This is a genomic window from Flavobacterium sp. XGLA_31 (genome assembly GCF_051547105.1).
Taxonomy (GTDB): domain Bacteria; phylum Bacteroidota; class Bacteroidia; order Flavobacteriales; family Flavobacteriaceae; genus Flavobacterium.
Map to the genome: position 1 here is coordinate 1 of NZ_JBPTTM010000010.1, position 45,334 is coordinate 45,334.

Genomic DNA, 45,334 nt, shown 5'->3' on the forward strand with positions numbered 1-45,334 from the left:
TGGCAGTCCTCCTCTTACTATCAAAGGTGCGGCGCAGTCACTGCGTTCGTGTCGCCGCCCTGCCTCCGGCAGGCAGGCTTTTTTTAGACCCGAGGGCAAAGCCCGAACTGGCGAAGCAAACCCTATCCTAACGGATGGGGTTTTTTGTTTTATGCCCTTCGACAAGCTCAGGGTGACATTGTAGTTGTTCTTATCGGGTATTGTATTGGTAAGGGAGGTTATTGCTGCCGTTTGTTACCGAAACGATGTTCATTTTTTGATATACATACTCCTGTCGTTTACCACAAAAAGGTTAAAACGGCTAAAAGTGACGTTTTTCGGCAAAAAGCGGCAAAAAGCGACAAAAAGTGACGAAAAGTGACGCTTTTGACCTTTGGCATGATTTTCTGCACGCTTCTTGTTGTTGAGTCGGTATTAGTAATTTTTAAAACATTTGAGTATGTCTGTTAAATTTAAAGTAGTGCCGAGAAGAAATCCTCAGGATAATGCGGCACCCGAAAAATTCTACGCGGCTGCTATCAGCAACGGAGAAACGGATCTGGAAGCGTTATCAGAAATGATTGCTTACCAAAGCACCTTGACCGATACCGATTGTTATGCGGTATTGCGTTCGTTGGAGCACAACATCATCAACGAGTTAAAACAAGGTCGCATCGTGCGATTGGGCAGCTTGGGTAGTTTTCAGGTGAGCCTTAGCTCAGATGGTAAAGACGTAGCCGATGAAGTAACGGCTTTAGACATCGTAAAAAACAGAATTAATTTCCGTCCCGGAAAGAAACTGCGTCAGATGCTACAGCAGATCAGCTACCAAAAAGAGGAATAACGCTCGGTTTCCGAATCTTGTTATTCTTTATTTTTCTGCCTCGGATGAATCCCATCCGGGGTATTTTTTTGCCCATTTTTTACGAAAAGTTTCGTCAATTCGTCCTGATGACTTTCCGAACTCGTCCTGATGAGTTCACCAACTCGTCCTGAACAGTTGCAAAAGTCATCAGGACGAACCGTTATAGTGCTCCTGAAGAGTTTGAAAAAGGGTCTTGAGCGTTTAAAAACGGCAATCTATCGGGTTAAAAACTTCTTTTTTGCCCTTTTTCTTGAGCTTTACGCTTGATTTTTGTCCTCCATTTGTGCGGTTTTATCCTTTCTGTTTATCAAAAATGCCTTCTGATTAGGGAGTACCACCCAAGAACAAGGATTTTTGACAGGCTTTACTAAATCCCATCCCGTCACCGATAAGGCTTACTTCAACACATTTTCAACGGCTTCTACCGTCGTGGCATGGTAGCCCGGTTTGGCTTTGGCATAGATTTTTCTCGCCCAGGCTTTGCCTTCGGGGGTTTTGATCATCTCCTTGTATAAAGGCAGTAGCGAACCGGTTCGGCTGTAGGTGGTCAGAAAGGTTTCTATGGCCGGATACGCCGTTTTGTACTGATGCTGTATGGCCTGAATAAACCATTGTCGTCTGACTACAAAATTGCCGCCTTGGGTAAAGTGACATTCTTTGTCGATGGCCGCCATTTCACCCGGAGTGAGGTCTTTGGGCAAGTAATCAATAAAATGTTGTTTCTCGTTGGTGGATTGTATTTTTTGGCTTAATCCTTTTACTCCTGTGGTTCTCCAGGTTTTCTGAATGCCGTCGATGGTGTTAAACTCTTCGGATACCGGGGTGATGCAGTTGGACGGAATACCGGGTTGGTACACCCAGTCGTTTAGTTTTATTTTGTCGGCCAACGTCTTGTCGCCTTTGATTAGATTTTCGTTGAAGTAGGCCACAAAATCTTCTGTCGTGATCGATTGGAAGGCATGCGCTTTGAAATAGGCGGTGAGGAAGGCGTCAAACTTTTGGCGTCCCACGGCGGCTTCCACCGTTTGTAAAAAAGCATAGCCTTTCTCATACGGGATGTCGCTCAATCCGTCATCGGGGTTTCTTCCTGCAGTGCTTACTTTGAGACGGGTGTCGGGGCTGTTTTTCCCCAGTTCGTCCAGATTGATTTCGAGTACTTTTCGGCTCAATACATCCTGCATTTTGGCTTCTTTTACGCCAAATACGGCTTCGCCGATGCGGTGCTCCACATAGGTGGTGAATCCTTCGTTGAGCCAAATGTCATCCCAGGTCGCATTGGTAACCAGATTGCCGCTCCAGCTGTGACCGAGTTCGTGGGCCAACAAACTGGTTAACGAACGGTCGCCGGCCAACACAGTAGGGGTGAGGAAGGTGAGGTTGGGGTTTTCCATGCCTCCGTAAGGAAAGCTCGGCGGGAGTACAATCACGTCATACCGACCCCAACGGTAGGGACCGAATAGTTTTTCGGCGGCGTTGACCATGTCGCCGAGTTGGGCAAATTCCCATTTGGCTTTATCTATTACGGAGTGTTCGGCATAGACCCCGGTGCGGCTGTCAATGGATTTAAATTCGACATCTCCCACAGCAATGGCCATGAGGTAGGACGGAATGGGTTTGTCTTGTTGGAAGGTATAGACTCCGGTATTGTTTTTTTGTTGCGGATTTACCGCACTCATAACGGCCATCAAATCTTTAGGTACGGTAACTTTGGCCTTATAGGTAAAGCGGATGCCCGGTGAATCCTGACACGGAATCCAGGTGCGCGACCAGATGCTTTCGCCTTGCGAAAACACAAACGGTTTCTTCTTATCGGCGGTTTGTTCGGGTTTCAGCCATTGCAGGGCCACGCCGTCTTTGGTGGTGTTGTAATAGATGTTGACTTTGGTTGTCGTAGGTTCAATCGTAATGTGCAGCGGTTTGCCGTGGAATTCGACAGAGTCCCCCAAGTGGAATGGGGTAGCTTTTTCGTCATCGCCCAAGGTTACTTTGATAATGTGTAGGGCGTTTTCATCAAAGATGATTTCAGTTCCTTTGCTACGATTTTCAATTTGCCAGGAGGCTTTTCCGGAGATGGTTTGGGTGTCAAAATCGACTTTGATGTCTAAGTCCAAATGTTTGGCCACCGCTTTGTCCGGTTGGGCAAACGAATGGTCGTCTTTTACGGTTTGTGATGGGGAAGCGGTTTGCTTCATCGGTTGGTTGTCGCTCGGGTCTTTTTTTTGACAGCTTAACAGGGTCAACAATAGAGCAATAACAAGGGTATTTTTCATAGGGAGTGATTATTACTTTCCACCGTAAAAATAAATCAAAATACGGCTCTGATACCTGTTATCTGAAATGTTTTTGTATTTTTGGTAAAACACTTACAATTATGAGAACAAAGTTACTTTTAGTACTGACCCTTATTGCGGCTCAGTTTTCATCGGTTTATGCGGAAACATTGACGTCTCCCATTTTGCCAAATATACAGCCCTTAACCTATTGCGATTCGAATAATGATGGAATTGGTGTGTTTGATTTGACGGTGGTGACTCCTCAAATCCTTGCGGTTCAATCGGGATTAGCTTCCAATTATCAGATCATTTATCAGGAATCGTTTGGCAGTAATACGATATCGAACCCCGGTTCCTATTCTAATATTAACCCCTGGAACCAAACCGTTTATTATTCGATTATAGAAATAAGCAGTGGTGACCTGGCTCTAGGTAGTTTTCAGATTGTGGTCAATCCGAAACCCCAATTAATCACTTCCGCACCGCCTTATACTCTTTGTGATGACAATCAGGATGGTATTGCTGTGTTTGATTTGACTTCGTTAATTCCTGATTTACTTCAGGGTGCTGCCTATAATGTTACTTTTCATGAGACACAGACAGATGCTGAAATTGGTGGTGCCGGAATAACTACTCCTTTTGCTTATACCAATATATATCCGTTTGCACAAACCATTTATGCGAGAGGAACGGACCCGGTTACAGGCTGTTATACAGTAGTGCCTGTTGTACTTGAGGTGAGTCCGGCGCCGATTATTGATGCTCTACCTCCGATTGCGCTATGCGATGGGGATGCGAATCCTCAAGATGGTGTCGCTTCGGTTAATTTAGCACAACAAACGGCAGTTATTTTGGCCTCACAAGCTTTGCCTCCTTCGAATTACAGTGTGACTTATTATACCAGTTTGGCTGCTGCCCAATCCGAGGTGTCGCCTATTTTAACTACTCAAAACTATGTCGGAACTAACGGAGCCATCCTTTGGTATCGGATAGAAAATAATGCAACCGGATGTTATAATGTCGGAAGTTTTCATTTGGTTATTGCTGGTCCGTTGAGCCTGACCACACCAACTGTATATGCGGTTTGTGATAGTGATGCTCAACCAAATAATCAATATACTTATTTTGATTTGAATGTAAAGAATAGCGAAATAACTCAAGGATTGCCCGGGTATACGGTAACTTATTATCCGAGTTATCCTATTACCCCTTCGAGTGTGGCCATTGCCAATCCTACTGCGTATGTCAACGTTCAACCTGCGGTTCAAACCTTAGGTGTTATGGTTACCAGTCCGTCAGGGTGTGTTAGTTATACGACTCTTGATATCAGAGTATATCCGATACCGCTACCCAACACAAATCCAAACACTATAGTGGCTTGTGATACCGATGGGAATGGGTCAGAATTGGTTGATTTGACGGTAAACACTACCTATATTACTAACGGCAACCCAAATCTTATCCTGCATTATTATGCAACCCAATATGATCTGGATTATGGCATAAATGAGATCCTTACGCCTACAGTCTATATGGCTTCAGGAGGCAATGTTTATATTAAAGTAACCAATACTTTTACAGGCTCTAACGGATATCCTTGCTACAGACAAGTTACTCAACCGGTAGCGCTTATCAATAACAGTGCACCTAATGTGATGCAACCCAACTATCCTCCTTATCAATTGTGTAATAATAGCGGAATTGAAGGTATGGGTATATTTAATTTAGCTTCTCAAACAGCCTTTATTGCTATGGGTCAGCCCAACGTTACGGTTGTTTTTTATCCAAGTTTTGCGGATGCGTTAAACGGGACGAATGCCATTACCAATCTCAACTATGTGAATGTGACGAGTTATGTTCAAACGCTGGGCATACGGGTTATTAATTCGTGCAGCGGTGCGTATTCGATTTCTACTATGGATATTAACGTGATGCCTTCGCCTCATCTTGATTTGATTTCGAATAATACCTTAAATACGGTTTATGTAGACGGTAGCAATAACGTGGTGCAGCCTTTGTTGTTGGATACGCAATTGAACAGCAACTATACGTATCAGTGGGAGCTCAATGGCGCTCCGCTGCCCAATGCCTTGGCTTCAACCTATTTGGTTGCTACGGCTATTCCCGGAGGAGGGGAAAGTGTGTTTTCAGTTACGGCCACTGATATCAATACCGGTTGTGTTGCAACCGACTCTATTGTGGTAAGCCAATCAGACGGAGTGCCATCGCCTTCAGGACCTATTTCGCAAACGTTCAATCCCGGAGAAACTTTGGCTTATCTTACGGTAGCAGGCTCCAATGTTTTATGGTATGCTTCGGCAGCCAATAAAAATACAACGTCAACTCCTTTGCCTTTGACCACGCTTTTGGTTGACGGAACCACGTATTATGCTTCGCAAACGATAGGCGGAATTGAAAGTGCTGCCCGCTTGCCGGTGACGGTTCATGCTGCCTTAGGTGTACCCGGAAATGAAATCGCATCACTGAAATTCGCACCAAACCCAATCAAAGATGTGTTGACATTGCAATCGACAGTTATTTTAAAATCGATTGCTGTATATTCTATGCTGGGGCAAAAAGTATTCGAGCAAAATTATAATAACATGGATATTACTATTGATTTGTCGAGACTGGCTTCAGGAAATTACATCCTCAGAGCGCAAGGAGAGACCAATCAAAAAACAATACGGATTGTTAAAGAATAAAATAAAAAACCCATTCTGTTGAGAATGGGTTTTTTTTATGATGTGCCTGATTTCAAGTTGGGTTACGCCAACATGGTCACCGGGTTTTCGAGATAGATTCTCAAGGTTTGCAGGAATTGGGCTCCTGTAGCACCGTCCACTGTTCTGTGGTCACAAGCCAACGTCAACGTCATAGTGTTGCCCACTACAATCTGACCGTTTTTCACTACCGGTTTTTCTTCGATAGCCCCTACGGATAGGATGGCAGAATTCGGTTGGTTAATGATGGATGTAAACGATTGGATGCCAAACATTCCCAAGTTGGAAACCGTAAAGGTGCTTCCTTCCATTTCGGCCGGAGTCAGTTTTTTGTTTTTGGCTTTGCCGGCTAAATCTTTCACAGCGGCCCCAATTTGAGACAGACTCATCTGGTCCGTAAAGTTCAATACCGGTACCACCAAGCCGTCTTCTACAGCTACCGCCACCCCGATGTTGACATGGTGATTGATAATCATCGCATCTTCTCTCCATTGGGAGTTTACCTGCGGGTGTTTTTTCAACGCCATGGCACACGCTTTTACCACCATATCATTGAAAGATACTTTGGTGTCGGGAACCGTATTAATAACCGCACGCGATTTCATGGCCTCATCCATACTTACTTCAATCGTTAAGTAGTAATGTGGTGCCGTGAATTTCGATTCGGCCAAGCGACGCGCAATGGTTTTACGCATTTGTGAGTTCTTGATTTCTTCGGAGAATTTCTCGCCTGCCGGTACAAATGGTTTTACGGCAGGGGCAGCAGTGGCTTGTGGCGCCTCTGTTGCAACAGCGGCCGGAGCGGCTTGTGCTGCAGATGGAGAGAAGTTCTCTACATCACTTTTGGTAATTCTTCCGTTTTCGCCTGTCCCTTTTACCTGAGCCAAGTTGATGCCTTTAGAGGCAGCAATTTGTTTGGCCAAAGGGGAAGCGAAGATTCTTCCGGTTGCGGTTGTTGCTTCTGCGATCGGAGCTGCTGTCGCTACTGGAGCTGAAGCTGTTTCGGTTGCAGCCGGAGCGGATGCTCCGCCTTTTTTAAAGTTTTCGGCCACACCGGTAATATCAGTCCCCGCAGGGCCGATGATGGCTAAGACACTGTCAACAGGAGCAGACTGCCCTTCGTTGATTCCGATATACAATAAGGTTCCGGAGTTGAACGATTCGAATTCCATCGTGGCTTTATCGGTTTCGATTTCGGCCAAAATATCACCTTCTTTTACTTCGTCGCCTACTTTTTTCAACCAAGTCGCTACCGTTCCTTCTGTCATGGTATCGCTCAAACGCGGCATGGTTACGACCACAACGCCTTTAGGTAAAGTTGCTGCAGCAGTAGGAGTAGCCGGAGCTTCAGCAGGAGCAGGGGCTTCTGTTTTGGCTTCCGGAGTCGCTGCGGGTGCAGAACCTCCTGCAATCAAAGCGGAGATGTCTTCTCCCTCTTTTCCGATAATGGCTAATAAAGAGTCAACCGCGGCGGTTTCTCCTTCTTTAATTCCTATATATAATAAAGTCCCAGAGTTGAACGATTCAAATTCCATGGTGGCTTTATCGGTTTCAATTTCTGCTAAAATATCGCCTTCAGCAACTTTGTCACCTACTTTTTTCAACCAAGTGGCAACCGTTCCTTCGGTCATGGTGTCGCTCAAACGCGGCATGGTTACTTTTGTTGCCATAATTACAGTCTGTGAGGGATGAAAGGATAATTTTCTTGTTCGTATACTACGTCATACAATTGCTGTGCTTCCGGGAAAGGAGACTCTTCGGCGAATGTGGCACATTCTTCTACTAAGTCTTTTACTCTTTCGTCGATTACTTCAATTTCAGCTTCGGTAGCGTAGTTGTTTTCTTTGATGATATCCAATACTTGAGTGATTGGGTCTATTTTTCTGTATTCATCCACTTCTTCTTTGGAACGGTACAATTGGGCATCGGACATGGAGTGTCCTCTGTAGCGGTACGTTTTCATTTCTAAGAATGTTGGTCCGTCTCCGCGACGGGCTCTTTCCATCGCTTCGTGCATGGCCTCAGCTACTTTTACCGGGTTCATTCCGTCTACCGGACCACATGGCATTTCGTAGCCTAAACCTAATTTCCAAATATCCGTATGATTGGCAGTTCTTTCTACCGAAGTACCCATAGCATATCCATTGTTTTCACAAATGAAGACTACCGGTAATTTCCACAACATCGCCATGTTAAACGCTTCATGTAATGAACCTTGACGGGCAGCACCATCACCAAAATAGGTTAGGGTTACTCCGCCAGTGTTGAAGTATTTATCGGCAAAGGCCATACCGGCTCCTACCGGAATTTGTGCTCCAACGATACCGTGTCCTCCATAAAACCCGTGTTCTTTAGAAAAGATGTGCATAGAACCTCCCATACCTTTGGATGTTCCAGTTACTTTTCCTAAAAGCTCAGCCATTACTTTTTTGGGATCAACACCCATTCCGATAGGCTGAACGTGATTACGATAAGCAGTAATCATTTTGTCTTTAGACAAGTCCATAGCGTGTAAAGCGCCTGCTAAGACTGCTTCCTGTCCGTTATATAAGTGAAGAAATCCTCTAACTTTTTGTTGAATATACAATGCGGCAAGTTTGTCTTCAAACTTTCTCCAAAACAGCATGTCTTCATACCATTTTAAATACACTTCTCTGGTTACTTCTTTCATTTTTTACTTTTTGATAAAGCGTTATTTCGTTTTAAATATAATTCAACGCAAAAGAGTTCACTCACACACAAATTTGCGAATGGCAAAAGTAAAACTTTCCCTTTAAAATTGGAAAATTTTAACCCCGTAATTTTAGCTTTTTACAGGAAGTTTTTGTCGAAGCTCAGTGGCAACAAATTTTTAATCGAATCCGATTTGTATACCTCACCGCTTTCTCCCATAAAATAGATTTCAATAGGGGTGTCCTGTCTGAATTCGTATTCTGAAATGGATTGGCGACACGCTCCGCATGGAGGGATTGGTGATTTGGTTTCGTTAGTGTCTGATGCGGCACTAACCGCCAGTTTCAGAATCTTAGCCTCGGGGTATATGGCACCACTTTGAAAAATAGCCACTCTTTCAGCACAAAGTCCGGAAGGATAAGCGGCATTTTCCTGGTTGGATCCTAAAACAATTTTACCGTTGTCTAACAACAAGGCGGCACCGACTCTAAACTGAGAATAAGGAGCGTACGCTTTTTTTCTGATTTCCACTGCCTGTTGCATTAAGGACTGCACGTCTTGTGGTAATTCAGCTGCCGAAGGGTAAACGGTGAACGAAGTGTTAATGTTGATTTCTTTCATTCAAAAGGTTATTTCATTATTGAGGAAAAAAAATCCAAATTTCAAAAGAGAAATTTGGATATTGTTTTAATTGTTTGCTAACTATTAATAATCGTCGTATTTATCACCAAAGTTAAACGTCAAGGAGAAACGAAGTGTATTCTCGAGAGGGTTTTTTACTTTGGATGCAGAGAATAAATAGGATACGTCTACTTTCACAATGTTGTATTTGAACCCGGCTCCTAAAGAGTAAAATTTACGGGCTCCTTTTAATGGGCTTTCGTGGAAATATCCCAAACGGAACGCAAAGGAGTCTTGATACATATATTCGGTACCCACAGAATAGGTCACCTCTTTCAGCTCTTCACTGAATCCGCCCGGAGCGTCATTAAACGATTTGAAAATTCCGGAAACCCAATTGATTTTGTTGTAGTCCAATCGGTTTTTTTGAGCCAACAAGTATTCATCTGAAGTTGGCGACATGTCAATCAATCCGTCTCCGTTTAAGTCAGCACTTTGTGGAGAAGGGACTAAAAGTTTTGCAAATTCAACATTCACGGATACTTTATTGTATTCGTCAAAGATAAAATCATAGCCTCCTCCCAATCTCATGTTGGCCGGAAGGAAGTTGGCACTTCCGTCATCCGATTGTCCGGCATCATAATTGATTTTCGGACCCATATTCTGGAAGTTGAAACCCAATCGCAAACGACCGTTAAAGTCGGTGAATGCCGTTTCTTCTCCCTGATAAAACCCGGAGATATCTACAGCAAACGAACTCGCCGGCTTGGCATCACCACTGTCGGCAGTTGGAATTCGCAACGCGGAGCGGATGTATCTTCCGGCTACGGACATGGCAAATCTTTCGCTTAGTTTCAGGGAATACGATCCATCCAGAGCCAACTCATTTGGTTTTACCACTTGAGGAGCATCATCAGCGTTTTGTCTTAATTCAATTTCTCCTAACCCAAAATAACGCAAACTCACGGCAAAAGCACTTCTTTCGTTGATGCGGTTGTAGTAAGTGGCCTGACCTAAAGAAATGTCGTTGACTAAATCCGTAAGGTAAGGTGTATAACTGGCGGTAAAACCTTGTTTGTCTAAAGCAAAGGCGTATTTGGCCGGATTCCATTGTTGTGAAAACGCATCGGGAGAAGTTGCTACTCCTTGGTCGGCCATACCGGCTGCACGGGCATCGGCTGCTACTAAAAGAAAAGGAACTCCTGTAGTGATTACATGACTTTCCGGTTGTTGCGCGTTAATGGTTTGTATCGTGGTGAATAAAAGTAATAATACGGCAATTTTTTTCATTATCATTCTTAATAAAAGTTAACAAATATAGTATTTTCCTAGAGGATTACAAGTTTTTCTATTTTTTCGGCTTTTTTATTCGATAAAGTGGACTTTACGGTCAGTTTATAGATATAAACTCCTTTTCCAATGCGGTCGCCAAAGTCGTCTTTTCCGTCCCAAGTAATCTCTCTGGAAAGGAATCCGTCGGTGATGATGTTTTGATTTTTAGTCCAGACAATTTTTCCGGTTATGGTCATCACCTGTACCTGCACTTCCAACGGTTCAAACGGATGATTATGTGAAAACCAGAATTCGGTGTAACTCACAAACGGGTTGGGGTAGTTCAGTACATGTTCCAGAGTAATGCTTTCGTCTCCCACTACCACAAACTGAATTTCGGCGGTAATCGGATTGTTGTAAACGTCCCAGGCCTTGAAGGTGATGGTGTGTAATCCTACGGCTAAATTTCGGAAAGGGAAATATACTTTTCCGTGTGTGTAATCGTCTAATGCCGTTTCGTAGTAATCATTCATGATGTAAGGCTTGGTTTCATCACCGTCTAAAATCCCTACGATATCATGACCAATTCCGCTGGCAGTGTTGATTCCGTGTTCATCTTCCAGGATGGCCAAAAAGAAAGGGGATTCATTAGTGATGCCACCGTTTACGAAGGTTTCATCATTCATGTACAATTTTACTTTCGGGCCGGTTACATCAGCTACTGCTCCGGTGTCGATACCGCCTATTTTGATGTCAGTATTGTATCCTGTTTTGTCCAGTAGTGTCTGATTTCTTTTGGCATAAAAACTAATTCTGCCATTCCCCAAAGGGATTCGAATGTCTCTGGGCACGACAAAGCCGAATTCGAATTTTCCGTTGACCACAGAAGCATTTCCTCTGAAAATGGTTTCTCCCATATTGTTAAAGTTAATAGGAGGGCTGAATCCGTCGTTATTCAGTGTGGCCCGCGTGAAGTTTTTGTCGAAAATATTCGTTGAAAGGTCACCATTATAAGAAGACAACAGGTTGCCGTTCTCGTCTTGTATTTCCCCGCTCAGTTTGACAAATGCTAACGATTTAAAATCATCGATAGGACCGGTAACGGGTTGGTCGTTTACTTTGGTCAATACCACTTTTGGTTTTGGAATGGCGAGCATTAAAGCCGGATCGCCAAGGTAGAAAACCACATTGGTGGCGGAGTTCGGGCTGAAATTTTTAGCTTTTCGGAGCGCTTCGGCAATCGAAGTGTAACCGGTATTGTTGTAATCGAATAAGTATTGGGCAATCTTATCGTTAAAATTTTCGGCAGGTCCTTGTCCAATGGTACGCACAGTGGTAATCATGGAAATGGCTCCTCCTTTGGGATTCCAATAGGTGTATTCTCCTGCTGTAGGACGGTATGGATTGTCAAACCTCGAGAAATCACACGTAATGGTGATAAAGAGTGGGTAGTGGTAACGGTTGTTCAGGTTTTGACCGTCTGATTTTTCCCAAATGCGTTCCCCTGACAGACCATCTTCCCCTCCATGTCCCAAGTAATTAAACACCAATGCTCCTTTTTCAAAAGCGGCAAAAATATCTTCCCGAGCTTTCGGGTAGCGCTTTCCACCTGAAGAAGTCTGTTCTTCATAGGAGTCTAACAATATCTTTTCAAAGTTGATAAAGGGTTTGTTGCTGACAATAGCATCCGTTAGGTTGTTTTGTCTGAATTGTAATGAACTGTCGGTTTCTTTGTCGCTGTCATCGGCTATGGCGATGTAATTGTTTCTCCAGCTTCCATAAGACTTCAAGTCGTGGTATTCAAGGACTTTATTGACCATTTCATCGGCTTGTGCTGTTGAGCTCACAATCATTCTTCCTATGGCAATATCAATATTGGAAAAATAACTGGTCGCATTTCCTTCATTGCTGTCCATACAGCCGTAAAAATCATCAGAGGCAAAGGAAGCTTCGCCTTCGGTGTAGCTGTTTAACGCATGATATATAGGAACAATATTGGTGTTGTTCGGGATGCGGTCTTTAAAGTCATAGGAGGCATCACCGAAAAGATTGATGTATTTGACTTTTTTGTCGGAAGCGGAAGCATTGGAGTATACATATTTTATAAAGTTCCTGATGGCCCCAATGTCTTGTTTTCCGGAACTGAACTCCTGATAAATATTTTCCAGATTGATCACTTTTACATTCAGATTGGAATAGCTTCTGTGAAAATTAGCCAGTTTTTCGGCTTGGGTGTTTAAGAATTTAGGAGTAATAATTAAGTAGTCTACATCCTGGAATTGGCCTTGGCTGTTGCTGAAAACGCTTCCTTTTAAATTTTGATTGTCAACTTTTGTTTTTGATTCTTTCAGAGGGGCGTAATAATCATTAATGTCAACCGCAATGTATTTTCTGATTTCTCCCAAATTGGATTTAAATGAAAAGGAGGCTTGGCCGGCATTCTCCACTTTAGTAGGGTTATAGATATCGGTGATGTCCCAAACCTGAACTACTGTGGAGGCATTGCTGATTTGATATTCACCAATTCCCAGTTGGGAATCAGCATCGTCAAATTCAAAGCGAAATTGTTTGCTGTATCCTTTCAGGTTGCTTTTGGCTTTTATGGTAATGTAATCAAGGTAAGCTTTGGAGCTGGGAACGCCATTGTTATCGAAAGTAGCTTTGACCGTAATGTCTCCCGAGCTCACAGTAGCAGTATTGGAAATACTCGCTTCTTTGGCTTGTTCGCTTCCATCGGTGTTTAGTGCGGCAAATGCCATCGTACCAATCATTTGATTGTTGGCTTCAAAGGTAAAAGTAGTGGGAGTGAAGGCGATTGTAGCGGCATGAGCGGCAACGGTTATCGGGGAGCTGGTTACCAAATTTGGAAAAGTAAATCGAAATTCCTGCTCGCTATCGATGCTGAATTGTTCGCCAAACCAGATGCGGCCCAGCTTGACAATGTTGACTTCGTCAATTTCGTGAAACTGATAATCGTCAAAAGTGGTGTAGGTTGCCGTGGCAGCTCCCGTTGGCTGTATCATATCGGTCATCCTTTTTCCTTGGTCGCCTTGAGCGGTTACATAATAATAGGACTTGTCAGCATAAATATTCAGGTGGCTTCTGTAGTCGGAATTCCAATTGTCCATGCCTTCTGCGTAAAACAAAATATAATCCTGGTCGTCAAAAGAGCCATCACTTTCCCCAACAAACTGAATGGCGTTTTCTTCCAAATCCATTGGGTAATACGTTGCATTCAACAAAGGAAGCATTCGGCCTCCATTGCCGTAGATTTTGATTTTTCTGGGATCAACATTGGTGTTCAGTCCTAGGCTTTGCAGAAAGCTTTTGGTAATTTTATACACACCTGATTTCTGCACATAAAAGCGGTACCAGTTTCCGGTATTTAGGACCGAGTTTTCAACAGCAGTGGTGTTGTTGACGGTGAATGGGCTTTTGTTGTTTTGATTTTGTGCGATACTATATGTAAAGGAAATTAACTTTTTAAAAGTGTTGCCTTCCTTAATAATAGGAGAGAGGATGATTTCTCCGAAATAATCGTCTCGTGCTTTGCCACTTTTAAAGGAGTATTTAAAGCTGTTGGGAATTTCCTTACTTGCCAAATCTCCCAATTGGTTTTCGAGTATCGGTTCAAAAACCAAATTGGTCAGCTGCAGGCTGTTTTCGTTAACAGGTCCGTTCAGTGTTAAGGTTAAAGTGTAGTTCAGCTTTTTGGTATAAGAATCGAAAAGGTAGTTCCGGATGTCAAACTGAGGTAATGTATAGGAGTAATCGCCATAGGAATATGTTCTTTTTTCGGTCCAGTTTATGGTAACAGATCCTTGTTCTTGAGCCATGACAAGAAATCCGCTGAAAGACAGAAGGAAAATGGTAAATATCTTTTTCATATCACAGTAGTAAACGGGTTTTTGCTCAAAATAGTATGGAATGAGTAAAAAAAATTTTTTTTTGAATCGAAATACAATAAAACTTTTAATTTTGCGTTATATATGAAATCGGCTCAAAAGGCGAATTTAGTATTAATTTAAAAAAGGTGTTGCAATTTAAACGTTAATTCTTATATTGCGCCACGAAATTTATTACCTACTAAGAGTATGAAAGTAAACAAAATTATTGCTGCAAAATTATTGCTATCCCTAGTGATAATGGTCGGATTTACTAGTTGTAGTAAAAAATCTGATTCCAAAGGCGGTTCAAGAGCTACAGGTTGGAAAATCAACGATAAGAAGGGTGGTTTCCAATATGCTTCTAAATTTAAAAAGCAAGCTACCGGACCAGGTTTAGTTATGGTGGAAGGTGGAACTTTTACCATGGGTAAAGTTCAGGATGATGTAATGCACGATTGGAACAATACTCCAAATCAGCAACACGTAATGTCTTTCTATATGGACGAAACCGAGGTAACCAATTTAATGTACATGGAGTACTTGGATTGGTTAAAGAGAGTTTTCCCTCCGGACCAAGAAAATTACAAAAACATTTATGAAGGCGCTTCTCCTGATACATTAGTATGGAGAAACCGTTTAGGATATAATGAAACGATGACCAACAACTACTTGAGACATCCGGCTTATGCTGAATATCCTGTAGTTGGGGTGAATTGGATTCAAGCTACTGAGTTTGCCAAATGGAGAACAGACCGTGTGAACGAAAAAATTCTTGAAGACCAACGTTATTTGAAAAAAGATGCGAAGGTAACCGATGAAACTGCAGAGAAAGTATTCAGTACTGAGGCTTATTTAGCATCGCCTTCAACAGCAATGGGTGGAGATGATAAATTGGTTTTGAAAAAAGGACAAAAACCGGGTGCAGCTCCCAAAGCATCAGCTTCAAGTGGTGGAACCAATACTCAAGGAAACAGTCCTAAAAATGTTTATGCTCAAAGAACATCAGGTTTGATTTTGCCTGAGTACCGATTGCCAACTGAAGCAGAGTGGGAATATGCAGCTGCTGCTGATGTAGGTCAAAGAGAATACAATGCTTACAAAGGACAAAAGAAATATCCTTGGTCAGGACAATATACCCGTTCCGGAAAAAGACAAGTTAGAGGAGATCAATTGGCTAACTTCAAACAAGGAAAAGGAGATTACGGTGGAATTGCAGGCTGGTCTGATGACGGTGCCGACATCACCAACAAAGTTAAATCGTATCCTCCAAATGATTTCGGATTGTATGATATGGCCGGTAACGTAGCCGAATGGGTTGCCGATGTTTACAGACCTATTGTTGATGATGAAGCTAATGATTTCAACTACTACAGAGGTAACGTTTACATGAAAGACAAAATAGGTGACGATGGTAAAGTGGAATTGGTTACTGCCGAAACACAAAAATTCGATACCTTGTCTAACGGTAAAATCATCGCAAGAAACCTTCCTGGTCAAATTGCTCAAGTACCGGTTGATGAAAAAGAAACTTATTTAAGACAAAACTTCGACAAATCAGACAACAGAAACTATCGTGATGGAGACAAACAGTCTACAAGATACTTCAAGTTTGGTGGTTCAGAAGAAGGAGATGAAAAAGGTAAAATGTCTGACAGCCAAAGAATGTATGACTCTCCAAAACACAATGTGTCTACGGATAGTTTAGGAAACATGGTTAGAAGATATGACAAGTCAAACAAGAGAACGACTTTGGTAAACGACGATGTAAGAGTTTACAAAGGAGGTTCTTGGAGAGACAGAGCATATTGGTTAGATCCTGCACAAAGAAGATACTTCCCGCAAGATATTGCTACTGACTATATCGGATTCCGATGTGCGATGTCGAGAGTTGGACCTAAATCCGACAAAAAGAAAAGAGCAAGAAACTAATTTTAGTTTGAGAATAACAAAAAAAGCCCTTATTTTTAAGGGCTTTTTTATTTTAAAACCTTTTTTGATTTATGACTGTTCCAAAAATACACGAGTTGTTTTTGACCTGTAACCGAGTTTCAACAGATACCCGAAAAATTGAACCCAATTCCTTTTTTGTTGCCATTAAAGGTGATCGTTTTGATGCGAATACTTTTGCCGGAGAAGCATTAGAGAAAGGAGCCAGTTATGTTTTGATTGACAATTCAGATTACTATATCGATCACAGAACGATTTTGGTTGAGAATAGTTTGACGGCGCTTCAGGAGCTGGCTAAATATCACAGAAACTATTTGAAATTGCCCGTGATTGCTTTGACTGGCAGTAACGGGAAAACAACTACCAAGGAATTGATTCATGTGGTGTTGTCCAAAAAATACAATACGGTGGCCACAGTCGGCAATTTGAATAATCACATTGGTGTGCCGTTGACCTTACTTTCATTTACAAAGGAAACGCAAATCGGGATTGTTGAAATGGGTGCCAATCATCAGAAAGAAATCGAGTTTTTATGTGAAATAGCCCAGCCGGATTATGGGTATATTACCAATTTCGGGAAGGCGCACCTTGAAGGTTTCGGAGGTGTTGAAGGTGTTATAAAGGGCAAAAGTGAAATGTATAGCTATCTGAAGAATAGTCAAAAATCAGTCTTTGTTAATCTTGATGATGCCATACAAAACGAAAAGACAGCCGATTTTAATCGGATTACATTCAGTCAGCAAGACCACAGTGCCAGTGTTTTTATAGCAAAGGTCACGGCTAATCCGTTTGTTTGCGTCCATGTGTTTAGTCTTGAGATTCAATCGCATCTGATTGGTTTATACAATGCCAATAATATTAATGCTGCGGTTACCATTGGAAACTATTTCGGAGTTTCGGCTGCGGATTGTAAAGCAGCCATAGAAAGTTATATACCGGAGAACAATCGTTCTCAATTGCTGACTAAAGGGAGCAACGAAATCATTCTGGATGCTTACAATGCCAATCCGAGTAGTATGAAGGTGGCTTTGGAAAATTTTATTCAGTTGGACAAAAAGAATAAGATGATTATTATTGGTGATATGTACGAATTGGGTGAGGAGAGTTTGGCCGAGCATAAAGCTATAGTGTCTTATTTGAATGCTACGGCATCCTTTGAATGTCATTTTGTAGGGAAGGACTTTTTTGCGAACGCTGTGGATAACCAGATATTCCGGTTTTATGCCTCGTTTGATGATTTGAGTCATTATTTACAGGCCAATCCGCCGGAACACAAGACGCTGCTTATAAAGGGCTCCAGAGGAATGGCTTTGGAACGAACCTTAGATTATTTATAATATATGAACTCCTCTTTACAGAGGAGTTTTTTTATGGCGTGTGCTGAGGGGCTTTTTGTATTGTTCTTTTCGTTTCAGGCGTTGCCGGTGTCTTTTCAGACGTTGCCGGTGTCATTTCAGGGGTTGCCGTTGTCTTTTCAGACGTTGCCCATGTCGTTTCAGAGATTACCCGCGTCATTTCAGGCGTTGCCGGTGTCATTTCAGAGATTACCCATGTCGTTTCAGACGTTACCCATGTCTTTTCAGAGGTTACCCATGTCGTTTCAGACGCTACCCATGTCATTTCAGACCTTGCCCATGTCTTTTCAGGCGCTACCTATGTCATTTCAGAGATTACCCATTCTGTTTCAGGCGTTGCCGTTGTTATTTCAGCGGAATTACATTTGGTTCTGAAGCTTGGGGAGTTGGTTTGAGGTTTTTTGGGTTTGAATTTTGATTTTTTCCAAAAAAGAGAGGGCCAGAAGGGGGATTAGAATTGGAATTTTTTATAAGGAATTGACAACATTTTTGTAAAAAGGATTGGTATGCTGTAGTGTTTTTATTAAAATCATCATAAGAAATCCAAAATTCTGTGTTTTGAATGAACTTCTTTCTTGAAAAAGGCTAAAGAGCCTTTATTTACTGGGTTTAGCAGTTTTTTAAAAATGTGAATAGGGGGTATTTTTATCCTAAAAAACCTTTAAAAAACATGAAATTAACTTTTAAAATTCCATAAATTTAAAAGAATAGGTAAAATATAATAAGTATTATTAATATACTTTTAGGTTCGAAATATTAACCAAAATAAATATCAATTTATGTTTTACAATTACACTTTGAAAAGGTTTTTGTGGCAGCTTTCGTCTCTAAGCGAAGAGCCCAAAAAAACGAAGTCAGCTTTGAGTGACTTCTCAAAAGTGGTTTTGTTGTTTTTATTTGCCGTGACCGGTATGAAGGCACAAACCATACTTATTAATCCGGCTACCGATGGGGGCTTTAATTCAGGGAGTACATTTAGTGCTAACGGATGGACAGTGGCCAATCAGGGAGCTGGTAAAACTAAATGGGCAGTAGGTACTGCTGTTAGTTCGGGAGCAATCACCGGAACTTCCGCTTACGTGTCTTTAGATGAAGGAGAAACCAATTCTGCAGCCGGGATTACCGGAGGTAGAACGGTATACTTCTATAGAGATGTTGCTATTCCGGCCGGTCAGACTAATATTGCTTTGACCTTCAATTGGAAGTCGGTAGGGACAACATTTCAGGTTTTTGCTGCTCCAACCAGTGTAACGCCTGTTGGTACCGACGTACAGTTGAACACTCCTATTACTATTGCGGGTGCGACAACTATTTTTACAGCTACAACTAACGCTGTAACTCAAAATGGTTTTGCTTTTGTTCCTCCAAGTTTTGCGGGAACTACCATGCGATTAATTTTTATGTGGTCGAGTAGTGGTTCTACTACGAATCCTCCGGCTGCTATCGATAATATTTCATTAGTTTCCAGAACAGGTGGTGTTGAAATCGCCTCTGTAGCTACAGGGAATTATACCAATCCGTCTACTTGGGATGCCGGTTATGTACCGTCACCTGCAGATGATGTCATTATTAATGCCAACAACACAATAACTATCGATGCCAAAGGTATCGGTGCAAACAACTTATATATAGCTGGTGCCAATGCGGTACTTCAGTTTGGTACTAATTCGGATGAGTATACGGTAATCAATGATTTATTGGTAAGTGGTTCCGGTGCCCGATTCAATGTATATGAAACAACAAACGGAAAATCTTTAAAAGTTGGACATGATATTACGGTAGCTTCCAGTGGTAGATTAGATGTTTCTGTAGGGAGTTCATCAACAAATATTGGTTCATTGAACTTGAATGGTTCTTCTTTGCAAACTATTTCTTCTGATGGAACAGGTTTAATCGGAGGTACTGTTACCGCAACCGGTACGACCAATACAGCTAATATGATTAACCAATTAATTGTAAGCAATACCAGTTCGGTTACGCCAAATATTGACTGGCAATTAAATAATGTTAGAATTAAAAATGCCTTACGTTTAAACAGCGGTAGAGTTGCTTTAGGAAGCAACAAGATTATCATTGGAAACTATGCCGCTATTTTCAGCAACAACTTTACTTGTAACTTAGGAAGTGGTTTTATAGGTGGTACTATCGGAAGATGGTATGGTACATCAGCAACCGGTGTTGTGATTGATCCGGGAGTGGATTACAATCCTTCTACAGCGGCTTTATTCCCTTCATTAAGTGCAACGGGTGCTAACCGTTGGGCTTTTATTTATGCTACCAGTACCAGTACAGCCGGTGAATTGGCTTTGGTTTATACCGATTCTAATTCTATGAATACCGGTTTGTCTATTGCTGATGGAGGTTATACTATTACTAATCGCTATAACGGAAGTTGGGCGATTACTAAAGATGCTACTTATGCCAGTACAGCAGGTACTTTCTCATTAGGGTTGTATGCTCCAGGAGCTTATGCTGTTAATGACGGTAGTTCAAGAATATTATATGCAGCTGCTGCAGCTCCGGGGGCACATACCAACGGGACCACCACTCCGTTTGTGGCCAGAAAAGGACTTACAATTGCTGATTTAACAGCCGGTGCTTTCTATGTGGGAGTTAATTCGGCTTCGGCACAAGGAGCAACTACTAAAACTTCAGTAGCAACAGGAGACTGGAACACAGCTTCTACCTGGACTCCAAGCGGAGTGCCAACTTGCAGTGATATTGTAACTATTGCAGCAGGACACACTGTAACCGTAAACGGCACGGCCAGTGCTGCCGGTGTAACTGTTAAAGGTACTTTGGTGAATGCCGGTGGTGCTATGACAGTAGGTTGTACAAACAACAACGCTATTTTTACCAACTTTGGAACTCATACTGTTTCAGGAGGTACTTTAACGGTGAATGGTGGTGTATACCAAAGATTGGGTAGCTCGTTCAACCAAACCGGAGGTAATATTATTGTAGACAGTAATGCTGCAGGAGTTGCAGCTAACAGTGTTGGTCAAGGAGGTAGCTCATTTAAAATTGATACTTCTAATTTGAATTTGACTGGTGGAAAAATTACCATTGTAGATCCATTGGTAAACAATACACAAGCGACTACAGCCAACTCTATTACCAGTTATACTTTAGCATCTAATGCAGGAGATTTTACGCATTTGGTAAACGGATCGTATCCGGCCGGTGCGACTACATTACAAATGAGTAGTTTTAACAGTAACCAAAATATTTTTGGTGTGGGACAGTTGGTTTCAGGAGCAGGTATTCAGGCAGGAACTACAGTAACTGCTGTAACTGTTGGAATTTCTATCAGCATAACACTTTCTTTACCTACTACGGCACCGATTTCAAGTGCTTCGTTGACATTCTCTTCCATGGCTAATGGTCAATATAACATCATGTTCCCAACTACGGGTGATTTTTATAATTTGGCTATTGGACAAACTATTTCCGGGCCTGGTATCCAACCGGGAACTACTATTGTGAATGCAGGAGGAGGAATTGACGGAAAAGGAGGAGTTACTTTATCCTTACCAATTTCAGGATTGGGAACTTCACCTATTACCAGTGCTCAAACCATGACTATGTCAGGAGCATCAAGCGGTTGTTCTTCTATCATTTTAACTGCAGCGAACCCGGCTATTATTGTTGGGCAGGCAGTTTCAGGAACTGGTATTCAACCGGGAACTACGGTTACAGGAACACCGGCTACGAACGGTACTGCTGCCAGAATTGATTTGTCATTACCGGCAAGTTCGGCTATGGTTGCACCAGTAGCATTGACCTTCTATGACGGTAACTTAAACAGTTATGCTTTTGCTTATAACTCACCGGTAAATTATTCCGCAGGTCTTAACCATACACTTCAAATTGGAGATGGTGTTTCTACGGATAAAGCGGCAGTTACTATTAACGGTTTCTTGTGTAACATGGCACAAGGAGGAGGAGTTTTATCCTTAGGGAATTTAGTGGTTGATGCTCTTGACGGTAACAGCCGTTTCTGTAATATGGCTAATGCTCTAAGCGTTCAAAATGCCACTACGGTTACCGGAGGTAGTGTATTGAAAAGATTTGGTTCTTCAGGATCTTGGTATTTTGGAGGAAATGTAATCAATAACGGTAGTGTATTTGTAGGAACAACAAGTTTAAATTTGGCTAACTTGGGCTTTGTGAATGGCGTAGCTACGGTTGTACCTACCACTTTACCACAAACCCTTGCCGGTACAGGAGTGTTCTACAATAATTTGAATCCGGCTTTGGCGACAGCCTCATTAACTTCATTGACTGTTAACAATACCAGTAATGGAGGAGTTACTATCGCAACGCCTAATTTCAGAATATCAAGTACCATCACGATGACAGCAGGGATTATCCATACTTCTGCTGCTACCCCTTTATACCAAGGACTTGCCGATTTATCTGTAGGATCTTCTATTGGTGGTAACTTCGGACCAACGTGTTTTATTGACGGTCCGTTCTCAAAAGCTATTCCGCTTACTAATACCGCAGCATTTATTTTCCCGGTAGGTAAAACATCGTATACTCCGATTACATTCTCAGTAACAGGAGGTGTTAACTTGACAGCAGAAGCTTTTACTACCAATACAGGAACAGCATCAGCTAACATTAGCGGACTAAGTGCTACCAGATGGAAAGTAACCCGTAACGGTACTTTAGGAGCTTTTACTGATTTTAAAGTTTCTTTAGGAGATGCTTCAATGACAGCCAATAATTTTGCTGTTCAGGCATCAACAGATCAAGGAACATATGATAATGTATTAGGAACTGCAACAGCCTTTACACCGGCAGCAGCAGGAACAACTAATACCATCGCTATGACTACAGCCACTGCGGGAGCTAATTTTACAGGAAACTTTGCGTATGCTACTGTAGCTGCTTGTAGTACTGTTAACCCAGGGAATACTATTGCTGATTTGACAATTACTCAGGGTATAACTACACAAAACACTACTGCTACCGGTATGACAAATGGTTCAGCCACGGTAACACTTTCAGCAGCAAATGCGGCTATCGTGACCGGATTAAAAATATCAGGTACCGGTGTTCCTACAGGTGCTACGGTTTCTGCTATTACCGGAACTACATTAACTATGTCTCTTCCGGCAAATCAAACCATTGCTACGGCTTCGACTTTGACTTTCACCACAACTCAGTCGCCGACTTCTTTGTGTGGTACTCAGCCTGTTGCTTTGAGTTTACAAAACGCCGTTACCGGTGCCGGAGTTACTTACCAATGGCAAAGTTCAGCCGATGGTTCTACTTATACCAATATTAATGGAGCTACAGCAGCGACTTATTCTGCTAATCCAACAGCTTCTACATACTACCGTTGTACTGTAACTTGTCCTTTTGGTCCTGTTACAGCTACTTCAACTCCGGTTCAGGTTACTTTTGGTAATTCGGTAACTGTTACACCGGCTTCTCGTTGTGATGCGGGTACCTTAACATTAGAAGCAACCGCTTCTTCAGGTACTGTAAAATGGTATAGTGCTGCTACCGGTGGAACTGTTTTAGGAACAGGAACATCGTTTACGACACCATCATTAAGTACTTCAACTACTTACTATGCCGGAGCAGAGAGTACTTCTTCTGCTTACACTGCCGGTAAGCCATTTACAGGAACATCAACACAGTTTAATTTTATCAGTGGATTGGTGTTCAATGCTGTGACTAATGTACGTTTGGCTTCGGTAAAAGTATATCCGAAACAAACTTCCGGAGCAGCAGATGCTCAAGCGCCTATTACTATCCGATTGTTTGATAAAAACGGGGTACAAGTACCAGGTACTACAGTAACGTTCACCCCGCTTTTAAATACGGGAACTATGGGGGCAGTTAGTCAGGTGGTTACTTTGAATTATGATATCCCAGCCGGTACCGGTTACCGTTTGTTGGTAACTTCAGGAATGAGTTCAAGTAATAACTTAGGAAGAATAGGTACAGGAATTATTTATCCGTTTACTACAGGAAGTTTAACATTTACTGCAGCGGCTTCAAGTTATGATACTGTTGAAACTTCTGCCTATTCTAATTTCTTTGACTTAAGCGTTACTGATGTTTGTGCTTCTCCAAGAGTAGCTGTGTTAGCTAAAGTAGGTGATTATATCACAACACAACCGTCAAATGTAAATATTTGTTCTACTACAGGAGCAATGGCATCGGTTTCAGTTGCTACAAGTGCTGCTTCTGCTACATATACTTGGCAGTACAGAGTTGTTACGGCTACCAATACGAATCCGGCTTGGATTACTATTACAGCGGCTAATGCCGGTACTATCTATACTAACTATACCACCGCTACTTTAGGGATTACCAGACCGAGTACAGCTTTGCCTGCTAAAGGTACTGAATACCGAGTATTGGTTGATACAGGGTGTGGAGCTGTGTTGACATCGAATACAGCTTTATTAAACTCTCTGGCAGCAGCCAAAGGAGGAACTATTTTGGTTGATGCCAATGTTTGTGCCGGCAGCAGTGCCACATTTACCGTATCGGGTTATGTAGGAACCTCATTCCAATGGCAGTCGTCTCCTATTTCGACGTCTACAGCTCCAGGAGTGTTCACCGATATCGCGGGAGCAACAGGGACTACGTATACAACGACTATACAGTCAACTTCTGACCGTTCCTACAGAGTTGTCGTAACTAACGGACCGTGTGGCGAAACTACAGCTACTTCAGCAACTAAAACGATAACCATTAATCCTAAATCAGTAGCAGGTACTGTTACCGGAGGAGGAATGATTTGTTCAGGATCTTCAGGTTCGTTGAAAGTTGCCGGTTATGTGGGTAAAATTCAGTGGGAGTATTCTACAGACGGTGTAAATTATACGAATGCACCAAAAGCAGCCGATGCTCAAACCGTTCCATTCGGAACTAGTTCGGTAAGCAGTACAGCAGCATCATATGTGCCGACAAATATTACAGCTAATGTATATTTCAGAGCCAAAATTACGAGTGGTGCCTGTTCATCAGCTTATACAAGTGCAGTACAGTATGTAATGGCAACAACGGCTTTTGTGGGTGTAGTTTCACCGGCAACCAGCTTAATTTGTCCGGGTACAGGAACCACATTGAATGTGTCTACTGCTTCCGGAACGATTACATGGCAAAAATCAACCAACTGGTTAACAGCGCTTCCAACTTGGACTACTGTTAAAAATTCAACTATTACTTTGGCTACCGGAAATCTTACGGCTTCAACAGCCTACAGAGTAATGGTAACTACCGGAGCATGTTCAACTGTTTACAGTGATATTGCTGTGGTGAATGTGGTAGCAAAACCACTTGCCAAAACTGTAGTTGCCAATACTACAACCCCTTCAGGTAAAACAGCTTTAACAGCAATGTGTACTACTGATGTGTCAAAAATATTGACTATCGGTGCCGGATACATTGGAGACATTCACTGGCAAACGTCTACTACTTCGACTACTGAAGGATTTACCGATATTGCAGGTGCAACATCTGTTAGCTATAATGTAACCAGTCCTGCCATCGGACCAAACTATTTCAGAGTTAGATTTACTAACTCTTGTGGAGTAGAGGTGATAGGTGCAGTTGTAACGGTATACTACAAAGATTGTGCTGCTGCTAAAGTAGTTGAAGACGAAGTAGTGACTAAAGCTCCTTTTGCTGTAGTAGCTTATCCGAATCCATACAATGACAATTTTAAACTAAGTCTCACAACGTCAAACGAAGACAACATTGGGATTATGGTTTATGATATGACCGGAAAATTAGTGGATCAAAAAGAAGTGAGACCTAGCGATATGTCTGAACTTCAAATAGGAGATCGTTATGCTTCCGGAATTTACAATGTAATTGTAACGCAAGGTGCTGAAGTAAAAACAGTACGTGTGATTAAAAGATAACAAGCAGTTTATAATTTAATTGGGACATCGCCCTTCAATGAAAATTGAAGGGCTTTGTTTTTATAATAGTTTGGTAGGATTGTAATGAGTTTTTATGCTAATTAACTTGGGTTTTAAATTGACTTGTCAAGCGCTTCAAAATTTTTGTTAAAAAATATTTTTTTACATTTGCCTCTAAATTCCGCGTTATTCTCTAACTTAACAACATTAAATCTTTTAATTTTATCTGGTTTAATGCATTTTTCGTTGGAAATAGCATCTCCAAAGGAAACTTGTAAACCCAATAAAACTGTTCTTTTTTAATTTTTTTCAAGCAAGAGCAAATGAATTACCGTTGTGTATCATATAGATATCTTTTAATTGTTATCCTGGTCGGATGCTTGCATACTGTTGGAATTGCTCAAAATTTTGCCCCTCAGGATTACTTGTCTGAAAACATTGAGAATCTTATTAATTCCAATCCTGATCAGGCATTGAAGATTGCGCAGCACTTATTAAGTAAGACAAATACCACGAATCAGGAGAAGGCTAAAATCAATTTTTTTATTTCTAAAGCTTACAAAGTAAAAGGAGATTATAGTAGTGCCCTGAATTTTCTTTTTGAAGAAAAAAACTTTGATCAGTACTTGTCTGAGGAGACCAAAATTGATATTGAAATAGAAAAGGCTGATATTTTAAGAGAATTGGCCCTCGACAAGCAATCAAAAAAAATACTGCAGCAATTGGAAACGAAGGGAGATAATTTGCGCGAAAGTGATTTAAAATCGTATATAAAATCAGCCGTAACTTTACAAAAAGCCCGTTTTTTATTCAGCGAAAATAAATTTGACAAGGCATTAGAGCTACTCAATAATAAAGACATTTTTTCTGAAAAGATCTTCCGGAATAGAGAGGAATTTAAGCTGACTTATCAAATGACCTTAGGACAGCTGTATTTAGGAAAAAAGGATTTGGTTCATGCCAAATCTAATTTTGATTCTGTAATGAAAGTAATCAAGCAACAGGATGTTACCAAAACTAATATCTATGCAAAAATCAATGCCTTTTGTGGGTTGGCAGGCATAAGTTTTCTCGAAAATGATCATAATAACGTAATTTTATTATCAAGTGAAGCTTTGGTTGATTCTAAAAGACTGGGAAATTGGTTTCTGCAGGAAAAAATCATGCGTTTGGAGACGGAAAGTTATATTGCCTTGCAGGATTCGGTTCACTATAAAGTGGCCTACACCGAGTTTATTGAAGCAAGAGCACAGGCAGAGTCTCAGGAACAAGACGGAATAAATGCTTCGTACAACTTAATTTCGGATGAATACAATGAGGCTTATTTGGCACACAAAGAAAATTACCAGCATATATTGTATTATGTAGGAGGAGTCATTCTGATTATCATTTTGATATGTCTCTTTTTTTGGGTAAAAGTGTTGCAAAGTAAAAAGCGATTAGATGAAATTATCAATTATATTGAAATCACCCGAAATAACTTAGTGGAACGTTTTACAGAGAAGAAGCCGGAACCAAAGAAAAACACCATTCTAAAAGAGACGGAAGACCAGCTTTTAATTAAATTGAAAAAGTTTGAAAACTCCAAGCGATTTATCAATAAAGACATCTCATTAGCTGTTTTAGCCGGACAACTTGATTCTAATACCAAATATTTATCTGAAATAATCAACTCCCATTACAACGTAAATTTCAATACGTACATCAACAAATTGCGTATCAATTATATCATCGAGAAATTGAAAACCGACCCAAATTTTATTAATTATAAGATTAGTTATTTGGCTGAAAATTGCGGGTTTTCTTCACACAGTAGTTTTGCTACGGTATTCAAATCAATTACCGGTATGTCACCGGTAAAATTTATTGAGCTTTTAAATGATGAAAAAGAAAATAATCTTTTAAATGATGCAAGCTAAAAGAAATAGTATTTGGTTTTGTTTTATGGTTGTCAGTTTGCTGGCAGCCAATAGCTTGTTTTCGCAAAGCAATAAAGAAATTGACAGCATCATCAAAATTGCTTCGCAGGAAATTTATGCTAATCCCGATAAGGTCATTCAAAACGGAGAAAACATTCTCAAAAAACCAGGGCTTGATATTGATTACAAGATTAAAGTAAACCGTTTGATATCGGATGGTTATTCGGCGAAAAGAGATTATGAAAAATCGTTGCAATACGTTATCAGAGCCAACGATTTGTTGCGTTTTTCACAGGACAAGTTGTTGAAAATCGCTATTACCAACAAGATGGGAATTCAATACCATCAACTCAAGATTTATGACAAAGCCCTGCAGTTTCTGGATCAGGCAGAACAACTGATTGCCGAGTATCCGGTAAAGGATTCTGTTCGAACAGAATCGGGAAGGAATTATATTGTCAGAGGGTTTATTTACAAAGAAAAACTGAGTTGTGCCATTGCGATTGCCTTTTTTGACAGAGGGATAGCCGAATTTAAAAAAAGCAACTTCAAAGCGGACAATGCCAGAATCAGTATTGCAGAATATAATAAAGGGAATTGTTATCTTTTATTGTCTAACAATAAATTGGCTCGTGAAAACTTTGTGAAAGCCATTGAGAGTGCTAAGGTTGTGGATGCAAAAAGTTTACAGGCTTTTGCTTTGAAAGGATTAGCCCGTGTTAATACCCGAGAAGGAGATTATTTGGCAGCCATCCAGGCACTTAAAGAAGCTTTAAATATATCAGCCGAAGTACAGGATTTGGTCTTAAATCTGGAATTGTACAATGGTTTGTCTGAAAATTATCTGGATATAAATAATTTAGAACAATTTAAATTTTATCAGCAAAAATACAGTATAACCCAAAAAATGCTCAAAGAGAACGAACGGGTTTCCGCTAGTGAATCTTTGGGTGTAAAAGAGGCAGAATTCAAATCAAAAGTAGTCGATTTAGACTCTGAATTTTATTATGCGTTGTTGGTATTATTCTTCCTTTCTATTCTGATTGTTCTTTTCTTTTATGTTTTAATTAAACGAAAGAGGAAAGAATTGGGAGCGATAAAAAGCCAAATCGCCCTATTGCAAAATAAGAAAGTGCAATAGCGTTTCCGTTTTGTTTTTCCCTTTAAAATCCACCAAAAATAATGTGTTTGCTTTTTAATTTCCTGAATTTATAAAGCATAACAATTTATTAATTGCCCTCAATTATCTACTTTAGTTTCCGAAATAACAATGCTATAGGTATTAGTTAGTTATTTTTATTGGGAATCAATCTGTTATGCGCCTTTTCAAAAGCTTTTTTATTTAAAAAAGCAATCATTTTTTTTATCGATTCTTCTTTTTTAAACATCAAAAAGAAGTGTATTTCTGAAACATGGTAAGTTGTAAAGCCAAAGTGAAGTTCAGATTGTCGAAAGACAAAAAAAAGAGAAAAATTGGAATTTATTTGAGGAAACAGGTTAGTGTTATACCAAAAAAAATTCAGCTCAAATATTAAAAAAATCAAAACCAAACTAAATATAAAATGAATCAAAACCAACTTTTTTTAGAGACCAAAACTGGGAATGCCGATGGCTCCTTTTTTCAGGGAAGAGCAGTCTTTAATTTATCAAGTGTCAGATTGAATTTTCAAGCGGTTATTTTGTTGTTGTTTTTAGCACTGGCCAATTTAAGTTATGGTCAATTAGCGACGGAACCTTTTGCAACTTCCATTCCGGGCACTTGGGCTGTTAAGAGTAATTTAGTGCCTGCTAATAATTGGATCTGGAACAGTTCGGCCGGGTACCAACCGACTGGATTTACCAACACAGGTTGTGCTGCAGTAAATCCGGCATTGAATAGTACGGTCGGTACGACAGCGGAATATTACTTGATATCTCCTCAATTCTTAACACCAGCCAATGGTGAGATTCGTTTTTTTACCAAACAGGGAAGTTTTACCAATAAAGGGACAACTTACCAAGTTAGAATTTCAACTGCTGCCCAACCGGATATCACGGGTTTTAATGTGGTATTGGGTACTTGGACAGAACCTACTCTAAATGTTTCTGCTACCTCATATGATGCAACGCCTAAGGTAGTTTCTTTGGGAAGTATAGCAGCAGGAACACCGGTTTATATAGCCTTTGTTGCTATTACCAATCAAACCGGTGCTTCTTCTACGGCGGGGGATACGTGGTATGTTGATGATGTGAAAGTAGCTTCTACTTGTTCTCCGGTTACCGGAATTACTCCTTCGGTAAGTGCCAATAGTGCCGTTATTAACTGGACACACCCTACGGCAACCAACTTCGGAATAGAAGTAGTACCAACGGGAGCGGGGCATGGGGCTACAGGAACACCGGTAACAGGAACCACGTATACAGCGTCAAATTTGACGCCCAATACGACTTATGATGTTTATATTATCACTAATTGTGATAGTACTACGTCCAGTGCTTGGGCGGGTCCTTTTACTTTTACGACTCCTCAGGTTGGATTAACCTGTCCAAACGCGATAATAATCCCTCCGGATGTAACAACTACTCCTTATGTATTGAGTAGTAATTTAGCCAATTACTATACCGAAACAGATTATACGCCTTATACTACTGTTGGTTCCAATTGTTTCCCGGCATCAACTTATAATCAATTGAATGGGAATCATCTATTTTTTAATTATACCCCAACAACTACAGGGTTAATCAATATAACACAATCGGTTACAAACTCTTCGGGAGGAGGAGGAAATGGCTGTTACAATGCTTCTTCAAGTGTAATGGTATTTAATAGTTGTGCAGATGTAGGTGTTAACTGTTTGGCAGCTACATTAACTGAGGCCGTTGGAGCCAATTATGGAACATGGGTGGGTCAGATTAATGATTTGTATGTACAAGCAGGGCATACCTATGTAATCGTGATGTCATCTCCTTATCAGCATGCTACCAATTCAAATGCGCAACTTTGTTTTACTTTTACAGTTAGTGGTTCATCATGCCCCTCGCCATCACCGTCGGGAACCACCTATAATAATTTAACCCAAACCAGTGCTAATTTTTCATGGAACAATGAAGGAAACTTGGTGAGCAACTGGCAGTATGTGGTCTTGCCGGTAACTTATGGGGCACCTAACGGTACTGAGACATTACTTTCGACCAATACGAACTTGAATAACCCCGTTGGTGGTCTTTCGCCTGCTACAAGTTACAATTTATATGTGCGTTCGGTTTGTGGCGGAACACCGGCAGCGTGGGCTCCGGCTTTTACGTTTAGAACACCTTGTAATCCGTATTCTTTACCTTATTATACAGGGTTTAGTTCCGATGATGCTACTATCAATTGTTGGTCGCAATTAAATTTGAATAACGATACGAACTTCTTTGCTTTTGGGAACAATGCTTTTAGTGAACCCGTAGCAAAATTACGAACAAACGCAGGGAATGAGAATGATATGTTAATCTCCCCACAATTTCATATGGACGGAGTGACTCAAAAAAGATTGCGTTTTAAATATAATATCTATGGAAACTGGGGCCTTATCGTAAATAATCCTACCGGTGGACCAGGTTCGTTTGAAGTAAAACTGTCAACGACGGGAGCGGGACCAAATAGTTTTACCACTACTGTAATTCCATTGACATCGTATACAACGGCTTATAATTTTTACGAAATCATTGTTCCTTTACCTAATATTACCGGTGACATCAATATTGCTTGGATTGTCCCACCGGGTGCCACCCAAACCGGGAACTGGATTTATATTGACGATGTCTATGTGGAAGATTTACCAGCATGTTCAGAACCGGCTTATCCCGTAGTGACTCCGGGGTCTATTACTTCTACATCGGCCCAAATTTCCTGGACTGCAGGATATCAAAATACACAATGGCAATTGGTGGCACAGCCACTGGGAACCGGTACGCCGGTAGAGCCATTTGCTCCGGGGGCTGTTGTGAACATTGTCAGCACTAATCCGTATACAATTACAGGTTTAAATCCATCTACACGGTACGAGTTTTATATGAGAGCGTATTGTTCTGCTTCAGAACAAAGTATCTGGGTAGGTCCCATTGACTTCAACACGGTTTGTATAGAACAACCTACTCCGTACTACGAAAGTTTTAACGATGTTGATCCTAATACCAAAAAATTCTGTTGGACTACTAATAATGCCAATGGTGATCCAGCGCAATGGAGAATTAACGCTACTGAAGCGACCATATATCCGCAACCTATCACCTTTTTTGATCCATTTGTTTCTTATAATGATTGGTTAATCAGTGTGCCCGTGAATGCGGTTGGTGCTAAAAGGCTGCGCTTTAATTACAGAGTAACTGCTGCACCAGGTCCAGTTGCATTATTCCCAAGAGGGAATTTTGAAGTACTGCTATCGTCAACACCTGATTTTGCTACCTATACCACTTTGATTCCTTTGCACGATTTTACCAATTCAAGTTTTCTGGAAGATTCGGCTTTGTTTACCGGAACAGGAACCACGTACATTGCATTCCGTATGCCGGCTAACATGCCTGATCCGACCAATACAGGTATGGTCACCATAGATGATTTTGTGATAGAGGACGCACCGGCTTGTCCGAACCCGTCTCATTTGACTGTGACTACCATAACTACCACAACAGCCAATGCAGGTTGGACTATAGGAAGTATGGAAACCCAATGGGAAATTGTAGTGCAGGAGCAAGGCACCGGAGTACCAACAGGTTCAGGTACCACAGTAAACACCACGCCGGTCTATAATATAACTGGTTTGACGCAAGATACCGCTTACGAATACTATGTGAGAGCGGTTTGTAATGCTTCGGAAAGCAGTGAATGGGTAGGGCCGTATCTTTTCAGAACGCCTTGTAACCCATTACCAACGCCATTTACGGAAACGTTTGATACTACTTCAAACACGGAATCGTGTTGGACAGTAGTGAATGGTAATGGCGATTCGAACACTTGGAACCTTAACCAAACGGTAAACCCAATGTTTGGCAACCAAATGGCCGCCTTGTTTACCGGAAGTAACGGGGATAACAATGATTGGTTGATTACGCCAACCCTTATGGCACATGCCGGACAAAGGTTGCGTTTTTATTATAAGGCCTATGATAGTTTTTTTGAAGAAGATTTAAAAGTTATACTTTCTACGGGCGGTACAGCAATAAGTCAATTTCCTTCGTCCAATATTATCTATGAAAATAATGTAGTAGTCCCTACAGATGCTACCGGTACCGTTTCAGGTTCTAACATTTTAACCGTGACTTCGGGTGTAAATATTAAACCGGGGGATAGAGTAGATGCTGCCGGATGGATTATCCCTTACGGGTCAACAGTGGTAAGTGTTGTAGGTAACACGGTAACATTGTCAGCTGCAGCTACCGTAACTCAGGCTGGTCCGATAGATGTAACCTTCACTCATGAAGTTATCAATAATACGGATACCAGAGAAAAAGTGATCAATTTAACCGGAATTACGGCTCCAACCAATATCAATATTGCTTTCCATACCCCATATTTTCCGCCAAATCCATGGAATTACAGAGGACAATATACATTTATCGATAACGTAATTGTAGAAGATATACCGGCTTGTCCGGAGGTAATCAATGTAACAACCTCTAACATCGTTGATGTTTCAGCTCAGATTAACTGGCAGAGTACAGGCTCAGAGACGTCTTGGGAAATTTCGGTACAGCCTTATGGCACTCCTGCTCCTATCGGCGATACATTGCCGGCCTATCTTCATACGGCCACTACGCATCCGTATACCGTTACCGGATTAGCACCGGCAACAAAATACCAATATTATGTTAGAGCGGTGTGTAGCGGCTCTTCACAAAGTATTTGGGTTGGGCCTTTTGAATTCACTACTCGTTGTGATTATGCCAATGTTTGTCAGTACACTATTTCAACGATTAGTGGTAATACCGGTCAGGTTAGTCAATCGGTGAATGTGATACAAAACGGAGTGGTGCTACAGGAATTGGAATTTCCGGGCTTTAATCAAACTCAATTGGATTATCAGGTATTCTTATGTTCGGGGGTTGAATTTAAATTGTACTGGGACGGAATGGGTAGCGGTGTGCAATACTCACAAGCTCAAATTATAGTAAGAGATGAATCAAACAATATAGTTTGGACGAGCCCACTAGGTTTAGGAACTGTGAATACTAATATTTATACCGGATTTGCAAGTTGTGGTGTAATTACTTGTCCACAACCTACCAACTTGGCTGTGAATAATCAAGGGGTATTGTCTTGGACTCCGGGTGCTTCAGAAACCCAATGGGAGGTGTTTATACAACCGTTGGATAACGGTACCTTGCCACAATCAGGTCACATAGTAAACTCACCAAACTATACTCCGGTCGCAGCTGATTTTACAGACGCCAGCGCTGGAACCTATGAATATTTTGTACGTGCTATTTGTGGACCGTCCAACAAAAGTTACTGGTCAGGGCCAAAAGTATTTATTCGAAATGACGAGCCAACTACTTCGGTACATTTGACACCTAACACAGGGACAGCCTGTGAGTTTTCGGGAGTTGATGCTACCTTTATCGGAGCCACAGCCTCTTCCGTACCAACATCTTGTACTGGTGTAAACGGAGGTGATATCTGGTATGATTTTGTTGCGACATCGAGAGTTCATAACATTGAATTGAGTGATTATGCACCGGGAAGCTATTATGCTTCTTCTTATGAAGGTCCATGGCCAAAAATCATCATGTCGTTATATGAAGTACAGCCTGATGGTTCGTTAGTGGAAAAAGCATGCAGTGAAAATAATTCCCTCACAACCACCTATGCTTCAGAACTGGTTGTAGGACATTCTTATAAAATAAGATTAAAATTAAATAGTACCGTTCCAAATAGTAAGACATTCCATATTTGTATTACTACGCCAAGTGACTTGTGTAATTTGGATAGTTTTAACTATGATTTTGAAAAACTGCCAATGCAAAGTGTAACGGGTGTCAGTACCATTATTGATGCTACTGTGGTGCCGGGTTGGAGAGTTAATACCGATTGGGGCACGATGTTTTATTTTGAAGGAAACAACATAGGAGTAACACCATATTCTGGTGGACAATGCATTCAGTTAACGCAGGACGGTGCCTCAGCATGGAATCCTAATGATCCAAATATTAAAGGATTATATAAAGATTTTGACACATCTGAAATTACCATGATGGATTACAGTTTTGCCAGTGCTACCAGAGTTAGCAGTGGTAATGGTACGACGGTTCAATTATTTGCAGGACCACCTGCCGGGCCGTTTACCGTCATTGCGCAGGATGCTGCTAACAGTGTCGTTTGGGATTTGATTGAAGGAAGTTATCCAATTCCGACAGGTCAAACCACTACGCGTTTTATTTTCCGTGTGGTTGGTAATGCTATTGGTCATCTGTTGGATGCTGCCAATTTCAAACCAAATGTTGACATTAAAATAAATTCTATAAATACGACCTTGGATTGTGGTACCACATCTCTAGTGTTGGACGCTGAGGGGGTAGGCCAATGGACCGCTGATGCTTCTAATCCGGGAGTTGCAGTTATTGCTACACCAAACAACAAAACAACAAATGTTTCCGGTATCACTACTCCCGGAACGTATATTTTTCATTGGTCAACCCGTTATTGTGACAAAACAATAACAATTACTAAAGTTGGAACCAACGATGTTCCGACAGTAACCACTCCGGTTGTTTATTGTGTTGGAGCTACAGCTTCGCCATTAACAGCTACAGCGCCTTCCGGAGATACTTTACTTTGGTATGCTCAGGCAACAGGGGGAGTAGGAACCACTACTGCACCAACACCAACCACTGCAATAGCAGGAAATACCAGCTATTTTGTAGCTGCTGTAGATGGAAGCGGATGCGAAGGAGCCCGTCTGGAAATTGTCGTAACTGTTAACGCTTTACCAACGGCAACTATTTCCGGAACCACTTCAATTTGTTCAGGAGGTACCGCTGTGATTACTTTTAATGGAACGCCAAATGCTACAGTGACATACACTGTAGACGGAGGTTCCAATCAGACCATAACATTAAATAGTTCAGGTACTGCTACAGTAACCACACCGATTTTAACTTCAAACAGTACTTATGCTTTAGTAAGTGTTACTAACGGGTCTTGCAGTCAAAATCAAACCGGTTCGGCCGTAATAACTGTGGGTGTATTGCCAACAGCAACTATTTCGGGTACTACAACTGTTTGCTCAGGAAATACCGCAGTAATTACTTTTAATGGTACTCCTAATGCTACAGTAACCTACACTGTAAACGGAGGTTCAAACCAAACCATTGTTTTAAATGGTTCAGGAACTGCTGCTGTAACCACGCCGGCTTTAACAGTTGCCAGTACATATACCTTAGTAAGTGTGTCGAATGGCGCTTCTTGTAGTCAGACACAGTCGGGTTCTGCAGTAGTTACAGTAAATGCTTTACCGACAGCTACAATTTCAGGAACAACGACCATTTGCTCGGGAAGCACCGCTGCGATTACGTTTACAGGAACTGCAAATGCTACTGTAACCTATACCGTAGACGGAGGTTCGAATCAAACCATAACGTTGAACGGCTCGGGAACAGCAACCCTCACGACTCCGGCATTGACGGCAAACAGCACTTATACTTTGGTCAATGTAACTTCTGCCGGAGCACCGGCTTGTACTCAGGTACAAACAGGTTTTGCTACGGTAACCGTTACAACTTTACCTACGGCGACCATTTCGGGCACAACAAGTATTTGCTCCGGTAATACAGCAACCATAACTTTCAACGGTACACCAAATGCTACAGTGACTTACACGGTAGATGGTGGAGCCAACCAAACCATAACGTTGAATGGTTCGGGAACTGCAACAGTAATTACACCAATCTTAACCACAAACAGTACGTATAACTTAGTGAGTGTTGCGGTTGGAGCTTCTTGTAGTCAGGCACAATCCGGTTCAGCGGTTGTGACAGTGAATGCTTTACCGACAGTTGCCATCTCGGGAACTACGACTATTTGTTCAGGAAATACAACAACAATTACCTTTACGGGAACTGCAAATGCTACAGTAACCTATACTATAGACGGCGGTTCTAATCAAACAATAACATTAAACGGTTCGGGTACTGCAATAGTAACGACACCAACATTGATCACCAACAGTACTTATGCTTTAGTAAGTATTTCGAATGGTACTTGTGGTCAAACCCAAACTGGTTCAGCGGTAGTGACAGTAATCTCTCTGCCTATAGCCACAATTTCAGGAACTACATCTGTTTGTACTGGAGCTACTGCTGTAATCACTTTCAATGGAACGCCGAACGCTACTGTTACGTATACCGTTGATGGTGGTTCGAATCAGACTATAACGTTAAACGGTTCGGGTACAGCTACCGTAACTACTCCGGTTTTAACCACTGACAGTACTTATACTTTAGTGAGTGTGTCTGCCGGAACTTGTAGTCAAACACAAACCGGTTCTGCTGTTGTGACGGTGGGTGTATTACCAACGGCAACGATTTCAGGAACTACAACCATTTGTTCAGGAAGTACAGCAACCATTACTTTTAACGGAACACCTAATGCTACTGTAACCTATACGGTAGATGGAGGAGCCAATCAAACCATTACCTTAAATGGTTCGGGAACTGCAATCCTAACGACTCCGGCATTGACCGCAAACAGCACTTATGCTTTAGTAAGTGTGGCTAACGGAGCATCTTGTAGTCAAGCCCAAACGGGTTCTGCAGTAGTTACAGTAAATGCTTTACCAACAGCTGCAATTTCAGGAACTACAACAATTTGTTCCGGAACCACAGCAACAATCACCTTTATGGGAACTGCAAATGCTACGGTGACCTATACCGTTGATGGTGGTTCTAACCAGACAATAACGTTAAACAGTTCAGGAACGGCTACCATAACCACGCCAGTGTTAACCACAAACAGCACTTACAGTTTAGTGAGTGTAACTTCTGCCGGAACACCTGTTTGTTCTCAGGTACAAACCGGTACCGTTGTAGTAACTGTTACGGCTTTGCCAACGGCAACAATTTCAGGAAACACAACAATCTGTTCCGGAAACACTGCTGTGATTACATTTAACGGAACGCCAAATGCTATTGTGACGTATACGGTGGATGGCGGAGCCAATCAAAACATCACTTTAGACGGAACGGGAATGGCAGCTTTGACGACACCGGCTTTGACGGCGAATAGTACTTATAATTTGGTAAGTGTTACCATTGGTGCTTCTTGTTCTCAGGCGCAAACCGGTTCGGTAGTAATCACGGTAACCAATTTACCAACGGCAACAATTTCAGGGAGCACAACAATATGTGCCGGGAATACGGCTACCATTGCTTTCAATGGAACAGCCAACGCAACGGTAACGTATACAGTTAACGGAGGAACGAACCAAACGATAACGCTTGACGGTTCAGGAACCGCTTCAGTAACTACTCCGGTATTAACGACCAACAGCACTTATACTTTAGTAAGTGTGGCCAGTGGAACTTGTACACAAATGGTAAGCAATGCTGCGATTGTAACAGTAAATGCTTTACCAATAGTGAGTATTTCGGGAACAACAGCTATCTGTACCGGAAACACTACGGTGATTACGTTTACAGGAACACCAAATGCCACAGTTACTTACACGGTTGACGGAGGAACTAATCAAACTATTGTACTAAACGGTTCGGGTTCAGCAACGGTTGTCACTCCTATATTAACTGCTAACAGTACTTACACTTTGGTAAGTATTACGAATGGAACTTGCGGTCAAAACCAGGCGGGTTCAGCGACCATTACCGTAGGAGCTTTGCCAACGGCAACGATTTCAGGAACGGCAACAATTTGTTCAGGAACCACTACTGTAATTACCTTTAACGGAACACCAAATGCCACAGTAACTTATACTGTAAATGGAGGTGCTAACCAGACTATCATATTGAACAGTTCAGGAACGGCGACTATTACAACACCGGCTTTAACGGCTGATACTGTTTATGCTTTGGTGAGTGCTTCGACAGGGGTTTCTTGTACTCAAACGCAAACCGGTTCAGCTGTCGTTACAGTAAATGCCTTGCCAACAGCCACTATTTCGGGAACGACAACTATTTGTCCGGGTAGCACTTCGGTTATTACTTTTAACGGAACACCTAATGCTACCGTAACGTATACAGTGGATGGGGTTACCCAAACAATTGTGCTTGACGCTTCGGGTACGGCTTCGGTAACAACTCCGGCTTTAGCAGCTAACAGTACCTATACTTTGGTTAGTGTTACTTCGGCAGCCACGCCGGCTTGTACGCAGAATCAGATAGGTTCAGCGGTTATTACGTTGAGCATTGTCAACTTTACGATTGACAGAGTTTGTCAGGATCACATGCTGCTTTTACAAGTGGTACCGGGCAACTTTAATAGTACGGATGCAACTTATACATGGAGTCAGGGAGCTTCGACCATCGGGACTAATTCAGCAACACTGAATGTAGATGAATACATGGCACAAAATCCGGCTTTGAATTTACCTCTTACTTTCACTGCTTCGGTTAGCGTAGACGGTTGTTCTTATGCAAATCAGTACGTGGTGGACATCAATCCATGCCGATTGATTCCAAGAGGAATTTCACCGAATAATGACGGTTTGAATGATACTTTTGATTTAACCGATTATGGAGTAACCGATTTAATCATTTTCAACCGTTACGGAACCAAGGTATATTCATTCAATGGAAACTATGCTGACCAATGGGATGGTAGGTCAAACAATGGAGATGAATTGCCTGACGGAACCTATTTCTACAGCATTCATACTTCGGCCGGAGCTACAGAAACGGGTTGGGTATACATAAACAGACAGTATTAATAAAGTAATCATAAAGCGGCCTTTGAGCCTTGAGCAATCAGGCCGCTATCATTAAATAAAGGATAAACCTAAGATGAAAAAAAGATATTTAGCAGCAGTATTACTGATCTTGTTCGGATGGAAAGTTCGGGCACAACAAGATCCCCATTATACCCAATACATGTACAATATGAATGTGGTAAATCCTGCTTATGCAGGTTCCAAAGAGAGCATATCAGGAGGATTGCTTTATCGCCAACAATGGGTAGGATTGGAAGGAGCGCCAAAAACGGCAACCTTTTCTGTTCACAGCCCGGTAGGAAAAAATGTCGGATTGGGACTTTCAGTGATTTCAGATAAAATCGGGCCGATCGATGAAACCAATGCCTATGCTGATTTTTCGTACACCATTAATTTTGGCGAAGAGCAACATCTGGCTTTCGGTTTAAAAACCGGTGCAACATTCCAAAAAATCGGTTTGTTTTCAGATATTGGAAATGGCTATACTCAGCAGCCGAACGATTTGGCCTTTAGTGAAAACACCAGCAACATCAAGTTGAATATCGGCTCCGGATTGTTTTATTACACCAATAAGTTTTATGCTGCGTTATCGGTACCCAATATGCTCAACAGCGTGCATTTGGATGTGACAAAAAATGGGAATCAATATAAATTTGGTAACGAAGTACAGCACTATTTCTTAACCAGTGGGTATGTTTTTGATTTATCACCGAATACCAAATTCAAACCGTCGTTCTTGGTAAAGTCAGCGTTTAAGGCACCAACGTCTTTTGATGTATCAACTAACTTTTTGTTTTTTGAAAAATACGAAGCGGGAATTTCGTATCGTTTAGATGATTCATACAGTGCCATGGTCAATTTTGCCATTACACCAAGCATCAGAATAGGATATGCTTATGATCACGTAATCTCAGAATTAAAAGGAACCGCTCCGGCTTCACATGAATTCATGTTATTATTTGACTTAAATTTGCCTAAAAAAGTATCCATTTCACCAAGATTCTTCTAAACCAAATTACTTATGAAAAACATATATCTCACATTAGGTCTGTTATTATTGTCCTCTGTAATCTACAGTCAGGATAAAGCTTCAGAAAAAGCGGATAAGCTTTTTGACAGTTACCAATACATGAATGCTATTGAAGAATACACCAAATTGGTGGAGAACAATAAAGCCAATACCCATGTATACCAACAATTGGCCGACAGTTATTATAATATTTTCAATAACGAAAAAGCTGCTCAGTTTTATGCCAAAGCCATAACAGGAAAAACAACGCCTGAAACCTATTTTCGCTATGCGCAATCGTTGCGGGCTTTAGGAAAATATGCTGAGGCCAATAAACAAATGGATGCTTTTGCTGCAATGATGCCTAATGACTCCCGAGCGAAAGAACACAAAGCCAATCCAAATTACATTCCCAGTCTTGTGGATAAATCCAAATTGTTTGACGTGGCGGATACCAACATCAAAAACGACGGACAAAGTGATTTTGGTGCAGTCCTAACCAATGATAACACGTTATATTTTGCCAGTAATCGAAATAAAGGAGCTAAAAATGACAAATGGATTAACCAACCGTATTTGGATATTTTTAAAGCGACCCGAAATACAGACGGAACGTTTTCAGAGCCTACCGCGGTTAATGAATTGAATACGCCATTTCACGACGGACCGGTAACCATCAGCAGCAATGGCAATACAATGTTCTTTGCGCGAGACGGTTTGAGCGAAGGAATATCTGAAAAAATCAAAAACAGTAATATTAAATTGGGACAACAGCGTTTGTACAAAGCGGTAAACTCGAATGGAAAATGGACCAATATTGAAGGTTTACCTTTTAACAGTACCAGCTATTCGGTAACCAATCCCAGTTTGAGCAAAGACGGTAAGACCTTGTATTTTGCTTCTAATATGCCGGGAGGATTTGGAGAATCTGATATCTGGAAAGTATCGGTTGAAGCCAACGGCTATGGTAAACCGGAAAATTTAGGCCCTAAAGTTAACACTGCCGGTAAAGAAAGCTTCCCTTTTATTGATGAAAATAATGTATTGTATTTTTCCTCTATGGGAAAACAAGGTTTGGGCGGTTTTGATGTGTTCAAAATTGATTTAAACGGAAATGAAGAAGCTCAGAACATTGGGAAACCGCTGAATAGTGAGAAAGATGATTTTGGATTTAGCTTCAATCAGAAACAAAATGTGGGTTACTTCTCTTCAAACCGAAAAGGATCTGATGCTATTTACTCTGCAACACCAATTTGTATAGCTAAAGCTACCGTGGTAGTTACCGATAAGAAAAAAGGAACGGTGATTAATGAGGCGTCGGTGACTATTTTAGACACTAAAGGAAATGCCATTACAACCAAACAGACCAACGCGGAAGGGAAAATAAGTTTTGATGTAGATTGTAAAAAAGGATATAATTTTCAGGTAACCGCCAAAAACTACGAAACGGCTACGTTTTCTGAAGTGACTAAATCAGGAGAAACTGTTATTCCGGCAGAGTTGGTGCCTACATCAGTAATCATTACCGATACCGAAGTAATATTGAATCCGATTTATTTTGAATTTGACAAAAGCAATATTACGGCACAAGGTGCGGTAGAGCTAGATAAATTAGTTCAGGTAATGAATGATAATCCAAAGTTTGTAATTTTTGTAAAATCGCATACCGATTCTAAAGGAACGATGGAATACAACTTCAACCTGTCTGACAAAAGAGCACAATCTACAGTTCAGTATATCATTTCGAAAGGTATTGCTAAGGAAAGAATTTCAGGGAAAGGATTCGGAAGCTCTGAACCAAAAGTTAAATGCCATGGAAAATGCACTGACGAAGAAGATGCACAAAACAGAAGGTCTGAATTCCTGATTGTGAAAAAATAATAATAAAAATTACATTAAGTAATTTAAAAAGAGGGTTAAATAATAAGTTTAATTATTTAGTGGTTTGATGTGATAGCTGATTTCAATTCATTTTTGAGATTGGCTATTACGGATTTAATAAGGAGTACATGAAAAAGTTTTTACAAATATTTTTAATCTTATTTTTTGTTAATGTTGCGAGGTCACAAGAGCCTAATGATTGTGCCAATGCCATTATGGTTTGCGGAAACGGAAGTTTTGTTTCTGATGCTTCCGGTATTGGAAATACGCAAGAGGTGAATGGCTGTAGCGGCTTTGAACATAATTCCATTTGGTTAGAAATTCATGTAGTTCAGTCGGGTACTCTGGGGTTTAATATAATCCCTGCTGACACAAATATTACCGTAGATTATGATTTTTGGGTTTATGGTCCTTACGGCGTAAACCCGCCTTGCCCTACCACGGCAACCAGTCCGATTCGATGTTGTACAACCAATCCGCAACTTGCCGGACTGACCAGCAATGTTACAGGAATGAATGGGAGTACGCTCACCACTCAATCCGGACCCGGAGCTAATGGGAACGGTTATGTAAGATGGCTTAATGTTGTAGCTGGCCAATCCTATTATATCGCAATTGACAGACCAGTGGGGGACGGTGGTTTTCAATTGGATTGGATTGGCTCCGCAACGGCAGGAACCGGAGCTTTTGCACCACCACCAACAGCCAATACAATACCGGAGTACAGACAATGCAGTACTTCCAATGTGGGGATTTTTCAACTGAGTTCTGTAAGTAGCCAGGTCAACGCTAATTTAACAGACAATACGGTAACTTATTACGCATCACTTTCTGATGCTATTGCACAATTAAGTGAATTGCCGGATATTATGAGTAGCGGGCCAGGTCCATTTACAGTTTATGCCAGAGTGACCGATAACATAACAGGATGTTATAGTATTTCCAGTTTTGATTTGGTAGTGTATCCTATTCCGGTGGCATCTTTAAGCGTCACAAATAATGCCATTTGTTCAGGAGACGCTGTAACTGTTACCATATCAGGTACACCTAATGCTACTATTGATTATACTGTAAATAGTGGTGCTGTTCAAACAGCAATTTTAAATGCAGCCGGTACGTTCAGCTTTTCACAGGCTTTGACAACCAATACGGTTTATACGTTAGTGAGCGGAAGAGTTTTGGATCCGTCGGGAAATCCGGTGTGCACGCAGCCCTTAAATGATTCTGAAACGGTTACGGTAAATGCTTTGCCGACGGCTACTATCTCAGGAACGGCTTCAATTTGTTCAGGAAATACCGCAGTCATTACTTTTAACGGAACACCAAATGCCATTGTGACCTATACTGTGGACAGTAGTGCTAACCAAACCATAACCTTGGATGCTGCCGGAACGGCTTCGGTTACTACTCCGGTATTAACGGTAAACAGCACATATAATTTAATCAGTGTAGCTTTGCCTACAACGCCGTCGTGTACTCAAACGTTATCCGGTTCGGCTTCAATTACGGTTAATTCCATTCCAACAGCCACAATAGCAGGGACCGCAACGGTTTGTGGAGGGACCACCACAACAATCACTTTTAACGGCACACCTAATACTACTGTGACGTACACCGTTGATTCGGGGGCTAATCAAACGATAGTTTTGGATAATACCGGGACGGCAACCCTTACAACCCCAATTTTAAATGCTACAACCGTTTATACTTTAATAAGCGTTACCAATACAGTAACAAACTGTACTCAAGTCCTTTCGGGTTCAGCCACAATTACAGTCATAGCCTTACCTACAGCCACTGTTTCGGGTTCAACCACAATTTGTTCAGGTAATACTGCAACACTTACTTTTACCGGTACGCCTAATGCTACCGTGACCTATACTGTTGATTCGGGAGCCAATCAATCTCTGGCATTAAATGGTTCTGGAACTGCTACAATAACGACTCCGATATTAACATCCAACAGTACATATACATTGGTAAGTGTTGCTTCATCGGGAACACCAAGCTGTACACAGTCATTGTCAACTTCGACCGTGATAACGGTAGTAGCGTTGCCTACGGCAAGTATCTCGGGAACCACAACCATTTGTTCTGGAAGTACTACAACCGTAACATTTACAGGAACTCCAAATGCAGTGGTAACGTATACTGTCGATTCGGGACCCAATCAAACTATAACGTTAAGCGGAACAGGAACAGCTTCACTGACTACGCCGGCATTAATAACAAACAGCACTTATAATCTGATTAGTGTAGCCCTTTCGGGTACTCCTGCATGCGGACAAGCGGTTACAGGTTCAGCTACTATAACTGTTATTTCTTCACTGACAGCAAGTATTTCAGGAACTACATCTATCTGTTCCGGCAATGGAACAAACATTACTTTCAATGGTACTCCAAATGCCACGATAACTTACACGATTAATTCAGGAGCCAACCAAACCATCCTACTCGATGGAGCAGGAACGGCATCATTGACTACGCCGATACTTAATGCCGACACTACTTATGCATTGGTTAGTGTGACTTCTGCTGGTGCTTCACCTTGCAGTCAGGCAGTATCAGGTTCGGCAGTTGTTACTGTGAGTCAAACACCTACAGCAAGTATTTCGGGGACAATTACAATTTGTTCCGGAAATACGGCTCCAATTACTTTTACAGGAACCCCTGCTGCAACGGTAACGTATACGGTTGATGGAGGAGTGAACCAAACAATTACATTGAATGCAGGAGGGATAGCAACGCTAAATACTCCGGTTCTGAATGCGAACAGTACTTATAATTTGGTGAGTGTTGCATTGGGAACTGCTCCTGTGTGCAGTCAAACACTGTCTGGGTCAGCTATTATTACGGTCAAACCAACTCCGACAATTGATACAGTTTTATCAAATAGTATGGTTTGTGACGGAAGCTCGGTTACTATACCTTCATTCACGAGTCAGCCCGTTGGAGCTTCTTTTACTTGGACAAATTCCAATACAAATATTGGTTTAGCTGCTTCCGGAAATGGGAACATTCCAACATTTACAGTTTCAAATACCGGAACAACAGCGATTACGGCTACCATTACAGTAACACCACAACTAAATGGGTGTACAGGAAATTCGGTTTCCTTTACCATAACAGTAAATCCCA

The 45,334-nt window shown here is 41.4% G+C and carries 18 protein-coding genes; 11 read left to right on the top strand and 7 right to left on the bottom strand.

Translation table 11 applies throughout. The annotated features are described in order from the left end of the window. Positions 1–439 precede the first annotated feature (439 nt). Entirely contained in the window at positions 440–823 is a 384-nt protein-coding gene (locus ACSVH6_RS13285; protein ID WP_438079311.1) for an HU family DNA-binding protein, read from the top strand. Positions 824–1,239: 416 nt separating this feature from the next. On the opposite strand, the gene ACSVH6_RS13290 is transcribed toward ACSVH6_RS13285, so the two are convergent. Further along, positions 1,240–3,114, bottom strand: a complete 1,875-nt coding sequence (locus ACSVH6_RS13290) for a leukotriene A4 hydrolase C-terminal domain-containing protein (RefSeq protein WP_438079312.1) — start codon at positions 3,112–3,114, stop codon at positions 1,240–1,242. A 101-nt stretch (positions 3,115–3,215) separates the two neighbouring features. Between ACSVH6_RS13290 and ACSVH6_RS13295 the strand changes: the two genes are divergently transcribed. Further along, entirely contained in the window at positions 3,216–5,822 is a 2,607-nt protein-coding gene (locus ACSVH6_RS13295; RefSeq protein WP_438079314.1) for a T9SS type A sorting domain-containing protein, read from the top strand. A gap of 62 nt (positions 5,823–5,884) precedes the next feature. Here the strand turns inward: ACSVH6_RS13295 and ACSVH6_RS13300 are convergent, their stop codons facing one another. The 5 genes from ACSVH6_RS13300 to porU form a co-directional block, all read right to left on the bottom strand. Next, positions 5,885–7,510, bottom strand: coding sequence for a 2-oxo acid dehydrogenase subunit E2 (locus ACSVH6_RS13300; RefSeq protein WP_438079316.1), 1,626 nt, complete (start codon positions 7,508–7,510; stop codon positions 5,885–5,887). A 2-nt stretch (positions 7,511–7,512) separates the two neighbouring features. Next, on the bottom strand, positions 7,513–8,511 hold the full coding sequence (gene pdhA, locus ACSVH6_RS13305; protein ID WP_438079318.1) for a pyruvate dehydrogenase (acetyl-transferring) E1 component subunit alpha: 999 nt from the start codon (positions 8,509–8,511) through the stop codon (positions 7,513–7,515). Between the two features lie 140 nt (positions 8,512–8,651). Further along, positions 8,652–9,134, bottom strand: coding sequence for a cytidine deaminase (gene cdd / locus ACSVH6_RS13310; RefSeq protein WP_438079320.1), 483 nt, complete (start codon positions 9,132–9,134; stop codon positions 8,652–8,654). An 84-nt stretch (positions 9,135–9,218) separates the two neighbouring features. Further along, positions 9,219–10,424, bottom strand: a complete 1,206-nt coding sequence (gene porV / locus ACSVH6_RS13315; protein WP_438079343.1) for a type IX secretion system outer membrane channel protein PorV — start codon at positions 10,422–10,424, stop codon at positions 9,219–9,221. Positions 10,425–10,462: 38 nt separating this feature from the next. Then, entirely contained in the window at positions 10,463–14,293 is a 3,831-nt protein-coding gene (porU, locus tag ACSVH6_RS13320) for a type IX secretion system sortase PorU (protein WP_438079322.1), read from the bottom strand. A 207-nt stretch (positions 14,294–14,500) separates the two neighbouring features. Between porU and gldJ the strand changes: the two genes are divergently transcribed. Beyond that, the gene (gene gldJ, locus ACSVH6_RS13325) at positions 14,501–16,222 is read left to right on the top strand and encodes a gliding motility lipoprotein GldJ (RefSeq protein WP_438079324.1); all 1,722 of its coding nucleotides are present in this window, start codon (positions 14,501–14,503) and stop codon (positions 16,220–16,222) included. 71 nt (positions 16,223–16,293) lie between these two features. After that, a complete protein-coding gene (locus tag ACSVH6_RS13330; RefSeq protein ID WP_438079326.1) occupies positions 16,294–17,577 on the top strand; it encodes a UDP-N-acetylmuramoyl-tripeptide--D-alanyl-D-alanine ligase in 1,284 nt (427 codons plus the stop codon). A 31-nt stretch (positions 17,578–17,608) separates the two neighbouring features. On the opposite strand, the gene ACSVH6_RS13335 is transcribed toward ACSVH6_RS13330, so the two are convergent. After that, on the bottom strand, positions 17,609–17,860 hold the full coding sequence (locus ACSVH6_RS13335) for a hypothetical protein (protein ID WP_438079328.1): 252 nt from the start codon (positions 17,858–17,860) through the stop codon (positions 17,609–17,611). Positions 17,861–18,455: 595 nt separating this feature from the next. Between ACSVH6_RS13335 and ACSVH6_RS13340 the strand changes: the two genes are divergently transcribed. The 7 genes from ACSVH6_RS13340 to ACSVH6_RS13370 form a co-directional block, all read left to right on the top strand. Next, positions 18,456–25,490: a T9SS type A sorting domain-containing protein gene (locus tag ACSVH6_RS13340; protein ID WP_438079330.1), complete on the top strand. Its 7,035-nt coding sequence runs from the start codon at positions 18,456–18,458 to the stop codon at positions 25,488–25,490. Positions 25,491–25,813: 323 nt separating this feature from the next. Beyond that, on the top strand, positions 25,814–27,409 hold the full coding sequence (locus ACSVH6_RS13345; protein WP_438079332.1) for a helix-turn-helix domain-containing protein: 1,596 nt from the start codon (positions 25,814–25,816) through the stop codon (positions 27,407–27,409). Further along, positions 27,396–28,550, top strand: coding sequence for a tetratricopeptide repeat protein (locus ACSVH6_RS13350; protein WP_438079333.1), 1,155 nt, complete (start codon positions 27,396–27,398; stop codon positions 28,548–28,550). The genes ACSVH6_RS13345 and ACSVH6_RS13350 overlap by 14 nt, the downstream gene beginning before the upstream one ends. 421 nt (positions 28,551–28,971) lie before the next feature. Next, positions 28,972–39,306 (top strand): choice-of-anchor J domain-containing protein, encoded by a 10,335-nt coding sequence (locus tag ACSVH6_RS13355; RefSeq protein WP_438079335.1) that lies wholly within the window; start codon positions 28,972–28,974, stop codon positions 39,304–39,306. A 73-nt stretch (positions 39,307–39,379) separates the two neighbouring features. Continuing rightward, the gene (locus ACSVH6_RS13360) at positions 39,380–40,315 is read left to right on the top strand and encodes a PorP/SprF family type IX secretion system membrane protein (protein ID WP_438079337.1); all 936 of its coding nucleotides are present in this window, start codon (positions 39,380–39,382) and stop codon (positions 40,313–40,315) included. A 12-nt stretch (positions 40,316–40,327) separates the two neighbouring features. After that, positions 40,328–42,196: an OmpA family protein gene (locus ACSVH6_RS13365; protein WP_438079339.1), complete on the top strand. Its 1,869-nt coding sequence runs from the start codon at positions 40,328–40,330 to the stop codon at positions 42,194–42,196. A 128-nt stretch (positions 42,197–42,324) separates the two neighbouring features. Continuing rightward, on the top strand, positions 42,325–45,334 hold a 3,010-nt coding region (locus tag ACSVH6_RS13370; protein ID WP_438079341.1), incomplete at its 3' end, for a beta strand repeat-containing protein.

Excerpts from the sequence above, each read along its gene's own strand:
- ACSVH6_RS13330 (WP_438079326.1), top strand. The coding sequence starts at position 16,294 with ATGACTGTTCCAAAAATACACGAGTTGTTTTTGACCTGTAACCGAGTT.
- ACSVH6_RS13355 (WP_438079335.1), top strand. The coding sequence starts at position 28,972 with ATGAATCAAAACCAACTTTTTTTAGAGACCAAAACTGGGAATGCCGAT.
- porU (WP_438079322.1), bottom strand. The coding sequence starts at position 14,293 with ATGAAAAAGATATTTACCATTTTCCTTCTGTCTTTCAGCGGATTTCTT.
- ACSVH6_RS13365 (WP_438079339.1), top strand. The coding sequence starts at position 40,328 with ATGAAAAACATATATCTCACATTAGGTCTGTTATTATTGTCCTCTGTA.
- ACSVH6_RS13300 (WP_438079316.1), bottom strand. The coding sequence starts at position 7,510 with ATGGCAACAAAAGTAACCATGCCGCGTTTGAGCGACACCATGACCGAA.
- ACSVH6_RS13290 (WP_438079312.1), bottom strand. The coding sequence starts at position 3,114 with ATGAAAAATACCCTTGTTATTGCTCTATTGTTGACCCTGTTAAGCTGT.
- ACSVH6_RS13345 (WP_438079332.1), top strand. The coding sequence starts at position 25,814 with ATGAATTACCGTTGTGTATCATATAGATATCTTTTAATTGTTATCCTG.
- porV (WP_438079343.1), bottom strand. The coding sequence starts at position 10,424 with ATGAAAAAAATTGCCGTATTATTACTTTTATTCACCACGATACAAACC.
- ACSVH6_RS13335 (WP_438079328.1), bottom strand. The coding sequence starts at position 17,860 with ATGACATGGGTAGCGTCTGAAACGACATGGGTAACCTCTGAAAAGACA.
- ACSVH6_RS13350 (WP_438079333.1), top strand. The coding sequence starts at position 27,396 with ATGATGCAAGCTAAAAGAAATAGTATTTGGTTTTGTTTTATGGTTGTC.
- pdhA (WP_438079318.1), bottom strand. The coding sequence starts at position 8,511 with ATGAAAGAAGTAACCAGAGAAGTGTATTTAAAATGGTATGAAGACATG.
- ACSVH6_RS13295 (WP_438079314.1), top strand. The coding sequence starts at position 3,216 with ATGAGAACAAAGTTACTTTTAGTACTGACCCTTATTGCGGCTCAGTTT.
- ACSVH6_RS13285 (WP_438079311.1), top strand. The coding sequence starts at position 440 with ATGTCTGTTAAATTTAAAGTAGTGCCGAGAAGAAATCCTCAGGATAAT.
- ACSVH6_RS13360 (WP_438079337.1), top strand. The coding sequence starts at position 39,380 with ATGAAAAAAAGATATTTAGCAGCAGTATTACTGATCTTGTTCGGATGG.
- gldJ (WP_438079324.1), top strand. The coding sequence starts at position 14,501 with ATGAAAGTAAACAAAATTATTGCTGCAAAATTATTGCTATCCCTAGTG.
- cdd (WP_438079320.1), bottom strand. The coding sequence starts at position 9,134 with ATGAAAGAAATCAACATTAACACTTCGTTCACCGTTTACCCTTCGGCA.